This window comes from Streptomyces kaniharaensis, from assembly GCF_009569385.1.
GTDB classification, from domain to species: domain Bacteria; phylum Actinomycetota; class Actinomycetes; order Streptomycetales; family Streptomycetaceae; genus Kitasatospora; species Kitasatospora kaniharaensis.
This window is the reverse complement of record NZ_WBOF01000001.1, coordinates 3,686,350-3,743,064: the sequence shown is the minus strand read 5'-3', so window position 1 is coordinate 3,743,064 and position 56,715 is coordinate 3,686,350. Positions and strand designations below refer to the sequence as shown.

50 protein-coding genes and 1 pseudogene (2 of these 51 cut by a window edge) are annotated in these 56,715 nt (G+C 74.1%); 23 read left to right on the top strand and 28 right to left on the bottom strand.

Translation table 11 applies throughout. The features are described from left to right. The 3 genes from F7Q99_RS16930 to F7Q99_RS16920 all read right to left on the bottom strand — a co-directional run. Positions 1-3,063: the 5' portion of an ATP-dependent DNA helicase gene (locus tag F7Q99_RS16930; protein WP_326846757.1), read on the bottom strand. The gene continues 174 nt to the left of window position 1, outside the view; only the first 3,063 of its 3,237 coding nucleotides appear in the window; it begins with the start codon at positions 3,061-3,063; its stop codon lies off the left edge, out of view. Between the two features lie 33 nt (positions 3,064-3,096). After that, positions 3,097-6,444 (bottom strand): ATP-dependent helicase, encoded by a 3,348-nt coding sequence (locus F7Q99_RS16925; protein WP_326846756.1) that lies wholly within the window; start codon positions 6,442-6,444, stop codon positions 3,097-3,099. Between the two features lie 110 nt (positions 6,445-6,554). After that, positions 6,555-6,923, bottom strand: coding sequence for an MGMT family protein (locus tag F7Q99_RS16920; protein WP_153462450.1), 369 nt, complete (start codon positions 6,921-6,923; stop codon positions 6,555-6,557). Positions 6,924-7,058: 135 nt separating this feature from the next. Between F7Q99_RS16920 and F7Q99_RS16915 the strand changes: the two genes are divergently transcribed. Together F7Q99_RS16915 and F7Q99_RS16910 are read left to right on the top strand one after the other, a co-directional pair. Further along, a complete protein-coding gene (locus F7Q99_RS16915) occupies positions 7,059-9,851 on the top strand; it encodes a flippase-like domain-containing protein (protein WP_230210245.1) in 2,793 nt (930 codons plus the stop codon). Positions 9,852-9,961: 110 nt separating this feature from the next. Next, positions 9,962-11,185: an IS30 family transposase gene (locus F7Q99_RS16910; RefSeq protein ID WP_153460101.1), complete on the top strand. Its 1,224-nt coding sequence runs from the start codon at positions 9,962-9,964 to the stop codon at positions 11,183-11,185. 78 nt (positions 11,186-11,263) lie between these two features. On the opposite strand, the gene moeZ is transcribed toward F7Q99_RS16910, so the two are convergent. The 5 genes from moeZ to F7Q99_RS16885 all read right to left on the bottom strand — a co-directional run bounded on the left by moeZ (position 11,264) and on the right by F7Q99_RS16885 (position 17,690). Further along, a complete protein-coding gene (gene moeZ, locus F7Q99_RS16905; RefSeq protein ID WP_326846754.1) occupies positions 11,264-12,442 on the bottom strand; it encodes an adenylyltransferase/sulfurtransferase MoeZ in 1,179 nt (392 codons plus the stop codon). A gap of 232 nt (positions 12,443-12,674) precedes the next feature. Beyond that, positions 12,675-13,664, bottom strand: coding sequence for an NAD-dependent epimerase/dehydratase family protein (locus F7Q99_RS16900; protein WP_153462446.1), 990 nt, complete (start codon positions 13,662-13,664; stop codon positions 12,675-12,677). A gap of 109 nt (positions 13,665-13,773) precedes the next feature. Next, positions 13,774-14,901 (bottom strand): hypothetical protein, encoded by a 1,128-nt coding sequence (locus F7Q99_RS16895; RefSeq protein ID WP_153462444.1) that lies wholly within the window; start codon positions 14,899-14,901, stop codon positions 13,774-13,776. Continuing rightward, positions 14,901-16,523: a DUF3492 domain-containing protein gene (locus F7Q99_RS16890; protein ID WP_326846753.1), complete on the bottom strand. Its 1,623-nt coding sequence runs from the start codon at positions 16,521-16,523 to the stop codon at positions 14,901-14,903. Before F7Q99_RS16890 ends, F7Q99_RS16895 begins: the two co-directional genes overlap by 1 nt. Before the next feature lie 264 nt (positions 16,524-16,787). Further along, positions 16,788-17,690 (bottom strand): alpha/beta fold hydrolase, encoded by a 903-nt coding sequence (locus F7Q99_RS16885; RefSeq protein WP_153462442.1) that lies wholly within the window; start codon positions 17,688-17,690, stop codon positions 16,788-16,790. A 230-nt stretch (positions 17,691-17,920) separates the two neighbouring features. On the opposite strand from F7Q99_RS16885, the gene F7Q99_RS16880 reads away from it, so the two are divergent. The 3 genes from F7Q99_RS16880 (at position 17,921) to F7Q99_RS16870 (ending at position 19,410) form a co-directional block, all read left to right on the top strand. Then, a complete protein-coding gene (locus F7Q99_RS16880) occupies positions 17,921-18,583 on the top strand; it encodes a TetR/AcrR family transcriptional regulator (RefSeq protein WP_326846752.1) in 663 nt (220 codons plus the stop codon). A 132-nt stretch (positions 18,584-18,715) separates the two neighbouring features. After that, positions 18,716-18,943, top strand: a complete 228-nt coding sequence (locus F7Q99_RS16875) for a DUF3107 domain-containing protein (protein ID WP_326846751.1) — start codon at positions 18,716-18,718, stop codon at positions 18,941-18,943. 140 nt (positions 18,944-19,083) lie between these two features. Continuing rightward, positions 19,084-19,410, top strand: coding sequence for a hypothetical protein (locus F7Q99_RS16870; protein WP_153462438.1), 327 nt, complete (start codon positions 19,084-19,086; stop codon positions 19,408-19,410). A gap of 4 nt (positions 19,411-19,414) precedes the next feature. On the opposite strand, the gene F7Q99_RS16865 is transcribed toward F7Q99_RS16870, so the two are convergent. Next, a complete protein-coding gene (locus tag F7Q99_RS16865; RefSeq protein ID WP_153462436.1) occupies positions 19,415-20,140 on the bottom strand; it encodes a ferritin-like fold-containing protein in 726 nt (241 codons plus the stop codon). A 708-nt stretch (positions 20,141-20,848) separates the two neighbouring features. Between F7Q99_RS16865 and F7Q99_RS16860 the strand changes: the two genes are divergently transcribed. The 5 genes from F7Q99_RS16860 to F7Q99_RS16840 all read left to right on the top strand — a co-directional run bounded on the left by F7Q99_RS16860 (position 20,849) and on the right by F7Q99_RS16840 (position 26,113). Continuing rightward, positions 20,849-22,714: a DEAD/DEAH box helicase gene (locus F7Q99_RS16860; RefSeq protein WP_230210244.1), complete on the top strand. Its 1,866-nt coding sequence runs from the start codon at positions 20,849-20,851 to the stop codon at positions 22,712-22,714. A gap of 116 nt (positions 22,715-22,830) precedes the next feature. Further along, complete coding sequence (locus F7Q99_RS16855; RefSeq protein WP_153462434.1) at positions 22,831-23,715, top strand: alpha/beta fold hydrolase; 885 nt, start codon at positions 22,831-22,833, stop codon at positions 23,713-23,715. 379 nt (positions 23,716-24,094) lie between these two features. Then, on the top strand, positions 24,095-24,253 hold the full coding sequence (locus F7Q99_RS16850) for a hypothetical protein (RefSeq protein ID WP_153462432.1): 159 nt from the start codon (positions 24,095-24,097) through the stop codon (positions 24,251-24,253). 317 nt (positions 24,254-24,570) lie between these two features. After that, a complete protein-coding gene (locus tag F7Q99_RS16845) occupies positions 24,571-25,209 on the top strand; it encodes a DUF6758 family protein (protein ID WP_153462430.1) in 639 nt (212 codons plus the stop codon). 46 nt (positions 25,210-25,255) lie between these two features. Then, positions 25,256-26,113, top strand: a complete 858-nt coding sequence (locus F7Q99_RS16840) for a PHP domain-containing protein (RefSeq protein ID WP_326846750.1) — start codon at positions 25,256-25,258, stop codon at positions 26,111-26,113. Between the two features lie 93 nt (positions 26,114-26,206). Here F7Q99_RS16840 and F7Q99_RS16835 read toward each other — a convergent pair whose 3' ends face one another. Together F7Q99_RS16835 and F7Q99_RS16830 are read right to left on the bottom strand one after the other, a co-directional pair. Continuing rightward, positions 26,207-26,845 carry a suppressor of fused domain protein gene (locus F7Q99_RS16835; protein WP_153462426.1) on the bottom strand — a complete coding sequence of 213 codons (639 nt, stop codon included), beginning with the start codon at positions 26,843-26,845 and terminating at the stop codon, positions 26,207-26,209. 396 nt (positions 26,846-27,241) lie between these two features. Then, complete coding sequence (locus F7Q99_RS16830; protein ID WP_153462424.1) at positions 27,242-28,444, bottom strand: IS110 family RNA-guided transposase; 1,203 nt, start codon at positions 28,442-28,444, stop codon at positions 27,242-27,244. Positions 28,445-28,654: 210 nt separating this feature from the next. On the opposite strand from F7Q99_RS16830, the gene corA reads away from it, so the two are divergent. Continuing rightward, positions 28,655-29,779, top strand: coding sequence for a magnesium/cobalt transporter CorA (corA, locus tag F7Q99_RS16825; RefSeq protein WP_153462422.1), 1,125 nt, complete (start codon positions 28,655-28,657; stop codon positions 29,777-29,779). Positions 29,780-29,785: 6 nt separating this feature from the next. Here corA and F7Q99_RS16820 read toward each other — a convergent pair whose 3' ends face one another. Beyond that, the gene (locus F7Q99_RS16820) at positions 29,786-30,709 is read right to left on the bottom strand and encodes a DMT family transporter (RefSeq protein WP_326846749.1); all 924 of its coding nucleotides are present in this window, start codon (positions 30,707-30,709) and stop codon (positions 29,786-29,788) included. A 123-nt stretch (positions 30,710-30,832) separates the two neighbouring features. Between F7Q99_RS16820 and F7Q99_RS16815 the strand changes: the two genes are divergently transcribed. From F7Q99_RS16815 to F7Q99_RS16800, 4 genes are all read left to right on the top strand, one after another. Next, positions 30,833-31,372 carry a hypothetical protein gene (locus F7Q99_RS16815; protein WP_153462421.1) on the top strand — a complete coding sequence of 180 codons (540 nt, stop codon included), beginning with the start codon at positions 30,833-30,835 and terminating at the stop codon, positions 31,370-31,372. A gap of 129 nt (positions 31,373-31,501) precedes the next feature. Beyond that, on the top strand, positions 31,502-32,803 hold the full coding sequence (locus F7Q99_RS16810; protein ID WP_153462420.1) for a magnesium transporter MgtE N-terminal domain-containing protein: 1,302 nt from the start codon (positions 31,502-31,504) through the stop codon (positions 32,801-32,803). 40 nt (positions 32,804-32,843) lie between these two features. Further along, on the top strand, positions 32,844-33,431 hold the full coding sequence (locus tag F7Q99_RS16805; RefSeq protein WP_153466275.1) for a DUF1003 domain-containing protein: 588 nt from the start codon (positions 32,844-32,846) through the stop codon (positions 33,429-33,431). Positions 33,432-33,487: 56 nt separating this feature from the next. Then, on the top strand, positions 33,488-34,648 hold the full coding sequence (locus F7Q99_RS16800) for an Mrp/NBP35 family ATP-binding protein (protein WP_153462419.1): 1,161 nt from the start codon (positions 33,488-33,490) through the stop codon (positions 34,646-34,648). Between the two features lie 111 nt (positions 34,649-34,759). On the opposite strand, the gene F7Q99_RS16795 is transcribed toward F7Q99_RS16800, so the two are convergent. The 4 genes from F7Q99_RS16795 to sigE form a co-directional block, all read right to left on the bottom strand. After that, positions 34,760-35,434, bottom strand: coding sequence for a hypothetical protein (locus F7Q99_RS16795; RefSeq protein ID WP_153462417.1), 675 nt, complete (start codon positions 35,432-35,434; stop codon positions 34,760-34,762). Between the two features lie 214 nt (positions 35,435-35,648). Continuing rightward, complete coding sequence (locus F7Q99_RS16790; RefSeq protein ID WP_326846748.1) at positions 35,649-36,077, bottom strand: sec-independent translocase; 429 nt, start codon at positions 36,075-36,077, stop codon at positions 35,649-35,651. Between the two features lie 126 nt (positions 36,078-36,203). Then, the gene (locus F7Q99_RS16785) at positions 36,204-37,178 is read right to left on the bottom strand and encodes a zf-HC2 domain-containing protein (protein WP_153462415.1); all 975 of its coding nucleotides are present in this window, start codon (positions 37,176-37,178) and stop codon (positions 36,204-36,206) included. Beyond that, the gene (gene sigE, locus F7Q99_RS16780) at positions 37,175-37,906 is read right to left on the bottom strand and encodes an RNA polymerase sigma factor SigE (RefSeq protein ID WP_407697859.1); all 732 of its coding nucleotides are present in this window, start codon (positions 37,904-37,906) and stop codon (positions 37,175-37,177) included. Before sigE ends, F7Q99_RS16785 begins: the two co-directional genes overlap by 4 nt. Before the next feature lie 397 nt (positions 37,907-38,303). Here sigE and F7Q99_RS16775 point away from each other — a divergent pair. Beyond that, positions 38,304-38,829 (top strand): annotated as a pseudogene (locus F7Q99_RS16775) (O-methyltransferase). Between the two features lie 106 nt (positions 38,830-38,935). On the opposite strand, the gene F7Q99_RS16770 reads toward F7Q99_RS16775, so the two are convergent. Further along, positions 38,936-39,103 carry a DUF3117 domain-containing protein gene (locus F7Q99_RS16770; RefSeq protein ID WP_153462411.1) on the bottom strand — a complete coding sequence of 56 codons (168 nt, stop codon included), beginning with the start codon at positions 39,101-39,103 and terminating at the stop codon, positions 38,936-38,938. 297 nt (positions 39,104-39,400) lie between these two features. On the opposite strand from F7Q99_RS16770, the gene F7Q99_RS16765 reads away from it, so the two are divergent. Further along, entirely contained in the window at positions 39,401-40,201 is an 801-nt protein-coding gene (locus F7Q99_RS16765; protein WP_153462409.1) for an enoyl-CoA hydratase-related protein, read from the top strand. Here F7Q99_RS16765 and F7Q99_RS16760 read toward each other — a convergent pair. Next, positions 40,198-40,803, bottom strand: coding sequence for a DNA-3-methyladenine glycosylase I (locus tag F7Q99_RS16760; protein WP_326846747.1), 606 nt, complete (start codon positions 40,801-40,803; stop codon positions 40,198-40,200). The two genes, F7Q99_RS16765 and F7Q99_RS16760, sit on opposite strands and share 4 nt — an antisense overlap. Further along, positions 40,800-41,246 carry a DivIVA domain-containing protein gene (locus F7Q99_RS16755; protein ID WP_326846746.1) on the bottom strand — a complete coding sequence of 149 codons (447 nt, stop codon included), beginning with the start codon at positions 41,244-41,246 and terminating at the stop codon, positions 40,800-40,802. The genes F7Q99_RS16760 and F7Q99_RS16755 overlap by 4 nt, the downstream gene beginning before the upstream one ends. A 178-nt stretch (positions 41,247-41,424) precedes the next feature. On the opposite strand from F7Q99_RS16755, the gene folP reads away from it, so the two are divergent. Beyond that, positions 41,425-42,237, top strand: a complete 813-nt coding sequence (gene folP / locus F7Q99_RS16750) for a dihydropteroate synthase (protein WP_195911232.1) — start codon at positions 41,425-41,427, stop codon at positions 42,235-42,237. A 52-nt stretch (positions 42,238-42,289) separates the two neighbouring features. Here folP and F7Q99_RS16745 read toward each other — a convergent pair whose 3' ends face one another. Together F7Q99_RS16745 and dapE are read right to left on the bottom strand one after the other, a co-directional pair. Continuing rightward, complete coding sequence (locus F7Q99_RS16745; RefSeq protein WP_230210243.1) at positions 42,290-43,099, bottom strand: LOG family protein; 810 nt, start codon at positions 43,097-43,099, stop codon at positions 42,290-42,292. Between the two features lie 119 nt (positions 43,100-43,218). Continuing rightward, complete coding sequence (gene dapE, locus F7Q99_RS16740) at positions 43,219-44,295, bottom strand: succinyl-diaminopimelate desuccinylase (protein WP_153462405.1); 1,077 nt, start codon at positions 44,293-44,295, stop codon at positions 43,219-43,221. A gap of 147 nt (positions 44,296-44,442) precedes the next feature. On the opposite strand from dapE, the gene F7Q99_RS16735 reads away from it, so the two are divergent. Then, positions 44,443-45,495, top strand: a complete 1,053-nt coding sequence (locus tag F7Q99_RS16735) for a hypothetical protein (RefSeq protein ID WP_195911095.1) — start codon at positions 44,443-44,445, stop codon at positions 45,493-45,495. A 281-nt stretch (positions 45,496-45,776) separates the two neighbouring features. Next, positions 45,777-46,529, top strand: a complete 753-nt coding sequence (locus tag F7Q99_RS43660; protein WP_407697793.1) for a hypothetical protein — start codon at positions 45,777-45,779, stop codon at positions 46,527-46,529. A gap of 61 nt (positions 46,530-46,590) precedes the next feature. On the opposite strand, the gene dapC is transcribed toward F7Q99_RS43660, so the two are convergent. Both dapC and fdxA read right to left on the bottom strand, forming a co-directional pair. Further along, positions 46,591-47,742 carry a succinyldiaminopimelate transaminase gene (gene dapC, locus F7Q99_RS16725; protein ID WP_326846745.1) on the bottom strand — a complete coding sequence of 384 codons (1,152 nt, stop codon included), beginning with the start codon at positions 47,740-47,742 and terminating at the stop codon, positions 46,591-46,593. A 20-nt stretch (positions 47,743-47,762) separates the two neighbouring features. After that, on the bottom strand, positions 47,763-48,089 hold the full coding sequence (gene fdxA / locus F7Q99_RS16720) for a ferredoxin (protein WP_030287402.1): 327 nt from the start codon (positions 48,087-48,089) through the stop codon (positions 47,763-47,765). Positions 48,090-48,220: 131 nt separating this feature from the next. Between fdxA and F7Q99_RS16715 the strand changes: the two genes are divergently transcribed. Together F7Q99_RS16715 and F7Q99_RS16710 are read left to right on the top strand one after the other, a co-directional pair. After that, positions 48,221-49,234, top strand: coding sequence for a GNAT family N-acetyltransferase (locus F7Q99_RS16715; RefSeq protein ID WP_153462403.1), 1,014 nt, complete (start codon positions 48,221-48,223; stop codon positions 49,232-49,234). Between the two features lie 96 nt (positions 49,235-49,330). Then, entirely contained in the window at positions 49,331-50,203 is an 873-nt protein-coding gene (locus tag F7Q99_RS16710) for a transglutaminase-like domain-containing protein (protein WP_326846743.1), read from the top strand. Positions 50,204-50,208: 5 nt separating this feature from the next. Here the strand turns inward: F7Q99_RS16710 and F7Q99_RS16705 are convergent, their stop codons facing one another. The 5 genes from F7Q99_RS16705 to F7Q99_RS16685 all read right to left on the bottom strand — a co-directional run bounded on the left by F7Q99_RS16705 (position 50,209) and on the right by F7Q99_RS16685 (position 56,300). Beyond that, entirely contained in the window at positions 50,209-50,838 is a 630-nt protein-coding gene (locus F7Q99_RS16705; RefSeq protein WP_153462399.1) for a response regulator transcription factor, read from the bottom strand. Positions 50,839-50,987: 149 nt separating this feature from the next. Beyond that, positions 50,988-52,247 (bottom strand): sensor histidine kinase, encoded by a 1,260-nt coding sequence (locus tag F7Q99_RS16700; RefSeq protein ID WP_230210242.1) that lies wholly within the window; start codon positions 52,245-52,247, stop codon positions 50,988-50,990. A gap of 8 nt (positions 52,248-52,255) precedes the next feature. Further along, positions 52,256-52,978 (bottom strand): ABC transporter permease, encoded by a 723-nt coding sequence (locus tag F7Q99_RS16695; RefSeq protein ID WP_153462397.1) that lies wholly within the window; start codon positions 52,976-52,978, stop codon positions 52,256-52,258. After that, positions 52,975-53,967 (bottom strand): ABC transporter ATP-binding protein, encoded by a 993-nt coding sequence (locus F7Q99_RS16690; RefSeq protein WP_153462395.1) that lies wholly within the window; start codon positions 53,965-53,967, stop codon positions 52,975-52,977. Before F7Q99_RS16690 ends, F7Q99_RS16695 begins: the two co-directional genes overlap by 4 nt. A gap of 176 nt (positions 53,968-54,143) precedes the next feature. Continuing rightward, a complete protein-coding gene (locus F7Q99_RS16685; RefSeq protein WP_153462393.1) occupies positions 54,144-56,300 on the bottom strand; it encodes a S9 family peptidase in 2,157 nt (718 codons plus the stop codon). A 312-nt stretch (positions 56,301-56,612) separates the two neighbouring features. Between F7Q99_RS16685 and F7Q99_RS16680 the strand changes: the two genes are divergently transcribed. Then, on the top strand, positions 56,613-56,715 hold the 5' portion of the coding sequence (locus F7Q99_RS16680) for a DUF2304 family protein (RefSeq protein WP_153462391.1). It continues 92 nt past the right edge of the window; only the first 103 of its 195 coding nucleotides appear in the window; it begins with the start codon at positions 56,613-56,615; the stop codon falls past the right edge of the window.

The window sequence follows — 56,715 nt, the reverse complement described above, 5'->3', positions numbered from 1 at the left end:
GGCGGTCTCCTCGCGGTGGGTCTTCCAGTCCACCACTTCGTAGCGTGACGCACCACCGGATGCTGACGTTTCGTCACCTTCGCGGTAGACCGCGTCGATCCGGCCGCGCACCACCCGGCCCGCCAGCACCAGCTGGAACGGCGCCTCCACCCGGTGCGGCGCCCGGTCCGCGTACGGGGTGCGCAGGAACGCCTCCTTGAGACGCTCCAGATCCTGCTCGTCCTCGATGCCGTCGTCGTCCGCGCCGGGCAGCGCGCCCGGCTCGATCAGCAGCAGCGGCTCGATCCGGGACTGCACCCAGGCGTGGAAGCGGGTGCCGCGCCGGGCGGCCGGCTGCGGCGGACGGGGCATCGGCCGGGCCAGGTCGTGCGCGAAGCCGTCCGGGTCGGCGGCCAGGCGCAGCAGCTGGGTGGCGGACAGCGCGGCGGGCAGCGGCACCTCCCGGACGCTGCGCCGGGAGCGCTCCAACTCGCCCAGCAGCGCGGCGAGGTCGCGGTCCCAGGACTCCACCTGGCGGCGGTCCTCGGCGCCCATCGGCTCGGGCTCGGGGGCGGGCGCCCCGGCGAGGCGGCCGCGCACCACCTCGGCGACCCGGCGGCGGGCGTGCTGGGCGGCCGGGTCCAGCGGCAGCGGCCAGGGGCGTTCCACCGGCGCGGCCAGCGCCGGGTTCGCGGCGCCCTTCTCCGGCTGCTCGGCCCAGTGCTCGATCTCCCCGGCGCCGGGCTGCTCGCAGTGATCCCGCAGCTGCTCCAGGAAAGCGGACGGGCCGCGGACGGTCTTCTGGGTGGGCCCCCACCAGTGGCCGGAGGCCAGCAGCAGCGACCGCGGCCGGGTGAACGCGACGTAGCCCAGGCGCAGTTCCTCGATGCCGGAGTGCTCGGCGAGCTCCTTCTTGAACGCCGCCATCGACTTGCTGCTCCACCCGCCGCGTACGTCCGGCAGGGTGGCCGCGTCGCCGCGCAGGGCGTGCGGAAGCACCCGCTTGGTGCTGGTCCAGCGTTCGCGCGGGGTGCCGGACGGGAACGCGCCCTTCACCAGGCCGGGGACGGCGACGACGTCCCACTCCAGGCCCTTGGACTTGTGCGCGGTGAGCACCTTCACGGTGTCCTCGCCGCCGGGCAGGCTGCTGTCCAGGCCGCGCTCGTACTCCTGGGCCGCGCGCAGGAAGCCGAGGAAGGCGGCCAGACCGGGATCGCCGTCCAGGTCGGCGAAGGAGGCGGCGACGTCCAGGAAGGCGTGCAGGGTCTCCCGGCGGCGCGCGGCCAGTGCCTGCGGGGAGGCCGCGAGTTCGACCTCCAGGCCGGTGACGGCGAGCACCCGGTGCAGCACGTCCATCAGCGGCTCGGCGAGCGAGCGGCGCAGGTCCCGCAGTTCCCGGGCGAGGCGGGCGAAGCGCACCCGGGCCTCGGCGGAGAAGGGGAGGTCGTCGGGCTGCGCCCCCTCCTCCGCGTAGGGGGCGTCGAGGAACGTCTCCAGCGCGTCGGCCAGCGAGACCACCTCGGTCGGGTCGGTCTCGGCGACGGCCGCGGCCAGCGCCTCCACGCCCTCGGGACGGTCGGTGCGCACCAGGTCGGCGGCCCGGCGGCCCAGCAGGGCGAGGTCGCGCGGGCCGATCCGCCAGCGCGGGCCGATCAGGAGCCGGACCAGGGCCGCGTTGGCGGTCGGGTCCTGGAGCACCTCGCAGACCGCCACCAGGTCGGCCACCTCGGGCAGTTGCAGCAGCCCGCCGAGGCCGACCACCTCGACCGGCACCTCGCGGGCGACCAACGCCGCGTGGATGTCCGGGAAGGCGGCGCCGCCGCGGCACAGCACGGCGATCCGGCCCGGCGCGGTGCCGGTGCGCACCAGGTGGGCGATCGAGTCGGCGAGCCAGTCGATCTCCTCGGCGTGGGTGGGCAGCAGCGCGGCCCGCACGTAGCCGTCCTGCTCGGCGCCGGGGGCGGGGCGCAGCGCCTCGACGCCCTCGTGCATCGCGCGCAGCGGCGCGGCGAGGTCGTTGGCGAAGGCGAGCAGCCGCCCGCCGCTGCGGCGGTTCTCGCTGAGCGCGTAGCGGGCGGCGGGGCGTCCGCCGGCCCGCGGGAAGTGCCGGGGGAACTCGTCGAGGTTGGCGACGGAGGCGCCGCGCCAGCCGTAGATCGCCTGGCAGGGGTCGCCGACGGCGGTGACGGGGTGGCCCGCTCCGCCGCCGAACAGGCCGGCGAGCATGAGCCGCTGGGCGACCGAGGTGTCCTGGTACTCGTCGAGCAGGACGACCCGGTACTGCCCGCGCAGCAGTTCGCCGACCTCGGGCCGCTGCTGGGCGAGCCGGGCGGCGGCGGCTACCTGGTCGCCGAAGTCCATCAGCCCGGCGGCATGCTTGCGGCGCCGGTAGTCCTCGACCAGGCGCAGCAGCTCCAGCCGGGCCCGGGCGGTGACCGGGACGGCCCGCAGGTCGTCGTTGCCGAGCCGGACGGTGGCCAGGGTGTCCAGCAGCTCCTCGTCGTGGGCGCGCAGCACGTCCGGCTCGACGAGGTGCTCGGCGAGTTCGCCGTCGAGGGCGATCAGGTCGGCGACGAGGTTGGCGAAGGTGCCGGTGAGGGCGGGAAACGGGCCGCGGGCGGTGCGCAGCACCTTGGCAGCGAGCTGGAACCGGGTGGCGTCGGCGAGCAGGCGGACGTCGGGCTCGATGCCGATCCGCAGGCCGTGCTCCTTGAGGAGGCGGCCGGCGAAGGCGTGGTAGGTGGAGATCTCGGGCTCGCCGACGGGCTCCGCGCCGGCCTCCCCGCCGCCCATCTCCTGGAGCTCTTCCAGCCCGCCGAGACGCAGCGCGGCCCGTACGCGCTCGGCGAGCTCGCCGGCGGCCTTGTTGGTGAAGGTGAGGCCGAGCACCTCCTCGGGCCGGACGGCGCCGGAGCCGACCAGCCAGACCACCCGGGCCGCCATCACCGTGGTCTTGCCGGAGCCGGCGCCGGCGACGATCACGGCGGGTTCGAGGGGGGCGCCGATGGCCGCCATCTGCTCCCGGTTGAACGGGATGCCCAGCAGCTCCTTGAGCTGGTCGGGATGGCTGAGCACGGCGGTCACCCCGCAACGTTAACCGGAGCGGCCGACAAGCCCTCATTCGACCAACTGGGCCCCGTCCCGCTGGGCGGAGCAGCTGCGGCGGAAGGTGCAGCGGTCGCAGCCGCCGCCGGTCTGCGGGACGAACCGCTCGGCGAGGACCCGGCCCGCGGCCTCGGCGAGCAGGTTCTCGATCCACGGCTCGCCCTCCGGCGGCTCCTGGCGCTGCACCTTGGGGGCGTCCTGGGCGGCCCTGGCGGAGGGCTCGCGCAGGTGGACCAGCTCGGCGCCGCCGGTCGCCGGGGGGCGCCGGTCGAAGCCGGGCAGCTCGTTCAGCGCCCCGGCCCTGACGGCCAGCTGGTAGACGGCGAGCTGCTTGTGCTCGGGCAGCGACTTCTCGGTGGGGATCTGCTTGCCGGTCTTGAAGTCGACGACGTAGGCGCGCCCGCCCTCGTCCTTCTCGACGCGGTCCATCGAGCCGCGGATGCGCACCGAGACGCCCCCCACGTCGAGGGTGACGTCGAAGCCGTGCTCGGTGGCGACCACGTCCCGGCCGCGCTCCAGCACGTGCCAGTTGAGGAAGCGCTCCAGGGCGGCGCGGGCCTCGGTCTTCTCCTGGTGGGACTTCCACGGCGCGTCGAAGGCCAGCGCGTCCCAGACGGTGTCCAGGCGCTCCATCAGCACGGCGAGGTCGGCGGGGGTGCGCCCGGAGCCGACCTCGTCGGCGAGCGCGTGCACGACGTTGCCGAAACCCTGGGCGGCGGAGCCGGCCCCGCGGGCCTTGACCTCCTTGTCCAGGAACCACTGCAGCGAGCAGTTCTCCAGCTGCTCCAGGCCGCTGCCGGACAGCCGCACCGGCAGGTCGGCGCTGCGCAGCGGGTCGGGGGCGGCGGTCGGGTCGTCCAGGCCCCACCAGCGGTCGGGCTGGGCGGCGGGCACCAGCGGCAGCCCGTCCTCGTCGGTGGCGGCGGCGAGGGTGGCGAGCCGTTCGGCGGCGGCCCGGCGCAGCTCGGGCGAGCGGGCGGGGTCGACGGTGACCGCGCGCAGCTCGGCGACCAGCGCGGGGACGGACAGCGGGCGGCGCGGGCGGTGGGTGACGTCCTCGACGGTGACGGGCGGGGTGCGGCGCACCACCTTGCCCGTCCTCGGGTCGACGTCCTCGCGGTAGAGCTCGCGCAGGAAGCGGGAGGGCTCGTCGCCGTCGTCGGCGGGCGCCTTGACGGCGGTGACGATCAGGCGTTCCTTGGCCCTCGTGGCGGCGACGTAGAAGAGGCGGCGTTCCTCGCCGAGCAGGGCGGCCGGGGAAAGCGGCTCGGCGAGGCCGTCGCGGCCGATCCGGTCGGCCTCCAGGAGGGAGCCGCGGCGGCGCAGGTCGGGCCAGAGGCCGTCCTGAACTCCGGCGACGACGACCAGGCGCCACTCCAGGCCCTTGGAGCGGTGGGCGGTCATCAGCCGGACGGCCTCGGGGCGGACGGTCCGCACGGTGAGAGTGTCGGCGGCGATGTCCTGGGCCTCCAGCTCGGCGAGCAGGTCGAGGGCGCTGCGGTGGCCGGTGACCTGCTCCTCGGCGCGGGCGGCCGTCTCGAACAGCGCGCACAGTGCGTCCAGGTCGCGGTCAGCGTTGCGGCCGGCAGCGCCGCCGCGCAGCGCGGCGCGTTCCAGGCGTTCGCGCCAGCGGCGGCTGCCGTCCCACAACGCCCACAGGGCGTCCTCGGCGGTGCAGCCGCCGGCCAGCATCTCGCGGACCTTGCGTAGGAGGATGCCGAGGTCGCGGGCCCGGCGGGCATGGGTGGGCCGGGACTGCGCGGGGTCGAGGGCGATCAGCCGCTCGGGCTCGGCGAGGGCCTCGCGGATCAGCTCGCCGGCCGGGCGCGGGGCGGCGGCGGGGCGGCCGTCGGCGCGCAGCGCGGCGCGTTCCTCGTCGCGCAGGGCGCGGCCGAGGCGGCGCAGGTCGGAGCCGTCGAGGCCGCCGAGCGGGCCGGTGAGCAGGGCGTGGGCCAGGTCGGTGGTGAGGGGATCGGTGGGGAACGGGCCGGCGGCGTCGAGGTCGCCGTGCCGGTCGCGGGCGGCCTGTTCCGCGCAGACCCGCAGGGCGAGCAGGAGCTGGGCGACGGCCGGCTCCTCGCGCAGCGGCAGGTCGTCGCCGTCGATCTCCAGCGGGACGCCGGCGGCGCTGAGCGCCCGCCGTACGCCGGGTATGGAGCGGGCGCCGGCCCGGACCAGGACGGCCATCTCGCCCCACGGCACACCGTCCTCCAGATGGGCGCGGCGCAGCAGGTCGGCGATCGAGTCCAGCTCGGCGCCGGGCGTGGGGTAGGTGTAGACCTCGACCCGGCCGCCCTCGCGGGAGGGCAGCAGCGCGCGGTGCTGGGCGAGTTTGTCGGCGGGCAGCCGGCCCATCGGCATCCGCCGGGCGATCTCCCGGGAGGCGGCGAGCAGGACGGCGCCGGAGCGGCGGGAGACGCGCAGCACCTTGACGTCGGCGGGGCTGCCGTCGGCCTGCCGGAAGGTCTGCGGGAAGTCGAGGATGCCGTTGATGTCGGCGCCGCGGAAGGCGTAGATCGACTGGTCGGGGTCGCCGACCGCGACGAGTTCGCGGCCGCCGCCGGCCAGCTGCCGCAGCAGCCGGACCTGGGAGGGGTCAGTGTCCTGGTACTCGTCGACGAAGACCACCTCGTAGCGGCGCCGCAGCTCCTCGCCGACCTCGGGGCGCTCGGCGAGGAGGACGGCGCGGTGGACGAGTTCGGCGTAGTCGAGGACGCCGCGCAGGTCGAGCACGTCGAGGTAGTCGGCGAGGAAGTGCGCGGCGGCGGCCCAGTCGGGGCGCTGGACGCCCTGGGCGAAGCGCTCCAGTTCGGCCTCGCCGAGGCCGAGCTCTCGGCTGCGGGCGAGGACGGCGCGGACCTCGTCGGCGAAGCCGCGGGTGGTCAGGCAGGCCCGCAGGTCGAGCGGCCAGTGGATCCGGGAGCTGCCGAGGCGGGCGTCCTCGGCGCCGCCGGCCAGCAGTTCGCGGACCATGACGTCCTGCTCGGGGCCGGAGAGCAGCCGCAGTGGCTCGGCGTACTCGTGCGGGTCCTGGTGGGCGCGGAGGAGGGCGTAGCAGAAGGAGTGGAAGGTGGTCGCCTGAGGGGCGGCGGAGGTGCCGAGGCGGCCGGACATCCGGTCGCGCAGTTCCATCGCCGCCTTGCGGCTGAAGGTGAGGACGAGGATCCGCTCCGGGTCGGTGCCGCGTTCGATCCGCCGGGCGACGGCCTCGACGAGCGTGGTGGTCTTGCCCGTGCCCGGCCCGGCGAGCACCAGCAGCGGCCCGCCGGTGTGCTCGGCCACGGCGTGCTGGTACGCGTCCAGCACGGGTGGGGCGGGCTGGACGAGCGGGCTGCGCACGAGCCGGTAGGGGGAGCTCACGGAAGATCCTGGGGTCGTACTGGGGGCATGGTCGGGCGGGCCCGCCGGGGCCCGCCCGCATCGAGCCTACGATCCTGCCCCGTCAATCCCGTCCGTGTGGCGTTTTCCACTCATCTTTCCGGCCCCGGATGCGGCTGCCCGCCGTCCCACCGCGCCCGCCGGAGGTCCACCCGGGGCGGGTCGGAGAGCTCCCGCAGCGGGGTGCCCTCCTCGCCGTAGTGGGCGAGGGCGCGCTGCTCGTGGCCGGGCAGGAACCGGCCGTCGGCGCGGATCACCCGCCACCAGGGCACCGAGCCGCCGTACAGCGCCATCACCCGTCCGACCTGGCGCGGACCGCCCTGGCCGAGGTACTCGGCAACGTCCCCGTAGGTCATCACCCGGCCGGGTGGAATGCGCTCGGTCAGGTCGAGCACCAGTTCGGCGAAGGGCGGCAGCCCGTCCGCGAGGCCGTCGTCGTCAGCGTCCGTCACCTGCGGCATCCTTCCTTACAGAGGCGCATAGCGGCCCGGTACGAACGATCCGCCGCGCCCGATCCGGCCCCTGTCCCGCACGGGGGGTCGGGGGCATGCCACCATCTTCCGGGGCGGTGAGTGGTGATACGAGGACAAGACCAGATGACCGGGACGGCTGACGTGGGCACGCACAAGGACTCCGACGAGTCCGCCGCCCGCATGCCCGCAGGTCCCGGCGCAGAGCCCGTTCCCGGGCCGACGCCGGAAGTCTCCCTGATCAAGGACCGGACGATCAAGACCCCTCGGCCGACCGGCCCCGCCGACGGCGCGGCCACGCGCCTGCCCGAGCCCGCGCAGGCCCCCGAGGCCGAGCCGGCGTCCGTCCCGGAGCCGGTGCCCGCGCCGGAGCCCGCGCCCGCCGGCGAGTCCCCTTCTCCCGCCGAGCGCGCGCTCGCCGCCTTCCACGATCCGCTGGACGACACCCCGGGCCTGGACGTCGACGAGCCGCTGCTCGCCGCCCGGGCGCACCGCCCGTCCGACCTGATCCGCTTCCTCGCCGGCGTCTTCGGCATAGTCGCCGTCTTCGTGCTGGCCGGCGTCGCGACCTCGACCACCACCGGCATCGAGCAGGACATCGCCACCAACGCGCCGCGCTTCTCCGCGGTGCTGTCGACCGTCACCGGTCTGATCTCCAGCGTCGCGGTGCTCGCCGTGCCGCTGGCCTTCGCGGTCGAGCGGCTGATCAAACGCGACGGCCTGCGGGTCGCCGACGGCGTCCTCGCCTCGGTGCTGGCCTACGGCGTCTCGCTGGGCGTCGACTGGTGGGTCGCCGAGGGCGCCTCCGAACACATCCGGGAGGCGCTGACCCGGCTTCCACTGGACAGCAACGGCACCCTCACCGACCCCGTGCACGGCTATCTCGCCCCGGTGATCGCCTACATGACCGCGGTCGGCATGTCGAGCAGACCGCGCTGGCGGGTCGCCCTCTGGGTGGTGGTGGTCTTCAGCGGGGTCACCGAACTGCTCGGCGGCTACACCACCCCGCTGTCGCTGCTGCTCACCGTCCTGATCGGCCTGTCCGTCGCCTACGGCACGCTGTACGCGATCGGCTCCCCCAACATCCGGCCCACCGGCCAGCACCTGATGATCGGCCTGCGCAAGGTCGGCTTCACCCCGGAGAGCGCCCACCGCGCCCCGGACGCGCCCGGCGGCACCCGCCGCTACTACGTCGCCCAGCAGAGCGGCCCGCCGCTGGACGTCCACATCATCGACCGCGAGCAGCAGGCCTCCGGCTTCTTCTACCGGGCCTGGCGCCGGCTGCGGCTGCGCTCGGTGGCCGTCCGGCGCAGCCCCCAGTCGCTGCGCCAGGCGCTGGAGCAGGAGGCCCTGATCGCGTACGCCGCGGCGGCCTCCGGGGCCCGCGCGCCGCAGCTGGTCGCCACCTCCGAGCTGGGCCCGGACGCCGCGATCCTCGTCTACGAGAACGTCGAGGGCCGCACCCTGGACGAGCTGTCCGACGACGAGGTCACCGACCAGGTGATGGCCTCGCTCTGGGAGTCGGTGTCCGCCCTGCACGAGCGACGCATCGCCCACCGCCGCCTCACCGGCGAGTCGCTGCTGGTCGTGGACGAGAAGACGGCCTGCCTGGTCAACCTCTCCGGCGGTGACATCGCGGCCACCGATCTGACCCTGCGCATCGACGTCGCCCAGCTCCTCACCACCTTCGCGCTGCGGATCGGCCCGGAGCGCGCCGTCGCCACCGCCAACGCGGTGCTCGGCGCCGACCGGGTCGCGCAGGCGCTGCCGCTGCTCCAGCCGGTCGGGATGAGCCGCTCCACCAGGGTCGACCTGAAGAAGCTCACCAAGGAGCGCAAGGCCGCCGCCCAGGCCAAGGCACTGGAGCAGGTCGCTGCGGGCGAGCGCACCCAGCAGCAGGCCGAGGAGGACATAGCGGCGGCCGGCGAGGACATGCTGAGCCGCATCCGCGGCCAGATCCTGCAGATCGCCCCCGAGGCGCCGATGGAGCCCGCCAAGCTGGAGCGGCTGAAGCCGAAGAGCCTGATCATGGTGATCGCGCTCACCTTCGCCGCCTACCTGGCGCTCACCACCATCAAGCCGGCCCAGCTCAAGCTCTCCCAGATGGACTGGGCCTGGGCGGCGGCGGCCCTGGCGGCGGCCGCGTTCAGCTACGTCGCCGCGGCGATGAGCCTGACCGGCTTCGTGCCGGAGAGGCTGCCGTTCCGGCGGACGGTGGCCGCCCAGCTGGCCGGCTCCTTCGTCAAGCTGGTCGCCCCCGCCGCGATCGGCGGCATCGCGCTCAACACCCGCTACCTGCAGAAGGCCGGCATCCGCTCCGGCCAGGCGGTGGCCTCCGTCGGCGCCTCCCAGCTGGCGGGCCTGGCCGGGCACCTGCTGCTGCTGTTCAGCTTCGGCCTGATCACCGGCAGCCAGACCAACGGCGACCTCTCCGCCTCCCGCGCGGTGATCATCGGTGTGCTGACGGCCGCCGTGCTCGCCCTGGTGGTGGCGGCCGTCGCACCGCTGCGGCGCTTCGTGCTGAACCGGCTGCGCTCGCTGTTCTTCGGCGTGGTGCCGCGGATGCTCGACCTGATGCAGACGCCCAGCAAGCTGGTCACCGGGTTCGGCGGGATCCTGCTGCTGACGCTCTCGTTCACCGCCTGCCTCGACGCCTCGGTGCAGGCCTTCGGCGGCGACGTCAGCTTCTCGGCGGTCGCGGTGGTCTTCCTGACCGCCAACGCGGCCGGCTCGGCGATCCCCACCCCGGGCGGGATCGGCCCGGTCGAGGTCGCCCTGATCGGTGCGCTGACCGTCGCCGACGTGTCCCCGGCGGTCGCCACCCCGGCGGTCTTCCTCTACCGGGCGCTCACCTTCTGGCTGCCCGTGCTGCCGGGCTGGATCGCCTACAACGTGCTCCAGCGCAAGCACGCGCTCTGAGCACGCGCCGCGCGGAGCCGGATACGACAAGGAGCCGGGTACAACCAAAGGGCCCGCCGGGAAGGCTTGGGTTCTAGGAGTCGTTGCAACACCCCAGTTCAGGGGATGCATTGGACTTCGAGATCCGCAAGGACCGGACGGCCCAGGGGCCTGTGAAGCTGCGCCGGGAACGGGAGGCATACTCCCGGCTCATGCAGCAGGGCTACACGAACACCGAGGCGTGCCGGATCGTCGGCATCGCCCGCCGGACCGGCCAGAAGTGGCGTCACGGCCGCGGAGCCGAGCAGCGGCAGAAGGCGGCACCACCGATTCGCATGGTGGTGCCGCCTTCCGGTGTCTCCCGGTATCTGAGCGAGGACGAGCGGATCCACATCGCCGACCGGCTGCGGGAGAAGGCCACCGTGCGGGCCATCGCCGCGGAGCTGGGCCGCAGTCCGTCCACCATCAGCCGGGAGATCCGCCGCAACCGCACCGAGGGCACTCGCGGGCAGTGGCACTACCGTCCGCACGCCGCCCAGGCCAGGGCGGACGCTCGCCGGCCCCGCCCCAAGGCCCGCAAGATCACCGAGAACCCCGAGCTGCACGCCGCCGTCCAGGCGATGCTGGACGAGCAGTGGAGCCCGGAGCAGATCTGCCACGCTCTACGTCGACAGTTCCCCGACCGGCCGGAGATGCACGTGGTCCACGAGACCGTCTACCAGGCGCTCTACGTCCAGGGCCGCGGCGAGCTGCGGCGCGAGCTCGCCGGTGCCCTGCGCTCAGGCCGGGCCCGCCGCAGGCCCCAGCGGCAGGCCAACTGCCGGCGTTCCCGCTTCACCGACCCGATGGTCATGATCAGCGAGCGCCCCGCCGAGGCCGAGGACCGGGCCGTCCCCGGCCACTGGGAGGGCGATCTGATCCTCGGCAAGGAGCACAAGTCCGCGATCGGCACCCTGGTCGAGCGTTCGACCCGCTACGTGATGCTGCTGCACCTGCCCGGCGACCACACCGCCGAGACCGTCCGCGACGCCCTAGTGGCCACCGCCCGGACACTCCCGGTCCAGCTGAAGCGGTCCCTGACCTGGGACCAGGGCAGCGAGATGGCCAGGCACGCGGAGTTCAGCCTGGCCACCGACATCCCGGTCTACTTCTGCGACCCGGCCAGTCCCTGGCAGCGCGGCTCCAACGAGAACACGAACGGCCTGCTGCGGCAGTACTTCCCCAAGGGCACCGACCTGTCGGTCCACACGCCCGAGCACCTGGCCGCCGTCGCCGACCAGCTCAACCGCCGCCCACGCAAAACGCTCGGCTGGGAAACCCCAGCCGAGCGTCTGGCTAAACTCCTCGCGGCCTAGACAACCGACCACGTGTTGCAACGACCACTAGAAACCGCCAGGCGGGCCCTTTCGCTGCGGACTCTCAGCTGCGGGTTCTCAGTAGACCGGCTTGTGCGGCTCGATCTGGTTCACCCAGCCGAGCACACCGCCGCCGAGGTGGACGGCGTTGGCGAAGCCCGCCGCCTTCACCACGGCCAGCACCTCGGCCGAGCGCACGCCCGACTTGCAGTGCAGCACGATCTTCCGGTCCTGCGGCAGCCGCTCCAGGGCGTCGCCCATGAGGAACTCGTTCTTCGGGATCAGCACCGCGCCGGGGATGTTGACGATCTCGTACTCGCCGGGCTCGCGGACGTCGATCAGGAAGATGTCCTCCTCGTCGTCCTGCCACTGCTTGAGCTGCTGCGAGGTGATGGTCGAACCGGCGGCGGCGGCCTGCGCCTCCTCCGACACGACGCCGCAGAAGGCCTCGTAGTCGATCAGCTCGGTGACCGTCGGGTTCTCACCGCAGACGGCGCAGTTCGGGTCCTTGCGGACCTTCACCTGGCGGTAGTTCATCTCCAGGGCGTCGTAGATCATCAGCCGGCCGACCAGCGGGTCGCCCACGCCCGCCAGCAGCTTGATCGCCTCGGTGACCTGGATCGAGCCGATGGACGCGCACAGCACGCCCAGCACGCCGCCCTCGGCGCAGGACGGGACCATGCCCGGCGGCGGCGCCTCCGGGTAGAGGCAGCGGTAGCAGGGGCCGTGCTCGGCCCAGAACACGCTGGCCTGGCCGTCGAAGCGGTAGATCGAGCCCCACACGTACGGCTTGCCGAGCAGCACCGCGGCGTCGTTCACCAGGTAGCGGGTGGCGAAGTTGTCGGTGCCGTCCACGATCAGGTCGTAGCCGGAGAAGATCTCCATGACGTTGGAGTTGTCGAGGCGCTCGTCGTGGATGACCACGTCGACGTAGGGGTTGATCTCCTTCACGGAGTCCCGCGCCGACTCGGCCTTGGGGCGGCCGACGTCCGACTGGCCGTGGATGATCTGGCGCTGCAGGTTCGACTCGTCGACCACGTCGAACTCGACGATGCCCAGCGTGCCGACACCGGCCGCGGCGAGGTACATCAGCGCGGGCGAGCCGAGGCCGCCGGCGCCGACACACAGCACCTTGGCGTTCTTCAGCCGCTTCTGCCCGGCCATCCCGACGTCGGGGATGATCAGGTGGCGGGAGTACCTGCGAACCTCGTCAACGGTGAGCTCGTCAGCCGGCTCGACCAGGGGTGGCAGCGACACGGGGACTCCGATGGTCGTCGGTTCAGGTGGCCGGGGCCAACCTGTTGTGGGCATGTTGCTCCGCCACTCAGGTGGCTCTGCTACGCCCAACAGTGTCATGCCCCTCCGGTATTCCGAGACAGCCCGTCCGATGGGCGAGACGGGCGCCGTCGGATCGTGGGACCGGCGTGCGGGCGCCCGAACGGCGCTCCGACCCTGCCACCACGCGCCGGACGAGCCCTCGGCATCTCCCTCAGACCCGGCAGGCCGTCTCCAGCCAGACGTCCCCGAGTGACTCCTCCAGCGGCACCTGTGTCCGCCAGCCGAGACGGTCGCGGGCGGTGCGCACGTCCGCCTGTCGCCACGGCACCGGCTCGCCCGACGGGGCCCGGCCCTCCGCCCGCGGCCCCTCCGGCCGGTGGCCCGGCAGGTGGTGTCCGGGCAGGTGGTCGCCGCCCGTTCCGACGGCCTGCGCGGGCAGCATGACCTGCCGGTTCTCCTCCACGATGGCCCCCTCGAAGCCCGACGCCCGGACCAGCAGCTGGGCCGCGTCCCGGGCCCGCACGGCGTGCCCGCTGCCGATGTTGACCACCCCGGTGGCGGCCGACACCGCCGCCGCCTGGATCGCCCGAGCGACGTCCCGCACGTCCACGAAATCCCGGTATCCGGACAGGTCCGGCATCCGCACCTGGGACTCGTCCCGCTCCAGCGCCCGGCGCAGTCCCTCGGCGAGCCGCCCGAACAGCGAGGCGGTCGGCGAGCCCGGGCCCACCACGTCGAACACCCGCAGCACCGCCGCGTCCAGCCCGGAGGCCAGCACCAGCTCCGTCCCGGCCAGCTTGGACACCCCGTACGGGCCGACCGGCCGCGGCTCGGCGTGCTCCGACACCGGCACCCCGCCGGGCACCGGCCCGTACTCGGCCGCCGAGCCGACGTGCACCAGCCGGGCCGGCTCCCGGCTGCGCCGGATCGCCTCGCAGACCGTGGCGACGGCCAGCGTGTTCGCCCGGATCAGGGTGCGCGAGCTGCCGTAGGTGGCGCCCGCACAGTTGATCACCACCTGGGGCGCGACGGCGTCCAGGAAGCGCGCCAGCGCGCCCGGGCTGCCGGTGGTCAGGTCGAAGCGGATGTCGGCCGAGTCGCGCCGGCCGAGCACCGTCACCTGCAACTCCCGGTCCATGAGCAGACGGTCGGAGACCCGGCGGCCGATGAAGCCGTCGGCGCCCAGCAGCAGCACCCTCATCGGGGGTGTCCTTCCACGAAGCGAGGTCGGGGACGACCTGGCGGACTGAAATCAACGAACGGGACGAATCGGCGGGCGGGGCCGACGGGGCTGACGGTCATCACAGTCATCACGGCCATCGGTGCGCCTCGGCCCGGCCGAGCACCGCCCAGGCGTACCCGAGCAGCACCGCCGCGACGGCGCCGCCGCCGAGCAGCCCGGCCGGCGGGCCGGAGCCGACCGGCCCGAGCAGCGCCAGGGTGGCGGCCGGACCGGCGAGCGCGCCCAGCGCGGCGGCGGTCCACCGGCCGCACCGGGCGAGCACCGCGGGCAGCACCAGCAGCAGGCCCAGCACGCCCTGCGCCGCCCACTCGGCGGCGCCGGCCCGCTCGGCGGCCAGGTGCAGCAGCCCGCCGCCGTGGCCCGGCCCGCGCGGCGCGACGGCGGTCAGCACGACGAGCGCGGCGAAGGTCAGCACCCCGAGCACCGCCAGGTGCAGGGCCACCGCCACCGGGAGCACCGGCCGCATCCGGGCCCGGAACGCGGCGAGCGTGGCCGCCGCGCCCAGATGTCCGCGGCCGACCTGCCGGCACCAGCGGGCCGCCCGCTCCGCCGACCCGGCCGACAGCGCCGCGGCGAGCACCAGGGCGACGGTCAGCGGCCGGTCCCGGCCCGCCGTGGCCGACGGGAGCAGGAGCAGCGCGGCCAGGCCGATCCCGTACGCCAGCGCCGCGGGCCGCCACCGGGTGCCGCTCCCGTGGTGTACGGCCGGAGGCGGGCCCAGCTCGTCGCCGTCGACGGGCCCGGCGAACGGCGGGCGCCCGGGCCCGGCCGGGGGGTCCGCGGTCAGGGCGGGGGTGAGCAGGAGCGGCACGGCGGCGGCCAGCAGCACCGGCCAGCGCACCCCGAGGCCAGCCACCGCCGCGCAGGGCAGCGCGGCCAGGGCGGAGGCGGTGAGCGCCGCCCGGGCGGTGGCGCCGCACTCCTGGTCCCGCGCCTGCGGCCGGTCCCGGGCCTGCGGCGGCACCGGCGGACGGCGCGGCACCCGGGCGTACAGCTCCTCGGCCAGCGAGAACAGGTCGGCGTGCCGGCAGCGGGCCGCCGCCTCGGCGCCCAGCCCGGCCTCCTCCAGCCCGGCGGCGATCTCCAGCGGGCCGACGGCCCGCTCGCAGAGCGCCCGGTGCTCCGCCATCACCTCGCGCACCGGGTCCCCGGAGGGCCGGCGCGGGTCTCCCACCGCTGTGCTGCCGGCGGTCATCAGAGCGCCTCCGCGAGGGCGCCGGGTCGCTCCTGCGCACCGTCGCCGCCGCTCCCGTCGTCCGGATCCGCCGCTCCCCGGTCCTCGGGGCCGCCGCGCAGCCCGTCCGCGAGCCAGAACTCGGCGGGCCGGGCGAACGGCCGGGGCGGCTCGCCGGTCGCGCCGCCGCCCGCGCCGTCCGGGAAGGCCGGGAACTGCGAGACCACCTCCAGGTAGATCTCCCGGAAGGCGCCGATCACCGGCTCGACGGCGAAGCGTTCCTGCACTCGCAGCCGTCCGGCCAGCCCGAGGCGGGCCCGCCGTTCCTCGTCGCGCAGCAGCGCCAGGCAGGCGCCGGCCAGGGCGCGCGGGTCGCGCGGGGGCACCAGCAGCCCGGTCGGGCCGACCACCTCGCGGGCCGCGCCGACGTCCGTCGACACCACCGCCCGGCCGCTCAGCATGGCGTCCGCGAGCAGCCGCGGGCGGCGCGGCGAGAGCGCGGAGAAGACGGCCACGGTGCCGCTCTGCCAGGCCTCGGCGAGCGAGCCGGGCCGTCCGGCGAAGTCCACCGCCGCGGCCACCCCGAGCCGCTCCGCGAGCTCCGCGCAGTGTGCGCGGTAGCCGGGCGCCGCCTCCTCGCCGTGGATCACCAGTCGGGCGGCCGGCAGTTCGGCCCGGACCAGCGCGAAGGCGTGCAGCATGAGTCCCGGGTCCCGGCCGGGTTCCAGGGCGCCCGCCCACACCAGGGTCGGCGCGTCCGGCTCGGGCCCGGCCGCCGGGCGGGCCACGGCGGGCGTCCCCTCGTACACCACCCGGGTGCGAGCCGGGTCGGCACCGCACCGGCGCTGCCACTGCTGGTCGTGGCCGCTGCCGGGGGTGAGTATCGCGGCCTGCCGGTACGTCTCCTCGGCGAGCGCCCGGAAGAACGCCAGCAGCAGCGCCCGGACCGGCCATCCGTACGGCGCCTCGCAGTGGCCGAGGTACTGCTGGCGCAGGTGCAGTCCGTGCTCGGTGACCACGAACGGCACTCCGTGCAGGTGCCTGGCCGCCAGGGCGGGCAGCGCGGCCGGGCCGCCGCCCACGACGTGGCAGAGGTCGGCGCGGCCGAGGCCGCCGGGCCCGTTGCCGTACCAGGGCGCGGACAGCGGGCGCAGGAACTGTTCCAGCAGGTCGGCGGCGACCAGCACGTCGCAGACCAGCGGTTGCCCGGCCGAGGTGTCCGCGCCGGGCAGTCGCCAGACCCGCTCCAGGGTGCGGCGGGCGTGCCCGGAGGCCAGGAAGGCGGGCAGGCCGCCGTCCTCGCGGGCGAGCGCGGCGAGCCGGTACAGCCCGGGCCCGAAACCGGCGCGCTCCGCCGGCAGCACCAGCGCGCGCACCAGCTCCTCGTACGCCCGCACGTAGCGCCGTCTGCGGAGCGCGCCCGGTGCCCGCCCGCCCGGCCGGCGCCCCCGCAGCGCCAGTTCGCGCACCCCGCGCCAGGCGGGCGACAGCCGGTCCGCGACCCCCGGGGGGCCGGCCGGGCCGGTCAGCAGGTACAGCTCGAAGTCGTGCTCCGGCAAGCCCTCGACCAGCCGGTCGCACCAGCCCCCGGCGCCACGCTTCGGATATGGACGAGCACTCTCGGTAAGCAAGGCGACGCGCACGGAAGACCTCCTCTGCTGGTTGCTGCCCCTCTTGTCTTGCCCGCCAGGGGACCGCGGTTGCCACCCCGCGAAGGGGCCACCGGAGTCGCGGGGCCGTACGCCTTGCTACCCACGTGCCAAGTGGTCCGGCGTCTGCGGCTCTCCCCCCACACCTGTTCGGTCCGGCAGCAGAAAGGTAGGACCGGCCCACGGGGCTCCATCGGTCACATGCCTGGTTGCCACCTGAACGAGTGAAAGCGCGTGACCTCGGTGTGAGCCGGGCCGTTACCGGCCGTCGCCGCCGAGCAGCTCCCGCACCTCGCGCGCCACCTGCTCGGGGTGCTCCATCATCGCCACGTGCCCCGACTCGGGCAGCACCAGCAGCCGGGCGTCCGCGAAGGCCGCGCAGGCCCGCCGCGCCGAGCGGTACGAGACCAGCTTGTCGCGCAGCCCGTACACCAGCAGCACCGGCGCCTCGACCTGCGCGGCCTGCCGCCACAGTGCCTGGTCGCCGCGCTCGGTGTACGCCGAGACGATCCCGCGCGCGGAGCCGACCAGCGCCTGCATCGCGTACGGCACCGTCAGCCGGCGCCGGTACTCGGCCACCGCCTCGGCCCGGGTGGCGGCGGACAGCCCGTCCGGGTCCCCGTAGACCAGCCGGAGCAGGCCGTCGGCGGCCTGCTCCGGACCGCGCCGGTTCGCCGGGAGCCGGCGCATCAGCGCGGGCACCCCGGGCATCGCGAGCAGCACGGTCGGCCAGGCGCTGCGCTGCGGCGCCAGCTCGGGCAGCGCGGGCGAGACCAGGGTGAGGCTGCGGACCAGGTCGGGGCGGAGCGCGGCGAGCCGGACGGCGACCGCGCCGCCGAGCGAGTTGCCGAACAGGTGCACCGGCCCGCGCCCGGAGGCCTCCAGGTAGCCGATCACCGCGCGGACGTGGCCGGAGAGGCTGAGGTTGCCGTCGGCGGGCGGCGCGGAGGCGCCGAAGCCGGGCAGGTCGACCGCCTCGCCGTCGATCCGGTCGGCGAGCAGGTCCATGAGGGCCGTCCAGTTGCCGGCCGAGCCGCCGAGCCCGTGCACGAACAGCCCGGGCTCGCGCCCGTCCGCCCCGCCCTCGCCGGCCGGGCGGTGCACCGCGACCACCGCACCGGGGACCTCGACCGTCCGTATCTGCTGCTCAGCGCTGCTCATGGTGGACGATGGTAGTGAGCCCCGGCCGGGGGCACCCGGGGGGAGTCCGGCCGTCGCAGTCCTCGTCGGCCTCGTCGCACCACTGCCGACGCCGAGGTCAGCGCCGTATTGTGGGCTCCTGACAAGGAGGCCGGGGGCTTTTCTCACGTCCGCCGAACCCGAACGCGGTTACCGAAAAGTAGAATCGGTCACCTTAGCCAGCCCCGAACAACCCCGAAGTGAGGAGCGCCGTGACGGCCATCCAGGAGGCGCAGGAGCGCCCGCGCGGTGCCCGCCTGCCGCGAAGCGCCCGCCGTGAACAACTGCTCGGTGCCGCCCAGGAGGTGTTCGTCGCGCAGGGTTACCACGCGGCCGCCATGGACGACATCGCCGACCGCGCCGGGGTCAGCAAGCCGGTGCTGTACCAGCACTTCCCCGGGAAGCTGGAGCTCTACCTGGCGCTGCTCGACAAGCACTGCGACGCCCTGGTCGAGTCGACCCGCGAGGCGCTGTCCACCACCACTGACAACAAGCAGCGCGTGGCCGCGACGATGGACGCGTACTTCAACTACGTCTCCGGCGAGTCCGGCGCCTTCCGGCTGGTCTTCGAGTCGGACCTGACCAACGAGCCGGCCGTGCGCGAGCGGGTCGAGCGCGCCTCCGAGGCGAGCGCGACGCTGGTCAGCAAGGTGATCCAGGAGGACACCGACCTGCCCGAGTCCGAGTCCAAGCTGCTCGCCGCCGGCGTCTGCGGGCTGGCGCAGATCACCGCCCGCTACTGGCTCTCCCAGGGCCTGGAGATCCCCCGCGACGAGGCGGCCCGGCTGGTCGCCAGCCTTGCCTGGCGCGGCCTGAAGGGCTTCCCGATGCACCCCGGCATGGAGCCGGCGGAGGGTTCGTCCGAGCAGCGGTGATCCGCTGACCTTCGCCTCCGCGGTGATCGCGTGCTCTATGGTGAAGCCGTACGGCGCGGTCGCCGCGAACGCTTGTCCCAGGCGGTCCGGTGTCCGCGCGTGGATGGCTGCAACCCCGGAGGGACGGAAGCCGTGGAGGTCAAGATCGGCGTGCAGAACGCGCCGCGCGAGATCGTGATCGAGAGCTCGCAGACTGCCGATGAGGTCGAGAGCGCGGTCGCCAAGGCGCTGGAGGGCACTTCGAAGCTCTTCTCGCTGGCCGACGAGCACGGCCGCCGCATCATCGTCCCGGCCGAGCGCCTGGCGTACGTGGAGATCGGCGAGCAGGCCGCCCGCAAGGTCGGCTTCGGCACCGCCTGAGCTGCTCACCCGGTGCCCCGTTTCCCCTCAGGGAGCGGGGCACCGTCGTGTGTACGGCCGGGTGTACGGCCGGGTGTGCGCGGGTACGGCGACAGTGCGGCCGTCCGTCCGGCCGCGCCCGCACCTCGGGGAGGCAGGCCGTGCTGGTCGAGTCGATCGTCTTCGCCGTCGTCGGCCTGGCCACGGGCCTGACCGCGTTGCTGGCGCTGCCGGCCTACTTCCCGGCGGGCCGCGGGCTGACGCTCGGCACGGCCCTGGCGGCGGCGCTGGTCGGCGGCGTGGTCGCGCACTTCTGCCTGGCCGGGCACTACCCGGCGGTGACGATCGGCGCCTCGGCCGTCGCCTCGGCCGTGCTCACCTCGGCGCTGGCCCGGCCCGACCTGGCCGCCGGGCGGGCCCCGGAGCACCGGCACCACCCGCACCGGGCCGGCGCCCACCGCCCGCAGCGGCGGCACCGGCCGGCCTGAGCGGTCAGCTGGCCAGGCCGAGGGCGGCCATGCGCTTGGTGTGCGCCTCGGTGATCCGGTTGAACATCTTGCCGACCTCGACCAGGTCGAAGCCCTGCACCTGGACGCCGCCGACCAGCAGGTTCGACAGCGCGTCCCGCTCGGCGACCACCCGCTGGGCCTGGCTCAGTGCCTCGCCCATCAGCCGCCGGCCCCACAGCGCCAGCCGGCCGCCGGCCCGCGGGTCCGCCTCGATCGCCTGGCGCACCTTGTCGACGGCGAACTGGGCGTGGCCGGTGTCGGACATGACGCCGAGGACCAGCTCGCGGGTGTCGTCGTCGAGCCGGACCGCCACCTCGCGGTAGAAGTCGGTCGCGATCGCGTCGCCGACGTAGGCCTTGACCAGGCCCTCCAGCCAGTCCGAGGGCGCGGTCATCCGGTGGAACAGCTCCAGCGGCTCGACGAACGGCCGCATCGCCTCCTGCGGGTCCGCGCCGATCTCGGCCAGCCGGTCGTGCAGCCGCTGGTAGTGCTGGAACTCGGCGGAGGCCATCCGGGCCAGCGCCGCCTTGTCGGCGAGGTCGGGCGCCAGCTTGGCGTCCTCGGCGAGCCGCTCGAAGGCGCTCAGCTCGCCGTACGCGAGCGCGCCGAGCAGGTCCAGCACGGCCGCGCGGTAGCCCGGGTCGGCCGAGCAGCTCGCCCAGTCCCCGATCGAGCCGGCCGCGTCCTGCGTCTCACCATGGGTCTCCATGACCCGCCACCTTAGTCGCGCCCGGCCGGCTCCCCCACCCCAACCGTCCGCCGGCCGGCGCACCCGGGTGACCGCCCGGATCGCCCGGTCTCACGCCCCTTGCCAGGGGCAATGTCAGACGCGTCACGTGTTCGAGTCGTCGGCTGACTGTATGGTGGTACGGAGCCCCGTCGTGTTCGCACGGTGTCACCGCCGTCTCGGTGTCCCGCGCAAGCCCGCTCCCAGCGGCGCCGTCCCCTTCGGACGTGTCCGCATCGGAGGCACGGGGGCTCACGTACGCGGATGCCCGGTCGGAGAGCCGATCGGCTCCGACCTCGGCTTGGACTTCAAGCCTAGGCACCGCATCAGTGGCCGAGCGAGGGCCGCCGAGACCACGCCCGCCCGGCTCAGGTCCCGCGCAGGTCCCTCACGGGAATCCTCCCCGACGCCGCCGGCGACGCGCCCCGCAACGGGCCGCGCGCACCGGCCGGCAGCAGGGACCGTCGCGGTTGTGCGTCCGCGCAGCTGTATCAGGGCCGTCCCGGCCCGTACGCAGCCGCGCGGCTGCCCGCCCGCCGCTCGCTCTCGGCCCCTCCACACGGAAGAGGCAGCACCCTGTCCACCACCGCCGAACCCATCAAGACGACGTTCCGAGAGCTGGGAATCCTCCCGGAGACCGCCGAGGCCCTGGAGGCCGTCGGCATCGTCCACCCCTTCCCGATCCAGGAGATGACCCTGCCGGTCGCGCTGACCGGCCACGACGTCATCGGCCAGGCCAAGACCGGCACCGGCAAGACCCTCGGCTTCGGCCTCCCGCTGATCGAGCGGGTCGTCGTGCGCGCCGACGTGGACGCCGGCCGGGCCACCGAGGACGAACTCTCCGACGCCCCGCAGGCGCTGATCGTCGTCCCGACCCGCGAGCTGTGCACCCAGGTCACCAACGACCTGCAGACCGCCGGCAAGGTCCGCGACGTCCGGGTGCTCGCCGTCTACGGCGGCCGGGCGTACGAGCCGCAGGTCGAGGCGCTCAGCAAGGGCGTCGACATCGTGGTCGGCACCCCGGGCCGCCTGCTCGACCTGGCCGGCCAGAAGAAGCTGAACCTGTCCAAGGTCCGCGCGCTGGTCCTCGACGAGGCCGACGAGATGCTCGACCTTGGCTTCCTGCCGGACGTCGAGAAGATCATCACCATGCTGCCGGCCAAGCGGCAGACCCTGCTGTTCTCGGCCACCATGCCGGGCCAGGTGATCAACCTCGCCCGCCGGTACATGAGCCAGCCCACCCACATCCGGGCCACCGCCCCGGACGACACCGGCTCGACCGTCGCCAACATCGAGCAGCACATCTTCCGCGCGCACTCGCTGGACAAGGTCGAGATGGTCTCGCGCATCCTGCAGGCCGAGGGCCGCGGGCTGGCGATGATCTTCTGCCGGACCAAGCGCACCGCCGCCGACGTCTCCGACCAGCTGACCCAGCGCGGCTTCGCGGCCGGCGCCGTCCACGGCGACCTCGGCCAGGGCGCCCGCGAGCAGGCCCTGCGGGCCTTCCGCAACGGCAAGGTCGACGTGCTGGTCTGCACCGACGTCGCCGCCCGCGGCATCGACGTCGAGGGCGTCACGCACGTCATCAACTACCAGTGCCCCGAGGACGAGAAGACCTACCTGCACCGGATCGGCCGCACCGGCCGGGCCGGCGCCTCCGGCACGGCCGTCACCCTGGTCGACTGGGACGACATCCCGCGCTGGCAGCTGATCAACAAGGCGCTGGACCTGCCGTTCAACGACCCGGAGGAGACCTACTCCACCTCGGCGCACCTGTACGAGCTGCTGAAGATCGCGCCGGGCACCAAGGGTGTTCTGCCGCGTTCGGAGCGGACCCGGGCCGGGCTCGGCGCGGAGGAGGTCGAGGACCTCGGCGAGACCGGCGGGCGCGGGGCGCGCTCCGGCCGCGGCCGCGGCGCGCGCGGCGGCTCCGGGCGCTCCGACGCTGCCGCCGCCGAGGCGGTCGAGGAGAAGCCGCGCCGTACCCGCGAGCGCCGGCGGACCCGCCGGGGCAGCACGGTCGGCGCCGAGGGCGAGGCCGTTGCCGTGGTCGAGGCCGCTGAGGTCGAGACTCCGGCCGTCGAGGGCGCCGAGGGCGAGGCCGCGCCGCGCCGTCGCCGCCGCCGCTCGCGCGGTGGTGCCGCGGCCGAGGCCGCGGTCGTCGAGACCCCGGCTGCCGAGACCCTCGCCGAGGCCCCGGCCGAGGAGAAGCCCGCCGCGCGGACCCGGACCCGCACGCGCAAGCCGAAGGCGGAGGCCGCCGCGGAGGTTCCGGCCGCCGAGGCCGTCGCCGAGGCCCCGGCCGAGGAGAAGCCGGCCGCGCGCCGTACCCGGACGCGCAAGCCCAAGGCGGCGGAGGCCGTCGTCGAGGCGGTCACGGACGCGCCGGCCGAGAAGAAGCCGGCGACCCGGGCCCGCAAGCCCAAGGCCGCCGCGGAGAGCGCCCCGGAGGCCCCGGCCGCCGAGGCCGACGCCGCCGCCGAGGTCCCGGCCCCGCGCCGCCGCACCCGCGCCCGCAAGGTCGCCGCCGCTGCGGAGACCACCCCGGAGAGCTGACCCGAGCCGCCCCGGAGGGGGCGGGCCGGCCCCGCGGTGGGTCTGCCCGCCCCCTCCGGCGTTTCTGCCCTAGGCTCGGGGGTTGCCGGGCAGTCGCGCGTAGGAGAGAGCCGTACATGAGCACGCCGCCGTTCCTCACCCTCCCCCGTTGTGCCCGTGCGCTGCGGTTGGAGACCGCGCGGGGCGACTTCGCGGCGCTGCGGGCGGAGCCGGACGGGCCGCTGCGGGGGTCGGCGCTGCTGGTGCCCGGGTTCACCGGCAGCAAGGAGGACTTCGTCGCGCTGCTGGAGCCGCTGGCGGCGGCCGGGTACCGGGTCACCGCCGTCGACCAGCGCGGGCAGTACGAGACCGGCGGGCCGGACGATCCGGCCGCGTACGCCGTCGAGGCGCTGGGCGCGGACGTCCGGGCGCTCACCGAGGCGCTGGCGGCCGACGGCGGGCCGCTGCACCTGCTGGGGCACTCCTTCGGCGGGCAGGTGGTCCGGGAGGCCGTCCTCGCCGCCGGGGCCGAGGGCCCGCTGCCGTGGCGCTCGCTGACGCTGATGTCCACCGGCCCCGGCGCGATCGACCCGGCCGAGGCGGCCCGCACCAAGCTGCTGCTGGACGCGCTGCCGGTGCTGAGCCTGGAGGAGATCTGGCAGGTCATGCAGCAGATGGACGAGGGCAGCGGCGACCGGAGGCAGCGCCCGTCCGCCGACGTCGCCGAGTTCCTGCACCGCCGCTGGGTGGCCGGCGTGCCGCGCGCGCTGACCGTCACCGGCGGCCATCTGATCGCCGCCCGGGACCGGGTGGACGAGCTGGCCGCCGCCGTGGCCGGGCTGCCCGGACTGCCCGTGCTGGTGCTCTCCGGGGTGCGGGACTACGCGTGGCCGGTGCCGGAGCAGACCCGGATGGCGGAGCGCCTGGGCGCCCGCCGGGTGGTCGTCGAGGACGCCGGCCACTCCCCCAACGCCGAGCAGCCGGCCGCCACCGCCGAGGCGCTGGCCGCCTTCTGGGCCTGATTCCGGAGCGATTCCGGAGGGGCCCCGGAGTGGTCTGAACCACTTCTCGAGGTTCGACCGCCGTCGACACGGGACAAAAGTCGTTAGTTACGGTAATCTTTGATTCTGTCCGGGAATCATCGTCGGCCTCCATGCCGGTACGAACTCTTCGAAACCAGGACTTTACGGACGGGCAACGGCCCGGAAGCACCGCCACGACACCGTGGTCCATGAGGCACCAGCCGCACCAGGCAAGCAGGGGGAGCCCTTGCCGCAGCAGACCGCCGCACGTACGACCCGACCGATCCGGCCATACCGCCGGACCCGGAAGACCCCGAAAGGGCTGATACCGAGTCAGCCGCAATCGCCCCGCCCCGCGGGGCCGGAAAAGGAGACGCCCATGACGCATACCATGCGCTTCGAGATCCTCCGACTGGACGACGCCAACGGCTCCGCCACCGACCGTCTGATCGCCGACGCGGAGACCGTCCGCGAGCTCGTCCAGGCCGCCGCCAGCACCGGCGAGCGCCTGCTCATCCGTCCGTGCCCGGCCATCTGACCGAGCGCGGCGCCTCCGACCGGGAGTCCTCACCCGCCGCCGACGAGCCCGGAGCGTCCGATCCCGACGTTCCGATACCAGACTGACGCCCCGTCACCGCGATCGCCGATGACGGGGCGTCAGTGCGTTCGGTCGCATCCCCGGCGCCACCCGCCCGACGTTTGCCGCCGCCCGCCACTGGACATCCCCCATCCGGAGCCGCCCGCACCATGCCCACCCCGCACGGCCGGGCGTCCACCACCGACAGGTGCCGCCGAGCCCTCCGTACGGGTGATCGTCCTTGACGCGGCGGTCCGGAGGGAGGAGCGTTGTCGGCTATGAGGGGCGAGCCAAGCTGCCCGAGGTGCGCCGGTCGGGTCCGCGCCCCCGGTCTGTTCTCAGACACCTGGCAGTGCGACCGGCACGGAGCCGTGCACCCGATGCAGCCGGTGCTGCCCCCGAGCGTGGAGGCCCTGGGCGTCGCCGTCGCCCGCTCCCAGGTCCCCGTCTGGCTGCCCTGGCCGCTCCCGGTCGGCTGGCTCTACACCGGCATCGCGCACGTCGGCGACGACGTCTCCGGCGCCCGCGCCACCGCCGTCGCCTGCTCCGGCCCCGCGCCGCTCGGCGGCTTCGGCGAACTGGTGCTGGTCGCCGAGGAACTGGGCGTCGGGCTCGGCGCCCGGTACGCCGGGATGGCCGGCCCCGACCCGGGCGAGTCCGTCGCGCTCTACAAGCCCGCCGACGCCAAGCTGATGGCCGCCGGGCGGCCCACCCCGATGTTCCACGTCCCGGACGCCCCGGCCGACCGCGCGGTGTTCGTCGGCGAGGCGCGCGGGCTCTGGCTGTGGGCGATCGCCTGGCCCGAGCAGTCCGCACTGGTGATGTACGACGAACTGGTGCTCACCGACCTGCGCGAGGCCGGCGCCGAACTGGACCTGCTGCCCTGCGGCGCCCTCTCCCCCCGGCTGCTCGGCTGACCGTCCTATCCTGGGCGGCACCCGAGAGTCTCCAGGAGTCCCACCCGTGCGCATCGACCTGCACGCCCACAGCACCGCGTCCGACGGCACCGACAGCCCGGCCGAGCTCGTCGCGGCCGCGGTGGCCGCGGGCCTCGACGTCGTCGCGCTCACCGACCACGACACCGTCGCGGGCCACGCCCGGGCCGCCAAGGCGGTACACGCGCTGCCGGCCGGCACCCTGACCCTCGTCCCCGGGGCCGAGCTGTCCTGCGTCGTGGACGGCATCAGCATGCACCTGCTGGCGTACCTGTTCGACCCGGCGGAGCCGGCGTTCGCGGCCGAGCGGGAGCTGGTGCGCACCGACCGGTTCCGGCGCGGGCGGGCGATCGTCGAGCGGTGCCGGGAGCTCGGCGCGGACATCAGCTGGGAGCAGGTGCAGCGGATCGCGGGGGAAGGGTCGGTCGGCCGGCCGCACATCGCGAGCGCACTGGTCGAGGCGGGCGTGGCGGACACCGTCTCGGACGCCTTCACCGCCGAGTGGCTGGCCAACGGCGGGCGGGCGGACGTGCGCAAGCACGAGACCGACCCGGTCGAGGCGGTCCGGCTGGTCAGGGCGGCCGGCGGGGTGCCGGTGTTCGCCCACCCCGGCGCGGTCAAGCGTGGGCGGACCGTCTCCGACCAGGTGATCGCCGACCTGGCGGCGGCCGGGCTGGCCGCACTGGAGGTCGACCACATGGACCACGACGAGGAGACCCGGGGCCGGCTGCGCGGCCTGGCCGGCGAACTCGGGCTGCTGGTCACCGGATCCAGCGACTACCACGGCGGCCGCAAGACCGTCCGTCTCGGCGAGCACACCACCGACCCGGCGGTGTACGAGGCGCTGCTGGACCAGGCCACCGGCGCGAAGCCGATCGGGGGCTGAGCGCACGCGCTCTGCGCGCGGGCGTGCGGAGGCGCGGCGACGGGGTGCGGCCAGGCATTTGCGCCCCGCCGCACGCCCGGTCGTGAGGGGCCGTCAGTCCAGGCGGACGCCGCGGCGGTCCGGGTCGCGCAGGTCGGTCCCGTGGTCGAGCCAGCGCTCCTGGAGGGCGGCGGCGCCGTGCACCCGCTTCCAGCCGGCCTCGTTGGGCGTCATCGGGAGCAGCGGCAGGAAGCGGACCGGGTCGGCCGGCTCGTCCAGCTCCAGGTCCGGCACCAGGCCGCCCGGCTCGGCGGCCAGCACCGAGGTGAACGGCGCGCCCTCCCAGAGCGGGGCGCCGAGGTCCAGCGAGCCGCCCGGGGCCACCACCAGGCCCTCCACCTGCGGCGTCGCGGCGAAGGTGGCCAGGCTGCGGAGCACGTCGTCGCGTCCGCCGCGGACCGTCAGGACGAGTTCGACGCGCGGGCCGCGCAGCTGGTCGGCGACCATCGCGGTCGGGTCGGCCATCGGCGCGGCGGACATCCCGAGGGTCGCGTAGCGGACCAGGCCCTCGGCGTCCGGGCCGAAGCGCAGCACCTCGATCCGGTCGGTGCCGAGGAAGGTGACGGCGGCCCGGCCGCTCGGCTCGCCGAAGGTGGAGATCAGCCGGGCCTCGACGGCGGCCAGCACCGCCTCCCGGGAGAGCTCCGGGGAGGAACCGTGGGGGTCGCCGAAGAGCGGGAAGTCGTGCGCCATGCGGTGAGCGTAACGCGCGGGTGTGCGCCGCCGGCGCGGGGGCGGCGCCGGAACACCCGGGCGCCGATGATCGGTCAGATGTTAGGGTGAGCGACTGGCCACCGGGAACCATGACGTTCCAGGGGCCGCGGCACGAAGGAGGTGGTTGCGGTGGATACCGGCCGAGATTGCAGTACCGGCAGCTCTGCCCGGCCCGGACCCCTTCCCCGCACCCCCGCCACGCGCGGCTGATCCAGCGCAGCCGAGGCGGCCCGCACGGACGGACCGGCCGGGAGAGCGCCCCGCCCTTCACCGGTGTTTTCCCGCCGTCGCACCACGGCCCTCCCCCCGGCCCAGGCCGGGCTGCCACCCGCCGCCGTGCGGCGGCTCCTGTCCCAGGGAGTTTCAATGACCGAGTCAAGCCGCCTGCGTGGCCGGCTGGACGGGGGTGAACTCCCGTCCGTCACGCAGAAGTGCCCAGAGCACGTTGACCCGGCGGCGGGCGAGCGCGATCAGGGCCTGGATGTGGCCGCAGCCCTCGGCGCGCTTCTTGAGGTAGAAGTCCCGGTTGGGGCCGTCCTTGATGATGCTGGTCTGCGCGGACATGTAGAACACCCTGCGCAGGCGGCGGCTGTAGCGCTTGGGCCGGTGCAGGTTGCCGGTACGGCGCCCGGAGTCGCGCGGGACCGGGACGAGGCCGGCCGCGGAAGCCAGGCGTCCGGCGTCGGCGTAGGCGGCCAGGTCGCCGGCGGCGACGACAAACTCGGCGCCGAGGATCGGGCCTATGCCCGGCATGGACTCGATGATGTTCGCCTGCGGGTGGGCGTGGAAGGTCTGCTTGATCTGCTTGTCAAGGCCGCTGATCCGCTCGTCCAGCACGAGCAACTGGGCGGCGAGGTCGGCGACGATCGACGCGGCGACGCCCTCGCCGGGCAGCACGGTGTGCTGAGCGGCGGCGGCCTCCAGTGCGATGGCCGTGACCTTGTCAGGCGAGCGGACGCCGCGCTTGCGCAGCCACGATTCCAGGCGGGTGCGGCCGACGCGGCGTATCCCGGCGGCGGTCTGGCGGTAGGTCAGCATGGTCAGCGCGCCCTTGTTGTTGGACCAGTCGAAGGCCCGCTCCAGGGCCGGGAAGATCCCGGTCAGCACGTCACGCAGCCGGTTGACCATGCGGACCCGGTCGGCGACCAGGTCGGTGCGGTGGGCGACCAGCAGCGCGAGGTCCGCGACCAGCTGGGCCGGCACGTCCACGGCCGCGAAGTCCCTGCGCAGGCGCGAGGTCTCCGCGATCACGAACGCGTCGCGGGCATCCGTCTTCGCCTCGCCCCGGTAGGCACCCGCCATCCGGTGCACGGTCCGGCCGGGCACATAGACCGGCTTCTGCCCGTGCGACGCGAGCAGGGCCAGCAGCAGCGCGGACGCGGTGCCGGACAGGTCGACCGCCCACTCCACGGCGTCCGCCATGGCCAGCGCCTCGGCGATGGCCTCCAGGATCGCCGCCTCATCGTTGTCGATCTTCTTCGACCAGACCTGGAACCCCGACTCATCGACCGCCGCCGCCCAGTGGTGACCCTTGCCCGCGTCGATCCCCACCCAGATCCGGGCCCGCCGCTCTGTCATCCCACGCTCCCCACGCCGAAACCAGCACTCTCCTCGGCCCGAAGAACACCCCGCCGTCAGCTCCGTAAACAGCGACCAGGACGCAGATCTCAATCAGCGGTCAGGGCGCCCCGGAGAACCGGACGGCCACTCCTCAGGAGCCACAGAAGGCAAGACCCCGTCAGCCACATCCGGCCCTCCCGGGCCGACCAACACCTTACGGAGCCTGCCATGTCGATGATCAACAGCCTGCGCGCCGCCGTCCGCACCAACCGCCTCCGCCCCGGCTCCGCCCGCTACGACGCCGTGGCACCTGGCGGCGCCGACTCGGCGGTGGTGGACTGCGCCGTCTACCAGCACGGCCGCCGCAAAGGCCAGAGCTGCAGCCCGCGCGAGGCCGCCCGCAGAGTCAAGGCCGCCCAGCAACTCCCGGACGGCGCGGGCTCGTTCAGCTGGATCGGGCTGCACGAGCCGAGCGAGGAGGAGTTCGAGGGCATCGCGCAGCGCTTCGGTCTGCACCCGCTCGCGGTCGAGGACGCGGTGCACGCGCACCAGCGGCCCAAGGTCGAGCGCTACGACGACGTGCTGTTCGCCGTCTTCAAGACCATCCGGTACGTCGAGCACGACCAGCTCACCCCGACCAGCGAGGTGGTGGAGACCGGCGAGCTGATGGTCTTCGCCGGGCGGGACTTCGTGATCACCGTCCGGCACGGCGGGCACGGTTCGCTGCAGGACCTGCGGCACCGGCTGGAGGCCGACGCGGACGACGCCGGGCTGCTCGCCAAGGGCCCGGCCGCGGTGCTGCACGCCATCGCCGACCACGTGGTGGACAACTACCTGCTGGTCGCCGAGCGGCTGCAGAACGACGTGGACGAGATCGAGTTCGACGTCTTCTCCAACAAGGGCGGGCGCGGCACCGACGTCGGTCGGGTCTACCAACTCAAGCGCGAGGTGCTGGAGTTCAAGCGCGCGGTGGTGCCGCTGCTGCGCCCGATGCAGCAGCTCTCGGAGCCGCTCCAGCGGCTCGTCGACCCGGACGTCCAGAAGTACTTCCGGGACGTCGCCGACCACCTCGCCCGGGTCACCGAGCAGGTGCACGGCTTCGACGAGCTGCTGAACTCGCTGCTCCAGGCCAACCTTGCGCAGGTCTCGGTCGCGCAGAACGAGGACATGCGCAAGATCACCGCCTGGGCCGCGATCTTCGCCGTGCCCACGATGATCACCGGCGTGTACGGCATGAACTTCGACAACATGCCCGAGCTGCACCAGAAGTACGGCTATCCGATGGTGCTCGGCGCGATCGTGCTGATCTGCATCGGGATGTACCGCGGCTTCCGCCGCAACGGCTGGCTGTAACCGCCCTCACCGACGGCCGCGGGCGACCAGGACCAGGCCGAGCAGGATCAGCACCACCGCCGGCAGGGCGGCCACCGGGGGCCACTGGCCGAGCCAGAGGGCGGCGATCAGCGTGGCGCCCGGGGTCTCCAGCAGGAGCGCGGTGGAGGTGACGGACGGGCCGAGGGTGCGCACCACCCGGTTGCTCAGCGAGTGGCCGAGCAGCTGCGCGGTGACCATGAGCAGGGCGATCTGCCACCACACCCCGGCCGGCCAGCCGGACAGCGGCGTCCCGGCCACCAGGCAGGCGGCCAGCAGTCCCACCGCGGTGGTGGCGTAGCAGACCAGCGTGTAGGCGGAGGTGCCGACGGTCCTGCGCACCTCGGCGCCCAGCAGCATGTACCCGGCCTGGGCGAGGCCCGCGCCGAGCGCCAGGGCGTCGCCGAGCAGCGCGCGGGGAGAGAGCGAGAGGTCCACGCCCGTCAGGACCAGCACGCCGGCGAAGGCCACGCACATGCCGATCCGGACCAGCCGCGGCGCCCGCACACCGAGCAGCCGCATCAGCAGGATCGTCCAGAGCGGGCAGGTGGTGACCAGGGCGGTGGCGGAGGCGACCGAGGTCATCCGCAGGCTCGGCGTCCACAGCGCGAAGTGGACGGCCAGCAGCGCCCCGGCCGCGATCGCCAGCAGCAGTGCCCGGCGGCCGATGCCGCGCAGCTCGGCGCGGTGCCGCAGCAGCGTCCACGGGCCGAGCACGCCGACCGACATGACGTTGCGCCAGAACGCGATCGCCAGCGCGGGCGCGGCGGTCGCGCTGATCAGCGGGCCGGACAGCGAGACGCCGCCGATCGACACGGCGAGCAGCGCCAGGTCGAGGACGGGAAGCGGGTGGGCGGGCGCCGCGGCGGGGGCCGTGCGGGCGGGGGCGGTCGCGGGCCGGGCGGCGGGCACGGCGCTCCTTCGCTGGAGACGGTGGCTGGGCGGCTCTTACCGTAAGGCCCGTGGGTCACTGATGGAACTGTCGTTCAACGGACGAGACACCTCGTGGACAGCAGAGGCCGTACGCTGTCCGGCATGGACCGTACGCCCGCGCCCACGACCGCCGACGACTTCCTCGACCAGGCCCTGCTGGAGGAGGCCGCGAAGAAGTCCGGCCTGCTCTGGGTCCGCGCCGACGGCCAGGAGCACGCCCGCGCGCTCTGGCACGCCTGGTACGACGGCGCCGTGGTCGTCGTCGGCGACGGCGGCGAGCAGCCGCTGCACGGGCTGGCCGCCGGCTCCGTCGCCGTGGTCACCGTCCGCAGCAAGGACAAGGGCGGCCGGCTCACCGGCTGGCAGGCCCGGGTCAGCGAGCTGGCCCCGCACGGGGAGGCCTGGCTGGGCGCCGTCGAGGAGCTCAAGGGCAAGCGGCTGAACGCCCCCGACACCGACACCATCGCCGACCGGTGGGCCCGCGAGTGCCGGGTGCTGCGGCTGGAGCCGGTCGGCCCGCTCGCCGAGCGCCCCGGCGCGATGCCGGACGACTCGCACGCGGCCCGGCCGATGCCCTCCCCTGCCACCACCCGCCGCCCGATCCCGGCCGGCCTGCCCAAACTGCTGTTCAAGCGTCGCTAAAGGTTCATGCCCGAGACTCCCGCTGTCGGTACCGTGCCTCGCCGGGCCGGGCCCGCGCCCCGCGGGTAGCCTTGGCCGCGGGTACGCCCCGGCGTACCGAGCACGGCATCGAGCGAGTCGAGGGAGTTCATGGCAGGGCCAGGCACCCGGGTCTTCATCTCCCATCTCTCCGCCATCGCGGTCTTCGACCCGAACGGCGACCAGGTCGGCCGGGTCCGGGACGTCGTCGTCTCGCTGCGGCTCGGCGGCCGCCCGCCCCGGGTCCTGGGGCTGGTGGTCGAGGTGGTCGGGCGGCGCCGGATCTTCCTGCCGATGACCAGGGTGACCAGCCTGGAGTCCGGCCAGGTGCTCACCACCGGCGTGATCAACATGCGCCGCTTCGAGCAGCGCCCCAACGAGACGCTCGTCCTCGCCGAGTTGCTGGACCGCACCGTCACCTGGTCCAAGAACGGCGAGCCGGTCACCGTGCTGGACGTCGGCATGATCCAGACCCGGCTGCGCGAGTGGGAGATCAGCAAGCTCTTCGTCCAGCTCGGCCGGGCCGGGCGGCTGCGCAAGGGCAAGGGCGAGCGGCTGACCCTGGACTGGCAGGACGTCACCGGCTTCACGCTGCCCGAGCAGGACCAGGGCGCCGCCAACCTGCTCGCCACCTTCGAGCAGCTTCGCCCGGCCGACCTGGCCGGCGTCATGCACCACCTCTCCGCCAAGCGCCGCGCCGAGGTGGCCGCGGCGCTCGACGACGAGCGGCTCGCCGACGTCCTGGAGGAGCTGCCCGAGGACGACCAGGTCGAGATCATCGGCAAGCTCAAGGACGAGCGCGCCGCCGACGTCCTGGAGGCGATGGACCCGGACGACGCCGCCGACCTGCTCTCCGAGCTGCCCGGCGACGAGGCCGAGCGCCTGCTCCAGCTGATGGAGCCCGACGAGGCCGAGCCGGTCCGCCGCCTGCTGGCCTACGAGGAGGACACCGCGGGCGGTCTGATGACCACCGAGCCGGTCGTCCTGGAGCCGGACGCCACGGTGGCCGAGGCGCTGGCCCGGATCCGGGTCCGCGACCACAAGCCCGCGCTCGCCGCGCAGGTGTTCGTCTGCCGCCCGCCGAGCGAGACCCCGACCGGCCGGTACCTGGGCACCGTGCACTTCCAGCGGCTGCTGCGCGAACCCCCGTACGTCCTGGTCGGCTCGCTGGTCGACGACGACCTCGACCCGCTGCCGCCGGACACCCCGCTGTCGCTGATCACCAGCTACCTGGCGACCTACAACCTGGTCGCCGCCCCGGTCGTCGACGAGGCGGACCACCTGCTCGGCGCGGTGACCGTCGACGACGTGCTCGACCACCTGCTGCCGGAGGACTGGCGCGACGCCGCGCTGCACGCCCGCGACCACGACCACGACCAGCACGAGAGCGAAGGGGTGACCGGTGGACGCTGACCGCAAGGGGCGGGCGAACGACGAGCCCGCGCGCCGGCGCCTGCAGAGCGAACTGCGCCAGCTGCGCCAGCTGCGCGATCTGCGCACCCGCGAGGGCGGCCGGGACCGCCGCGCCGAGGCCGTGCAGGTCACCGGCTCGGCCCGGGCCCGGCTCGACCAGCCGCGCACCGCCCGGCCAGGCCTGATCACGCTGCCCTCCTACGACCCGGAGGCCTTCGGCAAGCTCTCCGAGCGGATCGCGCGCTTCCTCGGCACCGGACGGTTCATCGTCTGGATGACGGTCGTGATCATCATCTGGGTGGCCTGGAACACCCTGCTGCCGGAGTCCGTCCGGTTCGACAGCTACCCGTTCATCTTCCTCACCCTGGTGCTGTCCCTCCAGGCCTCGTACGCGGCCCCGCTGATCCTGCTCGCGCAGAACCGCCAGGACAACCGGGACCGGGTCAACATGGAGCAGGACCGGTCCCGCAGCGACCGCAACATCGCGGACACCGAGTACCTGACCCGCGAGGTGGCCGCGCTGCGGCACGGGCTCGGCGAGGTCGCCACCCGCGACTTCATCCGCTCCGAACTCCAGGCGCTGCTCAAGGACATCGACGACCGCCGGGAGGCGTCGGAGGCGCTGTGACCGGCGGCACGCTACCGGCGGGTTAAGGGGCTCGTCCAGCGCCGTACCATCAAGGCATGGCCAACGAGACAGAGGTCGCGGTCGGCGTCACGGAGGAGTCCGTACGCCAGGCGCTCGCGACCGTCAACGACCCGGAGATCAACCGCCCGATCACCGAGATCGGCATGGTGAAATCGGTCGAGATCGCCGAGGGCGGCGCGGTGCGCGTCGCGGTCTACCTGACCGTCTCCGGCTGTCCGATGCGCGAGACCATCGTCACCCGCGTCCGCGAGGCGGTCGGGAAGGTCCCCGGCGTGACCGGCGTCGAGGTCGAACTCGACGTGATGAGCGACGAGCAGCGCAAGGAGCTGTCCCAGCTGCTGCGCGGCGGCGCCCCCGAGCGGGAGATCCCGTTCGCCAAGCCGGGCACGCTGACCCGGGTCTACGCCGTCGCCTCCGGCAAGGGCGGCGTCGGCAAGTCCTCCGTGACGGTCAACCTGGCCGCCGCGATGGCCGCGGACGGCCTGAAGGTCGCCGTGGTGGACGCCGACATCTACGGCCACAGCGTGCCGCGCATGCTGGGCGTCGAGGGCCGGCCGACCCAGGTCCAGGACATGATCATGCCGCCGCAGGCGAACGGCGTGAAGGTCATCTCGATCGGCATGTTCACCCCGGGCAACGCCCCGGTGGTCTGGCGCGGCCCGATGCTGCACCGCGCGCTCCAGCAGTTCCTCGCCGACGTGTGGTGGGGCGACCTGGACGTGCTGCTGCTGGACCTGCCGCCCGGCACCGGCGACATCGCGATCTCGGTGGCCCAGCTGATCCCCAACGCGGAGATCCTGATCGTCACCACCCCGCAGATGGCCGCCGCCGAGGTGGCCGAGCGGGCCGGCACCATCGCGGTGCAGACCCACCAGAAGATCGTCGGCGTGATCGAGAACATGTCCGGCATGCCGTGCCCGCACTGCGACGAGATGATCGACGTCTTCGGCACCGGCGGCGGCCAGACCGTCGCGGACGCGCTCACCCGCACCGTCGGCGCGACCGTCCCCGTGCTCGGCTCGATCCCGATCGACGTCCGCCTGCGCGAGGGCGGCGACGACGGCCGCCCGGTCGTGCTCGCCGCCCCCGACTCCCCGGCCGGCGCCGCCCTGCGCGCCGTCGCCGGCAAGCTGGGCGGCCGCCAGCGCGGCCTGTCCGGGCTCTCCCTCGGCCTGACGCCCAAGAACAAGTTCTGACGGACCGCCGGGAACCGAAGGCCGGGTGGCTCGCCACCCGGCCTTCGGCACGTCCGCCGAGCACGCTCCGAGCACGCTCCGAGGACGCTCCGAGGACGAGCGCAGGAGCGGCTACGGGCAGGTGTACGTGGTGAGGTCGGGGACGGTGGCGAAGCCGGTGCCGTAGGCGCTCACGCCGCGGCCGTAGGCGCCGAGCAGGACGCCGGGGGCCTCGCCGGCGAGCACCCAGCCGTACTCGGACTCGCGGTAGCGGAAGGGCTGCGGCAGGCCGTTGACCGGGAGGCTGAGGGTGGACCAGCCGGGGCCGGACAGGTCGTCGGCGAGGTCCCAGGCGATGGCGCTCTGCTGCTCCAGCCAGTCCTGGCGCAGCGCCCGGTCCAGTTGCCCGGGCCAGGTCGCGGTGAGCAGGCCGCAGCCGGCCAGCCAGGCGGCGGAGGAGGCGGACGTCGCCTCCAGGGTGCCGGTGTTGTCGGCGCTGCGGCGGCTGTCGCGGCGGGCCACGGTCACCACGACGGCGAACTTCCGCGTGTCGCGCGGCTCGTACTGCCTGGCCGGGTCCTCGCCGTGGCCGAGGGTGCCGTAGTCGACGCTGGCGGCCCCGGTGCGCACGCCCCCCGCACCGGCCTGCATCAGGTAGCGGCGGCCGGTCCAGGCGTCGTCCAGGCCGTACCAGGGGAAGTCGGCGGACAGGTACGGCACCAGCGGGTCCGCCGGGCCTGCCTGCCCGCCCACCACCGGGCTGCCGGCCGTCGCCGTCGTCCCCACCGCCTGACTCGTCGCGTCCATCCCCGGGCCTCCTCAAACGCACGTATGCCTGCCGTGGCGCGCTCCCATCCTGGCGTACCGCGGCGCTCCCGCGAGGCGTCTTCGGTCCACGGGAACGCGGAATCCGGCGGACGGCCCGTCGGGAGCAATCAGCACAATAGCGGCGCGCACGCCGCCGCCCCGCTCAAACCGTGCGGGCGAGCGGGGCGGCGGCGTGGCCGGAGCGCAGGCGCGGTCAGGTCGCGTCGGGGTCGAACGGGGGGCGCTCGCCGGGCTGGAGCGGCGGGCCGGAGGACGCGGCGGCGGCCTTCTCGAAGCCGACGCCGCCGGTGCGGCCGGTCACGGGGGCGGCGGGCTTGTCGTCCAGGACGGACCGGATGTCGAGCGAGTCCTTCATGTCCTTGAAGCCCAGCGGGTCGTCCTGACCGCCCATGAGCTGCTTGCGGACGAAGGTCTTCGGGTGCAGGTCCTCGAACTCGAAGTCCTTGAACTCGGGGCCCAGCTCGCTGCGGATGTCCTCCTTCGCGCTGTCCGCGAAGGACCGGACCTTCCGGATGAAGCCCATGGTGTCCTGGATCAGCTTCGGCAGCTTGTCGGGGCCGAAGATGATGATCGCCATCACGATCAGGGTCAGGATCTCCAGCCCGCCTACGTCGCTGAACACCTAAGCTCCCTAGCTCGCCGGACGACGGTTCCTACAGGGTAATGGCCACCGGCCGGTCCCCGTGGCCACGGTGTGACGAACCCGTGGTGAAGACCTGCCGGTGGCCGTGTGCGTCGCGCGCGGCGTCTAACGGGGTTCCTGGTGCAGGGCGGCCAGCCCGCCCGGGGTGTGGTCCGGGAGCGGCGACGGGGTCGCGTTGCGGGTGGCGGCGACCGGGCGGACCGGGAAGTCCACCGGGACCTGCGCGGTCATCGGGACCAGCCCGCCGGAGCGGCCGGTGTCGCCGGCCGGGCTGACCGAGGTGCCGTGCTGGTCCTCGCTCTGCGCGGTGACGCCGCCGACGCCGCCCAGCGTCACCGCGGCCACCGAGAAGGCGCCCGCGGCGGCGAAGACGAAGCGCCGGCCGCGCGGTGCGGACGGCCGGACGGCGGCTGCCGCGGCGGCCGGCTGCGGCCGGACGGGAGCCTCGGGGCGCTCGGCCCGGCGGCCGATCAGCGGGCGCAGCACCGCCCCGCCGCGACCGAACGCGCGCGGGTCGACGCCGGGCAGCGGAGTGTCGGCGCCGAGCGCGCCCGCGCCGAAGGAGGCACCGGCGCCGCGGCCGAAGGAACCGCCGGTCAGCCGGCTGCCGCCGAGCGTGCCGGGGGCCGCGACTCCGCCGCCGGGCAGGTCGTCGTCGTCCGCCGGGTCGTCGTCGAGGCTGCCGACGGCCATCAGCCGGGCCATCAGTGCCGAGGACGGGCCGGGGGTGCCGGTGCGGGTGAGCAGGTGCTTGACGGCGCGGCCCGCGTCGGCCTCGGCGAGGCACTGCGGGCAGGTCGCCAGGTGGGACTGGACGCGATCGCGCGAGTCGTGTCCGAGCTCGCCGTCGAGGAAGGCGGAGAGGCGCTCGCCGAGGTGGTGCTCCTCGGCGGCGGGTTCGGCGGGGCGTACGGCGACGGCGCGCGGCGCCGCGTCGCCGGGCTCCGGGGTGGCGGCGGGCAGCCCGCTCTCGCCCGGCTCGTCGCTGCCGCGACGGCCCGGCAGGGCCCAGCCCCGCCTGGTACCGGACTTGCCGGACGACTCCGGCCGGCCCGGCCCCGACTGGCCGGTCCCGCTCACGATCGCCTCCGTCCGCGCCCGCCCGCCGCTGCCGCGGCCTCGCCGGCGACGGCGCCGACCGGCACCGGCTCCTCCGAGCCGCCGCGGCGCTCACGGCCGGGGGCCGAGCCGGGGGCGCGGTGCTTGAGGGCGGCACGCAAGTGCGAACGGCCGCGGTGGATGCGGCTGCGGACGGTGCCGAGCTTGACGCCCAGCGTGGCGGCGATCTCCTCGTAGGACAGGCCCTCGATGTCGCAGAGCACCACGGCGGCGCGGAACTCCGGGGCGAGGGTGTCCAGGGCCTGCTGCACGTCGGCGTCGAAGTGGGTGTCGCTGAAGTGCTGGGCCGGGCTGGGCTCGCGGGAGGCCAGCCGCTCGGCCGCGTCCTCGGCGAGCGCGTCGAAGCGGATGCGCTGGCGGCGGCGGACCATGTCCAGGAACAGGTTGGTGGTGATCCGGTGCAGCCAGCCCTCGAACGTGCCGGGGGTGTAGGTGGACAGCGAGCGGAACACCCGGACGAAGACCTCCTGGGTGAGGTCCTCGGCGTCGTGCTGGTTGCCCGTCAGGCGGTAGGCCAGGCGGTAGACGCGGGCGCTGTGGGCCTCGACGATCTCCTCCCACGTGGGCGGAGTCCAGGTCTGCGCGTCGGGGCCCTCGGTGAAGGTCGCGAGGGCGGGGGCCTCGGTGGCGCCGGCCTCCGACAGCTCGTCGGCGGGCTGGTCCGGGTTCGGGTGCGCAGGCTGGTTCATCACGGGCTTCGGCGTACGGGTCGACGCGGTGCCGCGGGGGTGCCGCCGCACGGGGACGTCGCCCTCGGCCACACCTCCTCGGTCGGCTCTTCTGCCCAGCAGGGCCACCACCATATCCACCTCACCCGTCAAGCCCGGATAAAAGTGCCGGGGAGGTTTCCCGTACCCGGTCCCTCTTCCACAACGGCCCGCCACCGTACGCGGTTCCCGGTCGGCCAGTAATCTGTGGCAGGAAATATCGACATCCCCCGGCACCGGGCCGCCACCCGGGGCACCGAAAGAGGCAGCCATCAGCGAGTTCGGGCCCGCGCGTGCGGCCCTCGCGGACACCTACGTCGGCGAGGACGCGGTGCTCACCTACGCCCGGGCACAGTCCGCACGGACCGGGATAAAAGCGATCGGGCCGAGCGGCGGAGCGTGTCTGCGGCTGCTGGCGGCCGCGCTGGACGCCAAGGCGGTGGCCGAGATCGGCACCGGGACGGGGGTCTCGGGGGTCTACCTGCTGCGCGGGATGCGGCCGGACGGCGTGCTGACGACGGTGGACTCGGAGCCGGTGCGCCAGCAGCTGGCCCGGGAGGCCCTACCAGGCGGCCGGGTTCGCGGCCAACCGGTCGCGGTTCATACCGGGCCGGGCGCTGGAGGTGCTGCCGCGGCTCGCGGACGGGCAGTACGACCTGGTGTTCTGCGACGGGGATCCGGCGGAGTCGCGGGAGTACCTGGCGGAGGCGCTGCGGCTGCTCCGGCCGGGTGGGATGGTCTGCTTCGAGGGGGTCTTCCAGGAGGGCCGGCTGGCCGAGCCCGAACTGCAGGACCCGCAGACGCACGCGGTCCGGGACCTCGTCCGGGACGTCCGGGAGAGCGAGGCACTGCTGCCCGCGCTGCTGCCGGTCTCGGACGGGCTGCTCTGCGCCGTCAAGCGGTAGCGAGCCGTCAGGCGGCAGCGACGGGGAAGCCGCGGGCCCGGGCCGACGCGACGTCGTACCCGGGCCCGGCAGCACATCTCCAGGAGATGGGGAGCACCCGCTGCGGTCAGCCAGTGGCCTTCTTCAGGGCGTCGCCCAGGGCGTCGGCCTCGTCAGGCGTGAGCTCCACCACGAGGCGTCCGCCGCCTTCGAGCGGAACGCGCATGATGATGCCCCGCCCCTCTTTGGTGACTTCGAGCGGGCCGTCACCCGTCCGCGGCTTCATGGCCGCCATGCTCGTTCCCCTTCCTGCAACCGCTCAGCTACGCACCGGCAGTCCGTCCACCGCCGGTATCGAACGCATTGATCGGAAGCCATTATCCCGCATGCAACGGCCTGATGACCAACATCACTCTCGGTGCAACCACGGCCGGACCGCCCCCAACCGGCCCATTTCCCGTCATAAGCCCCGGCGCGGCGGCGGTGCGGACAGCACCGGAAGGTGCGATACCTCACACTCCCCAGCTGGCCGCGCGCTCCGGCATCCTGGCACACGACCGACACCGCGACGATCACGAGGGAGCCCTCGCCCATGTCCGATTCCGTGCTGTACGAGCTGGACGGCGGTCTGGCCGTCATCACCATCAACCGCCCCGAGGCGATGAACGCGCTGGACGTCGCCACCAAGGTCGCGCTGCGGGACACCGTGGCCGCCGCGGCGGCCGACCCGGCGGTGCGGGCGGTGCTGCTGACCGGGGCGGGCGAGCGCGCGTTCTGCGTCGGGCAGGACCTGAACGAGCACCTGACGATGCTCAAGCAGGCCGACGAGACCGGCGAGGGAGCGCTGCGCACCGTCGGCGAGCACTACAACCCGCTGGTGCGGGCGCTGACGGGCATGCGCAAGCCGACGGTCGCGGCGGTCGGCGGGGTGGCGGCGGGCGCGGGTGCCTCGCTGGCCTTCGCCTGCGACTTCCGGATCATCTCCGAGAAGGCCGGTTTCAACACCGCGTTCGCCGGGATCGGGCTGACCGCCGACTCGGGTGCGTCGTGGACGCTGCCCCGGCTGGTCGGGCACGCCAAGGCCACCGAGCTGCTGATGCTGCCCCGGACGGTGAAGGCCACCGAGGCGATGGAGCTGGGCCTGGCCACCAAGGTGGTCGCGGCTGAGGAACTCGCCGCCACCGCACGGGTCTTCGCCCGGGAGCTGGCCGACGGCCCGACGGTGGCGTACGGCGCCATCAAGGAGTCGCTGGCGTACGGGGCTTCGCACTCGCTGGACGAACTGCTCGACAAGGAGGACGAGCTGCAGACCCTGGCCGGCGACAGCGAGGATCACCGGATCGCGGTCCGCGCCTTCATCGCCAAGGAGAAGCCGCGCTACCTGGGCCGCTAGATCCTGCCCCAGGCCTGTCGCGAGGTGCGGACGTGGCAGCCCGCCAGGTGGTCGTCCACCAGCCCGCAGGCCTGCATGAGCGCGTAGGCGGTGGTGGGGCCGACGAAGCGGAAGCCCTCCTTCTTCAGCGCCTTCGCGAGCGCCGTCGACTCGGGCGTGACGGCCGGCACCTCCCCCAGCGTGCGGGGGGCCGGCCGGTCCGGGTCTCCGGCGAACCGCCAGATCAGCGCGTCCAGGCCGCCGTCGAGGTCGCGGGCGGCCCGGGCGTTGGCGATGGACGCCTCGATCTTGGCCCGGTTGCGGATGATGCCGGGGTCGGCGAGCAGCCGCTCGACGTCGGCCTCGCCGAACTCGGCGACCTTGCCGATCTCGAAGCCGGCGAACGCCGCCCGGAAGCCCTCGCGGCGGCGCAGGATGGTCAGCCAGGACAGGCCCGACTGGAAGGCCTCCAGGCAGACCCGTTCGAACAGGGCGTCGTCGCCGTGCACGGCGCGGCCCCACTCGGTGTCGTGGTAGACGCGGTAGTCGTCGGTCGAGTCGCCCCAGCCGCAGCGGCGCAGGCCGTCCGCGCCGAGTGCGGTGCCGTCCCCGGGTGCGGTCACTGGTCCTTCACCGGCTTCGCGTCCTCGGGCGCCTCGGGCTCCTTCGAGTCCGTCGGCCCTGTCGGCTCCTCGGCCGGTTCGACCACCTTCGCGAACTCCTCCAGGCCGGGCAGGGGTTCGGCTCCGGTGTCCGGGCCGGTGGTGGCCTCGACCGCGCCGCGCAGGTGGGCGGCGGCCTCCAGTTCGGCGATCCGCGAGTCGCGGTGGGCGAGTTCGGCGCCGAGCCGGTCCAGGACGTCGTCCACCTCGTCCATCCGGTAGCCGCGGACGGCCATCGGCAGGCGCAGGTCGTCCACGTCGGTCTTGCCGATCGGGCGGTCCTGCGGCAGCCGCGCGGAGATGCGGTCCTGCACGGCCTCCGGCATCGAGCCGCCGCCGCCGAGCGCCACCAGCGCGGCGCCGCCGACCACCACGGCCATGGCGGCCACGATCACCCAGAACACGAGCTGTCCTCCAGACTTCCCGGCCGGTCTGTTACGAAGTGCCCGGACCCAGCTGATCATGACAGCATGGTCCCCAGTGAGGCCGGGGGCCATCATCGCACCCGCGGGAGCTGTGGAGGAGACATCGGTGGTGCTGCGCCTGGGACCGCGGGAGTTCGGTGACGACGAGCTGGTGATCATGGCGATCGTCAACCGGACCCCGGACTCGTTCTTCGACAGGGGCGCGACCTTCGCGGACGAGGCCGCGTTCGCCGCCGCCGACCGCGCGATGGCCGAGGGCGCGGCGATCCTGGACGTCGGCGGGGTGAAGGCCGGGCCCGGCGACGAGGTCACGGTCGAGGAGGAGCTGCGCCGCACCGTGCCGTTCGTGGCCGAGCTGCGCAAGCGCCACCCCGAGGCGGTGATCAGCGTGGACACCTGGCGGCACGAGGTCGGCGAGGCGGTGTGCGAGGCGGGCGCCGACCTGCTGAACGACGCCTGGGGCGGGGTGGACCCGAAGCTCGCCGAGGTCGCCGCCCGGCACGACGTGGGGCTGGTCTGCACCCACGCGGGCGGCGCCGAGCCGCGCACCCGGCCGCACCGGGTCGGCTACGAGGACGTGATGGCGGACATCCTGCGGGTGACCGTCGGGCTGGCCGAGCGCGCGGTGGAGCTCGGCGTGCGGCGGGACGCGGTGATCATCGACCCGGGGCACGACTTCGGCAAGAACACCCGGCACTCGCTGGAGGCGACCCGGCGGCTGCCGGAGATGACCGCGACCGGCTTCCCGGTACTGGTCTCGCTGTCCAACAAGGACTTCGTCGGCGAGACGCTCGACAGGCCGGTGGACGAGCGGCTGCTCGGCACCCTGGCGACCACCGCGGTCTCGGCCTGGCTGGGCGCCCGGGTCTACCGGGTGCACCAGGTCGCGGAGACCCGGCAGGTGCTGGACATGGTCGCCTCGATCCGCGGCACCCGGCCCCCGGCGGTCGCCCGCCGGGGGCTGTCGTGACACCTCCCGGAGACGCTCGGATCCCGCCCGCCGGCCGGATCCCGTCGGCCGGCTAGATCTCGTCGGCCGGGCGGCGGGCGTCGGCGAGGATCTTCACGACCTCGTCGATCTCGTCGGTGATGTGGAACAGCTCCAGGTCGTGCGGGGCCGCCTTGCCCTGCGCGACCAGGGTGTTCTTGAGCCACTCGAAGAGGCCGCCCCAGTAGGCGCTGCCGAAGAGGATCACCGGGAACCGGGTGACCTTCTTCGTCTGCACCAGGGTGAGCGCCTCGAACAGCTCGTCCAGAGTGCCCAGCCCGCCGGGCAGCACCACGAACCCCTGGGCGTACTTCACGAACATCGTCTTGCGGACGAAGAAGTAACGGAAGTTCAGCCCGAGGTCGACGAACTCGTTCAGCCCCTGCTCGAAGGGCAGCTCGATCCCGAGGCCGACGCTGAGGCCACCGGCCTCGGTGGCACCGCGGTTGGCGGCCTCCATCGCGCCCGGGCCGCCGCCGGTGATCACCGCGTAGCCGGCTTCGGCGAGCGCCCGGCCGATGGCCACGCCGGCCTCGTACTCGGGCGAGTCGGCCGGGGTCCGGGCGGAGCCGAAGACGCTGATCGCGGGCGGGAGTTCGGCGAGGGCGCCGAAGCCCTCGACGAACTCGGAGGTGATCCGCAGCACCCGCCACGGATCGGTGTGCAGCCAGTCGGTCGGCCCGGTGGTGTCCAGCAGGCGCTGGTCCGTCGTACTGGTGCCGACCTGGTCCCGGCGCACCAGCACCGGGCCCTTCTGCTTCTCGGGCCAGGCCTTCTTCTTCCGCGGCACGCCGACCTGTTCGGGGCCGTGTCCGTAGTGCTTGTCGTCTCCTGTGCCTGTCATGACGAAACCCTACGCCCGCCGATCCCCGTTTTCAGGCAACAGGGGAAGGACGGTTGGGCGACCGGAAGACGGCGTTCAGGTGCGGGCGGCCGGCGGGACCGGCCGCCCACCGCGGCGGCTCAGCTGGTGAGCCAGGCGCGCAGCCGCTCCTCGGTCTGCGCGATCGCGGTCAGCGAGCAGTGCTCTTCCCGCTTGTGCGCGAGGTTCGGGTCCCCGGGGCCGTAGTTGACCGCCGGGACGCCCAGCGCGCTGAACCGGGCGACGTCGGTCCAGCCGAACTTGGCCCGAGCCTCGCCGCCGGTGGCCGCCAGGAAGGCCTGCGCGGCCGGCTGGGAGAGCCCGGGGAGGGCGCCCGGGGCGAAGTCCGTGACGGTCAGCTCGAAGCCGTCGAAGACCTCGCGGACGTGCTTCTCCGCCTCCGCCTCGGTGCGGTCCGGCGCGTAGCGGAAGTTGACCGTGACGACGCACTCGTCCGGGATGACGTTGCCGGCCACGCCGCCGTCGATCCGGACGGCGTTCAGGCCCTCGCGGTACTCCAGGCCGTCGATCTCCACCCGGCGCGGCTCGTACGTCGCGAGCCGGGCGAGCACCTCGGCGGCGTGGTGGATGGCGTTGTCGCCGAGCCAGCTGCGGGCCGCGTGGGCCCGCACGCCGGTGAGCCGGATCTGCGCGCGCAGCGTGCCCTGGCAGCCGCCCTCGACGACGGCGCCGCTCGGCTCCATCAGCACCGCGAAGTCGGCGGCCAGCCACTCCGGGCGCTCCTTGGCCAGGTGGCCGAGGCCGTTGCGGTGGGCCTCCACCTCCTCGCAGTCGTAGAACACGAAGGTGAGGTCCCGGTTGGGCTCGGTCACGGTGGCGGCGAGCCGCAGCTGGACGGCCACGCCGGACTTCATGTCCGAGGTGCCGCAGCCGTAGAGCAGGTCCCCGTCGACGTACGACGGCAGGTTGTCGGCGATCGGCACGGTGTCCAGGTGGCCGGCGAGCAGGACGCGCTCGGCGCGGCCCGTGTTGGTGCGGGCCACGACGTTGTTGCCGTACCGGTCGACGGTGAGGTGCGGGTAGCCGCGCAGGGCGGCCTCCACGGCGTCGGCGAGCGCCTGCTCGTCGCCGCTCACCGACGGGAAGTCGACGAGCCGGGCGGTCAGCGCGCCGCCGTCGAGGGTGAGGTCCAGGGGCGTCGTGTCGGAGGTGCTCATGAGCGCCAGCCTAGTCCGCGTGATGTGTGCCCTGTGTGGTCGTCCTGTGACGCGGAACGCGCGATCAAGGGCAACCGGGGGGCGCCGCACACCCGTCCGAGTGGGTACGGTGTCGGATCAGGCATGCAGGCGCGAGAGGGGCAACGGGTGGCCAGGAGAAGGAGCGGGGAACTGGGCGACGAGTTGGCGGCCCCCCGCCGCGGCCCGGTGCGCGCGCTGCTGCTCGTGCTGATCGGGCTGCTCGCCCTCGCGCTGGTCGGCGGGCTGGCCGTGGCCGGCCTGTGGTGGTTCGGCTTCCAGCAGACCGAGGCCGAGGGCTGCTCGGTGAAGACCTCGACCGGCGAGGGCACCCTGGAGATCCCGCAGGCCGCCAACGCGGCGACGATAGCGGCGGTGGCGCGCTCGCGCGGGCTGCCGGACCGGGCCACGGCGATCTCGCTGGCGACCGCCATGCAGGAGTCCAAGCTGCGCAACCTCGCGGGCGGCGACCGGGACTCGATCGGCCTGTTCCAGCAGCGTCCGTCGATGGGCTGGGGCACCCCGCAGCAGATCGCGGACCCGGTCTACGCGACCAACAAGTTCCTGGACGGCCTCGTCAAGGTGCCCGGCTACACCCGGCTGCCGCTGACCGACGCGGCGCAGGCGGTGCAGAAGAGCGGCTACCCGCAGGCGTACGCCAAGCACGAGACCAAGGCGACGCTGCTCACCTCGGCGCTGGCCGGCCGCGAGCCCGGCTCGTTCTCCTGCGTGGTGCACGACTACACCAAGCCGGACGCGGACGACACGGCGACGCCCACCGCGGGCGCCTCCGCCACTGCGGCCGCGGCCCCGGACCGCACCCAGGTGCTGTCCGACAGGGTGCGCCGCGAGTTCGGCCGCACCGTCACCCCGGCCGCCGGCTACTCGTCGACGATCAAGGGCGCCGAGAACGCCGTCGCGCTGACCCCGGACCCGGCCGCCGCCGCGCTGACCTCCTCGTCCGACGCCGGGGCCGACGGCGGCGTGAGCGCCGAGCGGGCGAGCGGCTGGGAGGTCGCGCACTGGGCGGTCGCCCAGGCCCAGCAGCTGGGCATCGCGACGGTCGCCTACGACGGGAAGATCTGGCGCAAGACCAAGTCGGAGGACGGCTGGCAGCCGCAGCCGACCGGGACGTCGACCAAGCTCGTCCAGGTCACCCTCGCCGCGTCCGACAAGGGCTGACGCACTGACGTACGGGTTGCCGCCGAACGGGTGATTCCGGTCAACTTCGGTGGACCGGCCGCCCGTTCCGGCGACCCCGGGTGAAGAACCGTCACTCCCCTTGCCGGGCGCCGCGTCCACGGCTCCCGGTGGCGGCGAGGGGTGCCGCCACCGTGGTCATACGATCCGATCGTCGGTCAGACACTTTCCTTGCACCGGCCGCAACCTTCTGGCTTCTCAAGCGGTAACCACGTCGTCCGCCCGGCGGACGGGACGGACCCCCAGACCCTTCGAGGAGCCCCATGTCTCACCCCCTCACGCGCCGGATCGCCCAGGCCGCGCTGCTCGTGGCGGCCGGAGCGACCCCGCTGGTCGCGGCCGGCTCCGCGTCCGCCCTGGGCAGCGACGCCCTGCCCAAGACCGATCTGGCCGCGCCGCTGGGCCAGCTGGCCACCACCGACGCGGGTGCCGGCCTCCAGCAGACCACCCACCAGCTCGGCGAGGCCACCGGCGCCACCACCGTCGCCGCGGGCGTACCGACCTCGGCCGACGCGGCCCGCGCTGCCGTCACCAACCAGCTCTCCGAGGCGAAGGAGAAGGCCGGCTCGCTGACCGCCCCGGTCGACCGGACCGCCATCACCACCGGCCAGCTCTCCACGGTCACCCCGGCGACCGCCTCCGCGCTGGCCGGCAACCTCGGCCAGGCCGTCACCGCCAAGGGTGCGGACACCCGCTGCGGCGCCGCCGGCCCGGTCGACGGGCTCGCCCCGGCCGGCTCCGTCACCCAGGGCCTGCCCGGCGCCGACAAGCTGACCGGCGCCGTCCCCGGCACCGGCACGGTCACCGACAAGCTGGGCTCCGTGGAGCGCGAGCTGCCGGCCGGCCTGCACGGCACCGACGTCCTCGGCCTCGCCGAGCACGGCTCGGCCAACCGCCTCGGCGGCGTCGACCTCGGCTCGAACAACACGCTGTCCGGCCTGACCGGCGCGCTCGGCCAGGCCGGCGGCACGCTGCACGGCGTGAACGGCGGCACCGGCAGCGGGCTGGCGCTGTAGTCCGACCGCGGACGTGCGAGAGGGGCCGGTGTCGGGATGACACCGGCCCCTCTCCGTGCCGCTAGCGCGCCGCGTTCAGCCGTTCCACGGCCGAGGCGACCCGCTCGTCCGTCGCCGTGAACGCGACCCGGACGAAGCGGTCACCGGCCGGACCGTAGAAGTCGCCGGGCGCCACCAGGATGCCCAGCCCGGCCAGCTCGGCCACGGTCTCCCAGCACGGGCGGTCCTGGGTCGCCCACAGGTAGAGGCTCGCCTGGGAGTGCTCAATCCGGAAGCCGTAGGCCTCCAGCGCCGCCCGCAGCGCCGAGCGCCGGGCCGCGTACCGCTGCCGCTGCTCGGCGACGTGCGTGTCGTCCGCCAGCGCGGCGATCGTCGCCGCCTGGACGGGCTCGGGCACGATCATGCCGCCGTGCTTGCGCACCTCCAGCAGCTCCCTGACCACCACCGGGTCGCCCGCCACGAAGGAGGCGCGGTAGCCGGCCAGGTTGGAGCGCTTGGACAGCGAGTGGACGGCCAGCAGGCCCTCGTGGCTCGTGCCGCAGACGTCCGGGTGCAGGACGGAGACCGGCTCGGCCGTCCAGCCCAGCTCCAGGTAGCACTCGTCGCTGACCAGCAGCACCCGGTGTTCCCGGGCCCACTCGACCGCGCGGCGCAGCTCCTCCCCGCCCAGCACCCGGCCGGTCGGGTTGGACGGCGAGTTCACCCAGAGCAGGCGCACACGCGAGCCGTCCAGCTCGTCCACCGAGTCGTAGGCGACCGGCTCCGCGCCGCACAGCCGCGCGCCCACCTCGTACGTCGGGTAGGCCAGCCGCGGGTAGGCGATCTGGTCGCCCGGGCCGAGGCCGAGCTGGGTCGGCAGCCAGGCCACCAGCTCCTTGGAGCCGACCGTCGGCAGCACGGCCTGCGGGCCGATGTCGGCGCCGCAGCGGCGGTGCAGCCAGCCGGCGATCGCCTCGCGCAGCTCCACCGGGCCCCAGACGGTCGGATAGCCGGGCGTGTCGGTGTTCGCGGCCAGCGCCTTCTGGATCACCTCGGGGACCGGGTCGACCGGGGTGCCCACCGAGAAGTCGCAGAGGCCGCCCGGGTGGGCGAGGGCGGTCTTCTTGTACGGCTCCAGCTTGTCCCAGGGGAACACAGGCAGGAGGTCCGAAACGCGGCGCGCCGCCCCCGGGTGACCCGGGAACGGCGCGCGCGTGCTGTTGTCGGTGCTCACAGCTCAGATGCCACCAGTCGTCAGTGGTCGGCGTTCTGCGGCGGCAGGGCCGCGATGAACGGGTGGTCGCGCTCGATCAGGCCGAGCTTCGAGGCGCCACCGGGCGAACCGAGGTCGTCGAAGAACTCGACGTTCGCCTTGTAGTAGTCCTTCCACTCCTCGGGAGTGTCGTCCTCGTAGAAGATCGCCTCGACCGGGCAGACCGGCTCGCAAGCGCCACAGTCGACACACTCATCCGGGTGGATGTAGAGGGACCGCTGGCCCTCGTAGATGCAGTCAACCGGGCACTCTTCGATGCACGCCTTGTCCTTCACGTCGACACAAGGCTGCGCGATGACGTAAGTCACGCTGTCGTTCCTCCTCGGAAGGGCCGTGGCGGCCCGTTCTGTTCTGCTCGCGTGCGCGGTGAGCGCGGCGTCGTCGATGCCCGCCCCTAGTATCGCGGGTCAGGGACAGCAAATGCACAGGAGGTGCCCCGATGAGGGCAGGCGGGCCGGTCCAGGAGCGTCCGGAGGTCCGGATAGATCGCTCTGACGTGGGACGACGCGTGTCCGTCCGGCGTGTCTGCGGGTTCGTGGGCGACCGGCCGGTCTTCCGTGACGCGATCGGCGTGCTCACATCGTGGGACGATCACGGATTGACGATCGCGCCGCGGGCCGGCGAGCCGGTCACGTTCGCGGAACGGCTTCTGGTCGCGGGCAAGGTCGTGCCGCTCTTCCCGGCCCGGCGCGCCCCGCTGCCCGACGCCACGCCCGTCGAGCTCCAGCGGACCGCGGCGCGCGGCTGGCCCGCCGTCGAGCAGGAGGCGCTCGGCGACTGGACGCTGCGCGCCTCGGCCGGGTTCACCCGGCGTGCCAACTCCGTCCAGGCGCTCGGCGACCCCGGGCGTCCGCTGCCGGAGGCGCTGACCGCCGTCCGGGCCTGGTACGCGGCGCGCGGGCTGCCCGCCTGGATCGAGGTCGTCACGCCCGGCTCGCCGGACGGGCTGCGGGCCGAACTCGACCGGCTGGGGGCGGCGTACGCCCCCACGCTGGTACGCACCGCCCCGCTCGCCGCGCTCGCCCGGACCGGGTCGGGGCACGACAAGGTGCGGCTGTCGCGGACGGCGGACGCGTCGTGGCTGTCGCTGTACCGGCGGGTGACCGACGACCCGGCCCTGGAGGAGGCCGCCCGGCGGGTCCTGCACGGCGGGCCGTCGGTCTGGTTCGCCACCGTGCCCGGCGCGCCGGGTCAGCCGCCGCTGGCCATCGGACGCTGCGTCATCGACGGGCCGTGGGCCTGCTTCGGCGCGATCGAGGTCCAGCCGTACGCCCGGCGGGCCGGGATGGCCACGGCCGTCATGGCGGTGCTCGCCGCCCGCGCGGCCGAGGAGGGGGCCACCGGCGCCTACCTGCAGGTCGAGGCGGACAACGCCGGTGCGATCGCGCTCTATGACGGACTCGGCTTCACGACCAGTCACACTTACCACTACGCCCGGCTGCCCCAGGGGTAGTACCGGGCCCGGCCCGCCCGCCCTTGAGCCCGTTCGCCCCTTGTGGCTAGTTCGCCCCTTTTGCCCGTCCGCCGTACGAAAGCCGTCGCCGTCACCGTGACCGAGCAGAGCAGACACCGCTTCCGGACCGCCGCCCGCGCCGAGCACCCCGATCCGGTGCTGCTCTGCCTGCTCGCCGCCGTCGAACACGGCCCCGTCCTCGACCCGGACGACCCCGGGGAGCCGCCGAGCGTCGACGCCCTCCTCGCCGCCTGCGAGGCCGCGCTCGACCGGCACGCGGCCGCCGTCCGCGTCGCCGTCGCCGAACGGGCGCCCGCGGGGCCCGAGGAGACCGCCGCCCTGCTGGCCGCCGTCCTCGGCGGACGGGAACGTTTCCACGGGCAGCCGTCCGACTACCGGCGGCTGGAGTCCTCACTGCTGCCGGACGTCCTGCGGCGGCGGCGCGGGCTCCCGATCACGTTGTCCTTGGTGTGGATGGCGGTCGGACGGCGGGCCGGACTCACCGTCCACGGCATCGCCCTGCCCGGGCACTTCATCGTCGCCGTCGGCGGCCCGGGCGGCGGCGAGGACTACGTCCTGGCCGACCCGTTCCACGGCGGGCGGCTGCTCGACCCGAGCGACGCGGAGCGCCTGGTCCGGGCCACCGGGCACGAGTTCACGCCCGCGCTGCTCACCCCGGCCCAGCCGCTCGACATCGTCCACCGCGTCCTCGGCAACGTCCGCGCCTGGGCCGCCGACCGCCCCGAGCACGCCCGCACCCAGCTCTGGGCCACCGAACTCGCCCTGCTGCTGCCCCGCCACCCCGCCCAGCTCCGCCTCGAACGCGCCGAAATCCTGGTCCGCACAGGGGACTTCCTCGGCGGCTCGGCCGAGATGGACGCCTACGCCCAGATCCTCGACGCCTTCGATCCTGACACCGCCGCCAAGGTCCGCCAGGACGCCCGGGCGGCGAGGCACCGGCTCAACTGACGGGTCTACAGCCAGCCCTTCTCGCGGGCGATCCGGACCGCCTCGGTGCGGTTGCGGGCCTCGGTCTTCTGGATCGCCATCGAGAGGTAGTTGCGGACCGTCCCCTCGGACAGGTGCAGGCGCTTCGCGATGTCCGCGTTCACCGCCCCGTCCGCAGCCGCGCCCAGGACGTCCCGCTCGCGGGCGGTCAGCGGGTTCGCCCCCTCGGCCAGCGCCGCCGCCGCCAGCGCCGGGTCGATCACCCGCTCCCCGCGCAGCACCCGGCGGATCGCCTCCGCCAGCTCCGAGGCCGGCGCGTCCTTCACAAGGAACGCGTCGGCGCCCGACTCCATCGCCCGCCGCAGATAGCCCGGCCGCCCGAAGGTCGTCGCGATCACCACCTTCGTCCGCGGCGCCTGCTTGCGCAGCTGCGCGGCCGCCTCGATGCCCGTCATGCCCGGCATCTCGATGTCCAGCACGGCGACCTGGACGTCGTTCGCCAGCACCGCCTCCACCACCTCGTCCCCGCGCCCCACTTGCGCGACGACGTCGATGTCCCCCTCCAGCCCGAGCAGCGCCGCCAGCGCCTCCCGGACCATGCCCTGGTCCTCGGCCAGCAGCACGCGGATCGAGGCGCCGTTCTGAATGTCACTCATGGACACGACCTTAGAGGGGTTGGAGGGAGCGGTTGAGTCTCCCCCAGGAGGAGACGCCGAGGTGGACCGCACGGACGCCGACGACGCCCGCCGACTCGGCTATCGCATCGCCGAGTCGGCGCCCGCTTCGTGCCGGAACTGCCGTCCGCCTAGGCTGACTTCGAGGCCTCGGGGGTGGTGGCGGAGACCTCCCGCAGCGGCACCTCGGCCCGCAGCCGGAAGCCCTTGCCCCGCTCCCCCTGCCCGGCCGTCAGCCGTCCGCCGACCAGCGCCAGCCGCTCCTCCAGGCCCGAAAGCCCGTTCCCCGGCTGGGACTTGCCCGGCCCGCGCCCGTCGTCGGCGATCTCCAGGACGGCATAGCGCTCTCCGCTCTCCACCCAGGCCGTGTCGGCGGTGACGGTGCAGACGGTGGCGCCCTCGCCGTGGCGGACGATGTTGGTGACGGCCTCGCGCAGCGCCCACGCCAGCGCGCCGGCCTCCTCGTTGGCCAGCCCGGGCCAGGCGTCGACCAGCTCCGGCGAGGCCTCCAGGCGCACCTGCGCGGCGGCCAACGCGGTTCGGGCGGCGGCGAGTTCGACCGGCAGGGTGGGTCGGCGGAAGCCGGTGACCGCCTCCCGGACGTCGATCAGCGACTGCCGGGCGACCTGCTCGATGTCGGCGACCTGTGCCCGCGCCGCCTCGTCCTTGCCGGCGTCCATGAACCGGCCGGCCAGCTCGCTCTTCAGGGTGATCAGCGACAGCGAGTGCCCGAGCAGGTCGTGCAGGTCGCGGGCGAGCCGCAGCCGCTCCTCGGAGGCGGCCAGGTGGGCGACGGCGGCCCGGGCCTCACGGAGTTCCTGCATGGTGGCGACCAGCCGCTGCAGGCCGGTCATCGCGACGCCGGAGAGGAAGGCGCTGAGCGCGAAGGTCGCGATGTTGTCCGTACCGGCGTGGATGACCAGGCCGATCGCGGTGGTGAGCACGCCCATGCCGGCGAGGGCGCGCAGCGCGTAGCGCGCCGGCGTGATGATCGCGAGGCACACCGAGGCGTAGATGAAGAACGTCAGGAAGGCGCCGCCGAGCGCGAACGAGGCGACCACCGCGAGCACGATCATCGTCCCGACGATCACCCGGCAGGCCCGCGGCCTCATCCCGGCCATCGAGCGGAAGACCACCAGCAGGACGTAGGAGCCCACGAAGACCGCCAGGCAGGCCCAGCCGAACACCCGGCCGGCCGGGCTGTGGCCGCCGTTCAGCAGGTCGCCCGCCGGGTAGGCCAGGTAGAGCATCCACAGCAGCATCCAGGCGACCTTGACGAGCATCTGCCGGCGGGTCTCCGCGGGGGATCCGGGGACGTTCATGAACGACGCACGAGCCGCCCCCGCCTCCGGACGCTCGTCGGGGCAGTGGGTGCGGCTCGTGTCGGTCATGTGGATCATCATGCCTGGCGGGTGTCACGCCGGTACAGGACGGCGGCGGCCGCGACGAACACCACGAGGAACCCGGCCAGTCCGGCGACCGCGACGGTGTCCAGCGAGTTCCCGGGCTGGGTGAAGGTGGCCAGCTTGTTGTACAGGAACACCGGGTTGAACCGGGCGAACTTCTCCAGCGAGTCGCTCACCGGGAACCACGTCCCGCCGAACAGCGACATCAGCATGTAGGCGATCATCACGATGGTCTGCACCGAGTCCGCCGCCGCCGCGTACCCGAGCGCCACCCCGAGCGCCGCGAACACGAAGCTGCCCAGCCACAGCGCCGCCACCAGGCCCACCCACTGCGCCGCGCCCATCGACACGCCCTGGCTCGCGCCGACCGCGAACACCACCAGGATCGCCGGCAGCGTCGTCACCGCACTCGCGGCGATCTTTCCGAAGGTGTACGCCCGGCCGGGCAGCGCGGTCAGCCGCAGCTGGCGCACCCAGCCGCTCTTGCGCTCCAGCGAGATGCGCTGCGCGCTGCCGGTGAGCACCGCGCCGACCGCGCCGAAGGTCGCCATCGACACCATGAAGTAGGTCTTCACCGGCAGGCCGCCGGCCAGCTTGGTCGCGTCGTAGGCGTGGATGAAGAAGAAGTACATCAGCGCCGGGTAAGCGATGGTGAGGAGCAGGTACCGCTTGTTGCGGAGGGTCCGCAGGATCTCCAGCTGGATCAGAGTGGTCACCGCACGGTCTCCTTCACTGCGTCCTGGTGCTCGGTGTCCTGGTGCTCGGCGTCCTGGTGGTCCTGCTCGCCGGTGATGGCCAGGAAGGCCTGTTCCAGGCCCAGGGCGGTGACCTCCAGCCCGCGCGGGTACAGGCCCGCCCGGTAGAGCCCCGCGACGCTCGCGTCGGCGTCCGCGGTCCGGATCCGGACGGTCCGCACCCCCGGCACCCGGGCGGTGACGTCCAGCGACTGCACGCCCGGCAGGGTGCGCAGCACGTGCTCCTCGATCGGGCCGGCGGCCGGGGGGAGGTCCACGTCGTGCAGCTCGAACGCGACCCGGCGGGCCCCGGCGCGCGCCTTGATCTCGGCGGAGCTGCCGTCGGCGATCAGCCGGCCCCGGTGCAGCACCAGGACGCGGTCGGCGATCGAGTCCGCCTCCTCCAGGTAGTGGGTGGCGAACAGCACCGTGCGGCCGGCGTCGGCCTGCGCCCGCATGCTCGCCCAGAACGCCTGCCGGACGCTGACGTCCATGCCGGTGGTGGGCTCGTCCAGCACGATCAGGTCGTTGGCGCCGGCGATCGCCAGGGCGAAGCGGACCCGCTGTTCCTGGCCGCCGGACAGCTTGTCCACCCGACGGTCGGCCAGCTCGGTGATCCCGGCGTCGGTCAGCACCCCCGTGACCGACCGACCGCGCGGGTGCACGTCGCAGGCGAGCTTGACCAGCTCGCGGACCTTGACGTCGGCCATCAGCCCGCCGCTCTGCAGCATCGCGCCGACCCGGCCGGCCGCGATCGCCTCGCGCGGGCTGCCGCCGAACAGCGAGACGCTGCCCTGGTCGGGCTCGCGCAGGCCGAGCAGCAGGTCCAGGCTGGTGGACTTGCCGGCGCCGTTCGGGCCGAGCAGGGCGACGGTCTCGCCCGGCCGCAGCACGAGGTCGAGCCCGTCCACGGCGCGCACCCGCCCGTAGCTCTTGCCGACGCCGCGGAAGGCGGCCACCTCGGTTCCCATCGCCCCGCTCCTCTCCTCTGGTGGTGTCGTTCGCACCACCTCAGAGTCCCGCGCGGGCCCGGTCCGGCGGCAGTGTCCGCCGTCGTGCCTTCGGCATGACGGATGTCATGGCGGCGGCCGGTACCCGTGTCAGGGGTGCCGGCCGCCGAATGCGCTGGTCAGAGCAGAGGTTGGCGCTAGCGTGCGCCCAGCGCGCGCTTCATGAAGTCGACCTGGAGCAGCAGCAGGTTCTCCGCGACCTCCTCCTGCGGCGTCATGTGCGTGACGCCTGACAGCGGCAGCACGGTGTGCGGGCGCCCGGCGGCGAGCAGGGCGGAGGACAGCCGCAGGGTGTGCGCGGCCACCACGTTGTCGTCCGCCAGCCCGTGGATGATCATCAGCGGGCGCTCCAGCCCGGCGGCGTACCCGGTGAGCGAGTTGGCCGCGTACACCTCCGGGCGCTCGGCCGGGTGGCCCAGGTACCGCTCGGTGTAGTGGGTGTCGTACAGCTCCCAGTCGGTCACCGGCGCGCCGGCCACCGCCGCGTGGAAGACGTCCGGGCGGCGCAGCACGGCGAGCGCGGAGAGGTAGCCGCCGTACGACCAGCCGCGGATGGCGACCCGGTCGAGGTCGAGCGGGAACTCCTCGGCGAGCGCCTGCAGCGCGTCCACCTGGTCGTCCAGGGTGGCCCCGGCGAAGTCGAAGGCGATCGACTTCTCCCAGGCCGGGCCGCGGCCGGGGGTGCCGCGTCCGTCGGCGACGATCACCGCGAAGCCCTGGTCGGCGAACCACTGCGAGGTGAGGTGCGGGTTGTGCGCCTGGACGACGCGCTGGCCGTGCGGGCCGCCGTACGGGTCCATCAGGACGGGCAGCAGGCCGTCCCGCTCGCGGTCGTAGCCGGTGGGCAGGAAGACGGCGGACGGGATGCGGCGCTCGCCGGCGAAGCGGAAGACCGGGCGGGCGGTGATGACCGGGTCCTCGGCGTACGAGGCGATGGTGGCGACGTCGTCGACGACCACGCCCTCGGGCAGGTCCCGGGCGACCTGGACGAGGGTGCCGGGCAGGTCGGGCTCGGCGGTGGTGCGGACGGTGATGCCGGCGGCGTGCACGGCGCTGGTGACGGAGGTGAACGGCCGGCCGTTGGAAGCCTCCCAGCCGAGCCGCTTGCCGTCGTGGCTGATCCGGCCGACGGCGACCCAGCCGGGCTCGGGGTCGGTCTCCTCGGCGCCGCCGGAGGCGGTGAAGAACACCTCGTCGTCGGTGACGGTGACGACCGACCGCAGGTGCAGGTCGGCTCCGGTGACGGCCTGGTCGCCGATCACCAGGGCGCGCGCCCCCTCGAGGTCGCGGATCCGTACCAGCTTGCCGTCCGGGGTCCAGGCCGGGACGCCCTGGAACAGCTCCAGCCACGCGTCGTCGCGCTCCTCGTGCAGCACCTCGGTGGCGCCGGTGGTGACGTCGAGGCCGAGGATCCGCTGGCTGCGCTGGTCGCGGGCCTGGACGAGCAGCAGCGGCACGCCGCCCTTGGACCAGTGCACCCGGGCCAGGTACGGGAAGGCGGCGCGGTCCCAGACGACCTCGGTACGGGCGCCGTCCAGGTCGATCAGCCAGAGCCCGACCTCGGCGTCGGCGGTGCCGGCGGCGGGGTAGGCGACCTCGGCGGGCTCGCGGTCGGGGTTGGCCGGGTCGGCGATCCACCAGCGGCGCACCGGGGTGTCGTCGGCGCGCTCGACCAGCAGCCGGTCGCCGCCGGGGGACCACCAGAAGCCGCGGTCGCGGTCCATCTCCTCCTGGGCGATGAACTCGGCCTGTCCCCAGGTGACGTTCGGGCCGTCGGGCTCGGCGAGGGCGCGGTCGCCGGTGCCGTCGGTGCGGGTGAGGCGCAGCTCGCCGGCGGTGTTGGCGTACGCGACGTGGGCGCCGTCCGGGGAGACCCGCGGGTCGAGCAGCGGGCCGCGGGCGGGCAGTTCGGCGGTGGCGCCGGTGACCAGGTCGGCGGTGAACAGGCGGCCGGAGAGCGCGAAGGCGGCGAGCTTGCCGGCCTCGTCGAGGGCGTAGCCGACGATGCCGGCCGAGCCCTCGCGGCTGCGCTCGCGGCGGGCCTTCTCGGCGGGCGAGAGGTCCTCCTCGCCGCCGCCGAGCAGGACGGCCGGGTCGGCGGCGATCCGCTCCTCGCCGGTGGCGGTGTCCAGGGTCCAGAGCAGGTTGGCACGGTCGCTGCCGGACCTGGAGCGCAGGAAGACGACCCGGGAGCCGTCCGATGCGACGGAGAACGACCGGGGCGCGCCGACGGTGTAGCGCAGGGTCCGCGCGTACTGCCGGGGGAAGGTGTCCGCTGGGGTGTGGGAGGTCATGGCTCCAGACACTACGACCTCGTGGTCCCACCGCCGGGAGCATTTTGATCACTCGTTCGGAGCATCCTCGCGAAGTACGCCCCAATGGGTTCCGCACCCCCTCCGACCGGCCCATGCGCCCCACGAATGCCGCCACACTCCGGCGCGCGTCGACTCACCGAACGTCATGCTCCGCTCACCCATCGGGTATGACTGGTCACGCGAGTGACCGTCCGGCCCCGCCTCGGGCCCGGTCGCCCGACCGCACGTCCGCACGGTCCGACCGCCGTCCTCCGCGAAGGGCGGCGCACCCGAGAAGGGGTGTGAGCCGACATGGCTTTGTCCGTCTCCGCAGCCATGCTGATGCTGGTCATCGTGGTGGTGCTGATCCGCCGCTCCGGGCTGAAGCTCTCGCACGCCATCGTCTGCGGGCTGC

Bases quoted from the DNA above. Each gene is read 5' to 3' on its own strand.
- F7Q99_RS16765 (WP_153462409.1), top strand. From the start codon at position 39,401: ATGTCCGATTCCGTGCTGTACGAGCTGGACGGCGGTCTGGCCGTCATC.
- dapE (WP_153462405.1), bottom strand. From the start codon at position 44,295: ATGAGCACCTCCGACACGACGCCCCTGGACCTCACCCTCGACGGCGGC.
- F7Q99_RS16700 (WP_230210242.1), bottom strand. From the start codon at position 52,247: ATGACCGACACGAGCCGCACCCACTGCCCCGACGAGCGTCCGGAGGCG.
- F7Q99_RS16860 (WP_230210244.1), top strand. From the start codon at position 20,849: ATGACCCTGCCGGTCGCGCTGACCGGCCACGACGTCATCGGCCAGGCC.
- F7Q99_RS16715 (WP_153462403.1), top strand. From the start codon at position 48,221: ATGAGGGCAGGCGGGCCGGTCCAGGAGCGTCCGGAGGTCCGGATAGAT.
- F7Q99_RS16830 (WP_153462424.1), bottom strand. From the start codon at position 28,444: ATGACAGAGCGGCGGGCCCGGATCTGGGTGGGGATCGACGCGGGCAAG.
- F7Q99_RS16895 (WP_153462444.1), bottom strand. From the start codon at position 14,901: ATGACCGCCGGCAGCACAGCGGTGGGAGACCCGCGCCGGCCCTCCGGG.
- sigE (WP_407697859.1), bottom strand. From the start codon at position 37,906: ATGAACCAGCCTGCGCACCCGAACCCGGACCAGCCCGCCGACGAGCTG.
- F7Q99_RS16815 (WP_153462421.1), top strand. From the start codon at position 30,833: ATGGACCGTACGCCCGCGCCCACGACCGCCGACGACTTCCTCGACCAG.
- F7Q99_RS16900 (WP_153462446.1), bottom strand. From the start codon at position 13,664: ATGAGGGTGCTGCTGCTGGGCGCCGACGGCTTCATCGGCCGCCGGGTC.
- F7Q99_RS16850 (WP_153462432.1), top strand. From the start codon at position 24,095: ATGACGCATACCATGCGCTTCGAGATCCTCCGACTGGACGACGCCAAC.
- F7Q99_RS16745 (WP_230210243.1), bottom strand. From the start codon at position 43,099: ATGACAGGCACAGGAGACGACAAGCACTACGGACACGGCCCCGAACAG.
- F7Q99_RS16795 (WP_153462417.1), bottom strand. From the start codon at position 35,434: ATGGACGCGACGAGTCAGGCGGTGGGGACGACGGCGACGGCCGGCAGC.
- F7Q99_RS16885 (WP_153462442.1), bottom strand. From the start codon at position 17,690: ATGAGCAGCGCTGAGCAGCAGATACGGACGGTCGAGGTCCCCGGTGCG.
- F7Q99_RS16690 (WP_153462395.1), bottom strand. From the start codon at position 53,967: ATGGGAACCGAGGTGGCCGCCTTCCGCGGCGTCGGCAAGAGCTACGGG.
- F7Q99_RS16835 (WP_153462426.1), bottom strand. From the start codon at position 26,845: ATGGCGCACGACTTCCCGCTCTTCGGCGACCCCCACGGTTCCTCCCCG.
- F7Q99_RS16800 (WP_153462419.1), top strand. From the start codon at position 33,488: ATGGCCAACGAGACAGAGGTCGCGGTCGGCGTCACGGAGGAGTCCGTA.
- F7Q99_RS16810 (WP_153462420.1), top strand. From the start codon at position 31,502: ATGGCAGGGCCAGGCACCCGGGTCTTCATCTCCCATCTCTCCGCCATC.
- F7Q99_RS16920 (WP_153462450.1), bottom strand. From the start codon at position 6,923: ATGCCGCAGGTGACGGACGCTGACGACGACGGCCTCGCGGACGGGCTG.
- F7Q99_RS16845 (WP_153462430.1), top strand. From the start codon at position 24,571: ATGAGGGGCGAGCCAAGCTGCCCGAGGTGCGCCGGTCGGGTCCGCGCC.
- F7Q99_RS16855 (WP_153462434.1), top strand. From the start codon at position 22,831: ATGAGCACGCCGCCGTTCCTCACCCTCCCCCGTTGTGCCCGTGCGCTG.
- F7Q99_RS43660 (WP_407697793.1), top strand. From the start codon at position 45,777: ATGTCTCACCCCCTCACGCGCCGGATCGCCCAGGCCGCGCTGCTCGTG.
- F7Q99_RS16705 (WP_153462399.1), bottom strand. From the start codon at position 50,838: ATGAGTGACATTCAGAACGGCGCCTCGATCCGCGTGCTGCTGGCCGAG.
- corA (WP_153462422.1), top strand. From the start codon at position 28,655: ATGTCGATGATCAACAGCCTGCGCGCCGCCGTCCGCACCAACCGCCTC.
- folP (WP_195911232.1), top strand. From the start codon at position 41,425: ATGGCGATCGTCAACCGGACCCCGGACTCGTTCTTCGACAGGGGCGCG.
- F7Q99_RS16685 (WP_153462393.1), bottom strand. From the start codon at position 56,300: ATGACCTCCCACACCCCAGCGGACACCTTCCCCCGGCAGTACGCGCGG.
- F7Q99_RS16770 (WP_153462411.1), bottom strand. From the start codon at position 39,103: ATGGCGGCCATGAAGCCGCGGACGGGTGACGGCCCGCTCGAAGTCACC.
- F7Q99_RS16865 (WP_153462436.1), bottom strand. From the start codon at position 20,140: ATGGAGACCCATGGTGAGACGCAGGACGCGGCCGGCTCGATCGGGGAC.
- F7Q99_RS16915 (WP_230210245.1), top strand. From the start codon at position 7,059: ATGACCGGGACGGCTGACGTGGGCACGCACAAGGACTCCGACGAGTCC.